The sequence below is a fragment of the Salinicola halophyticus genome, from assembly GCF_003206695.1.
Taxonomy (GTDB): Bacteria; Pseudomonadota; Gammaproteobacteria; order Pseudomonadales; family Halomonadaceae; genus Salinicola; species Salinicola halophyticus.
This window is the reverse complement of the sequence record NZ_PZJN01000007.1, coordinates 1-57,671: the sequence shown is the minus strand read 5'-3', so window position 1 is coordinate 57,671 and position 57,671 is coordinate 1. Positions and strand designations below refer to the sequence as shown.

The 57,671-nt window shown below is 62.2% G+C and carries 47 protein-coding genes and 1 tRNA gene (1 of these 48 running past the window's edge); 34 read left to right on the top strand and 14 right to left on the bottom strand.

Annotation, left to right across the window (positions count from 1 at the left end; translation table 11 throughout):
* Both DOM58_RS11550 and DOM58_RS11545 read right to left on the bottom strand, forming a co-directional pair.
* On the bottom strand, positions 1 to 193 hold the 5' portion of the coding sequence (locus tag DOM58_RS11550; RefSeq protein WP_110692983.1) for a phosphoglycerate kinase. 986 nt of this gene lie to the left of the window's left edge; only the first 193 of its 1,179 coding nucleotides appear in the window; its start codon is at positions 191 to 193; its stop codon lies beyond the left edge, outside the window.
* Complete coding sequence (locus tag DOM58_RS11545) at positions 190 to 1,254, bottom strand: type I glyceraldehyde-3-phosphate dehydrogenase (protein WP_110692982.1); 1,065 nt, start codon at positions 1,252 to 1,254, stop codon at positions 190 to 192. Before DOM58_RS11545 ends, DOM58_RS11550 begins: the two co-directional genes overlap by 4 nt.
* A 274-nt stretch (positions 1,255 to 1,528) precedes the next feature.
* On the opposite strand from DOM58_RS11545, the gene DOM58_RS11540 reads away from it, so the two are divergent.
* A complete protein-coding gene (locus DOM58_RS11540; RefSeq protein WP_110692981.1) occupies positions 1,529 to 2,497 on the top strand; it encodes an aconitase X in 969 nt (322 codons plus the stop codon).
* A 20-nt stretch (positions 2,498 to 2,517) separates the two neighbouring features.
* Here DOM58_RS11540 and DOM58_RS11535 read toward each other — a convergent pair whose 3' ends face one another.
* From DOM58_RS11535 to DOM58_RS11525, 3 genes are all read right to left on the bottom strand, one after another.
* Positions 2,518 to 3,276 carry an alpha/beta fold hydrolase gene (locus DOM58_RS11535; protein ID WP_110692980.1) on the bottom strand — a complete coding sequence of 253 codons (759 nt, stop codon included), beginning with the start codon at positions 3,274 to 3,276 and terminating at the stop codon, positions 2,518 to 2,520.
* Between the two features lie 122 nt (positions 3,277 to 3,398).
* Entirely contained in the window at positions 3,399 to 4,127 is a 729-nt protein-coding gene (locus DOM58_RS11530) for an LrgB family protein (RefSeq protein WP_110692979.1), read from the bottom strand.
* Positions 4,120 to 4,500 carry a CidA/LrgA family protein gene (locus DOM58_RS11525; protein WP_110693176.1) on the bottom strand — a complete coding sequence of 127 codons (381 nt, stop codon included), beginning with the start codon at positions 4,498 to 4,500 and terminating at the stop codon, positions 4,120 to 4,122. Before DOM58_RS11525 ends, DOM58_RS11530 begins: the two co-directional genes overlap by 8 nt.
* A gap of 579 nt (positions 4,501 to 5,079) precedes the next feature.
* On the opposite strand from DOM58_RS11525, the gene DOM58_RS11520 reads away from it, so the two are divergent.
* The 4 genes from DOM58_RS11520 to DOM58_RS11505 all read left to right on the top strand — a co-directional run bounded on the left by DOM58_RS11520 (position 5,080) and on the right by DOM58_RS11505 (position 9,589).
* Entirely contained in the window at positions 5,080 to 6,132 is a 1,053-nt protein-coding gene (locus tag DOM58_RS11520) for a class I fructose-bisphosphate aldolase (protein WP_075560700.1), read from the top strand.
* Positions 6,133 to 6,460: 328 nt separating this feature from the next.
* Positions 6,461 to 7,513 carry a type 2 periplasmic-binding domain-containing protein gene (locus DOM58_RS11515; RefSeq protein ID WP_110692978.1) on the top strand — a complete coding sequence of 351 codons (1,053 nt, stop codon included), beginning with the start codon at positions 6,461 to 6,463 and terminating at the stop codon, positions 7,511 to 7,513.
* Positions 7,514 to 7,610: 97 nt separating this feature from the next.
* Positions 7,611 to 8,054, top strand: a complete 444-nt coding sequence (locus DOM58_RS11510) for a tripartite tricarboxylate transporter TctB family protein (protein ID WP_075560702.1) — start codon at positions 7,611 to 7,613, stop codon at positions 8,052 to 8,054.
* 32 nt (positions 8,055 to 8,086) lie between these two features.
* A complete protein-coding gene (locus tag DOM58_RS11505; RefSeq protein WP_075560703.1) occupies positions 8,087 to 9,589 on the top strand; it encodes a tripartite tricarboxylate transporter permease in 1,503 nt (500 codons plus the stop codon).
* Between the two features lie 71 nt (positions 9,590 to 9,660).
* Here DOM58_RS11505 and DOM58_RS11500 read toward each other — a convergent pair whose 3' ends face one another.
* Positions 9,661 to 10,158 (bottom strand): 6,7-dimethyl-8-ribityllumazine synthase, encoded by a 498-nt coding sequence (locus DOM58_RS11500; RefSeq protein WP_110692977.1) that lies wholly within the window; start codon positions 10,156 to 10,158, stop codon positions 9,661 to 9,663.
* A 616-nt stretch (positions 10,159 to 10,774) separates the two neighbouring features.
* On the opposite strand from DOM58_RS11500, the gene DOM58_RS11495 reads away from it, so the two are divergent.
* Entirely contained in the window at positions 10,775 to 11,761 is a 987-nt protein-coding gene (locus DOM58_RS11495) for a sugar-binding transcriptional regulator (protein WP_075560755.1), read from the top strand.
* Positions 11,762 to 11,849: 88 nt separating this feature from the next.
* Here the strand turns inward: DOM58_RS11495 and tkt are convergent, their stop codons facing one another.
* The 3 genes from tkt to DOM58_RS11480 form a co-directional block, all read right to left on the bottom strand.
* Positions 11,850 to 13,844 (bottom strand): transketolase, encoded by a 1,995-nt coding sequence (gene tkt / locus DOM58_RS11490; RefSeq protein WP_110692976.1) that lies wholly within the window; start codon positions 13,842 to 13,844, stop codon positions 11,850 to 11,852.
* Positions 13,845 to 14,092: 248 nt separating this feature from the next.
* Entirely contained in the window at positions 14,093 to 14,860 is a 768-nt protein-coding gene (locus DOM58_RS11485; protein ID WP_110692975.1) for a triose-phosphate isomerase family protein, read from the bottom strand.
* 152 nt (positions 14,861 to 15,012) lie between these two features.
* The gene (locus DOM58_RS11480) at positions 15,013 to 16,737 is read right to left on the bottom strand and encodes a dihydroxyacetone kinase family protein (RefSeq protein ID WP_110692974.1); all 1,725 of its coding nucleotides are present in this window, start codon (positions 16,735 to 16,737) and stop codon (positions 15,013 to 15,015) included.
* A 362-nt stretch (positions 16,738 to 17,099) separates the two neighbouring features.
* Here DOM58_RS11480 and rpiB point away from each other — a divergent pair, with 362 nt between their 5' ends.
* The 6 genes from rpiB (at position 17,100) to DOM58_RS11450 (ending at position 23,501) form a co-directional block, all read left to right on the top strand.
* The gene (gene rpiB / locus DOM58_RS11475; protein ID WP_075560708.1) at positions 17,100 to 17,561 is read left to right on the top strand and encodes a ribose 5-phosphate isomerase B; all 462 of its coding nucleotides are present in this window, start codon (positions 17,100 to 17,102) and stop codon (positions 17,559 to 17,561) included.
* Positions 17,562 to 17,854: 293 nt separating this feature from the next.
* Positions 17,855 to 18,967 carry an MDR/zinc-dependent alcohol dehydrogenase-like family protein gene (locus tag DOM58_RS11470; RefSeq protein WP_110692973.1) on the top strand — a complete coding sequence of 371 codons (1,113 nt, stop codon included), beginning with the start codon at positions 17,855 to 17,857 and terminating at the stop codon, positions 18,965 to 18,967.
* Between the two features lie 31 nt (positions 18,968 to 18,998).
* The gene (locus DOM58_RS11465) at positions 18,999 to 19,649 is read left to right on the top strand and encodes a DUF2291 family protein (RefSeq protein ID WP_110692972.1); all 651 of its coding nucleotides are present in this window, start codon (positions 18,999 to 19,001) and stop codon (positions 19,647 to 19,649) included.
* The gene (locus DOM58_RS11460) at positions 19,649 to 21,205 is read left to right on the top strand and encodes a sugar ABC transporter ATP-binding protein (protein ID WP_075560756.1); all 1,557 of its coding nucleotides are present in this window, start codon (positions 19,649 to 19,651) and stop codon (positions 21,203 to 21,205) included. Before DOM58_RS11465 ends, DOM58_RS11460 begins: the two co-directional genes overlap by 1 nt.
* Positions 21,206 to 21,297: 92 nt before the next feature.
* Positions 21,298 to 22,467: an ABC transporter permease gene (locus tag DOM58_RS11455; protein ID WP_075560711.1), complete on the top strand. Its 1,170-nt coding sequence runs from the start codon at positions 21,298 to 21,300 to the stop codon at positions 22,465 to 22,467.
* A 77-nt stretch (positions 22,468 to 22,544) separates the two neighbouring features.
* Complete coding sequence (locus tag DOM58_RS11450; protein WP_075560712.1) at positions 22,545 to 23,501, top strand: D-ribose ABC transporter substrate-binding protein; 957 nt, start codon at positions 22,545 to 22,547, stop codon at positions 23,499 to 23,501.
* Positions 23,502 to 23,583: 82 nt separating this feature from the next.
* Here the strand turns inward: DOM58_RS11450 and DOM58_RS11445 are convergent, their stop codons facing one another.
* Positions 23,584 to 24,390 carry a DeoR/GlpR family DNA-binding transcription regulator gene (locus DOM58_RS11445; RefSeq protein WP_110692971.1) on the bottom strand — a complete coding sequence of 269 codons (807 nt, stop codon included), beginning with the start codon at positions 24,388 to 24,390 and terminating at the stop codon, positions 23,584 to 23,586.
* Positions 24,387 to 25,493, bottom strand: coding sequence for an alcohol dehydrogenase catalytic domain-containing protein (locus DOM58_RS11440; protein WP_110692970.1), 1,107 nt, complete (start codon positions 25,491 to 25,493; stop codon positions 24,387 to 24,389). Before DOM58_RS11440 ends, DOM58_RS11445 begins: the two co-directional genes overlap by 4 nt.
* Positions 25,494 to 25,758: 265 nt before the next feature.
* Here DOM58_RS11440 and DOM58_RS11435 point away from each other — a divergent pair, with 265 nt between their 5' ends.
* The 15 genes from DOM58_RS11435 (at position 25,759) to DOM58_RS17480 (ending at position 46,795) form a co-directional block, all read left to right on the top strand.
* Positions 25,759 to 27,321 carry an FGGY-family carbohydrate kinase gene (locus DOM58_RS11435; protein ID WP_110692969.1) on the top strand — a complete coding sequence of 521 codons (1,563 nt, stop codon included), beginning with the start codon at positions 25,759 to 25,761 and terminating at the stop codon, positions 27,319 to 27,321.
* Complete coding sequence (locus DOM58_RS11430; RefSeq protein WP_110692968.1) at positions 27,318 to 29,075, top strand: glycerol-3-phosphate dehydrogenase/oxidase; 1,758 nt, start codon at positions 27,318 to 27,320, stop codon at positions 29,073 to 29,075. Before DOM58_RS11435 ends, DOM58_RS11430 begins: the two co-directional genes overlap by 4 nt.
* Positions 29,072 to 29,875, top strand: a complete 804-nt coding sequence (locus DOM58_RS11425) for a class I fructose-bisphosphate aldolase (protein WP_110692967.1) — start codon at positions 29,072 to 29,074, stop codon at positions 29,873 to 29,875. The genes DOM58_RS11430 and DOM58_RS11425 overlap by 4 nt, the downstream gene beginning before the upstream one ends.
* Before the next feature lie 207 nt (positions 29,876 to 30,082).
* Entirely contained in the window at positions 30,083 to 31,303 is a 1,221-nt protein-coding gene (gene metK, locus DOM58_RS11420; RefSeq protein WP_075560718.1) for a methionine adenosyltransferase, read from the top strand.
* Between the two features lie 327 nt (positions 31,304 to 31,630).
* On the top strand, positions 31,631 to 32,878 hold the full coding sequence (locus DOM58_RS11415) for a cation:proton antiporter (protein WP_075560719.1): 1,248 nt from the start codon (positions 31,631 to 31,633) through the stop codon (positions 32,876 to 32,878).
* Positions 32,879 to 33,003: 125 nt separating this feature from the next.
* The gene (locus DOM58_RS11410) at positions 33,004 to 34,362 is read left to right on the top strand and encodes a TAXI family TRAP transporter solute-binding subunit (RefSeq protein WP_110692966.1); all 1,359 of its coding nucleotides are present in this window, start codon (positions 33,004 to 33,006) and stop codon (positions 34,360 to 34,362) included.
* Positions 34,363 to 34,425: 63 nt separating this feature from the next.
* Entirely contained in the window at positions 34,426 to 34,923 is a 498-nt protein-coding gene (locus DOM58_RS11405; RefSeq protein ID WP_075560720.1) for a DUF1850 domain-containing protein, read from the top strand.
* 24 nt (positions 34,924 to 34,947) lie between these two features.
* The gene (locus tag DOM58_RS11400) at positions 34,948 to 37,137 is read left to right on the top strand and encodes a TRAP transporter permease (protein ID WP_110692965.1); all 2,190 of its coding nucleotides are present in this window, start codon (positions 34,948 to 34,950) and stop codon (positions 37,135 to 37,137) included.
* Positions 37,138 to 37,371: 234 nt separating this feature from the next.
* Positions 37,372 to 40,446 (top strand): formate dehydrogenase-N subunit alpha, encoded by a 3,075-nt coding sequence (gene fdnG / locus DOM58_RS11390; RefSeq protein ID WP_280951135.1) that lies wholly within the window; start codon positions 37,372 to 37,374, stop codon positions 40,444 to 40,446.
* A 10-nt stretch (positions 40,447 to 40,456) separates the two neighbouring features.
* Positions 40,457 to 41,437, top strand: a complete 981-nt coding sequence (fdxH, locus tag DOM58_RS11385; RefSeq protein WP_110692964.1) for a formate dehydrogenase subunit beta — start codon at positions 40,457 to 40,459, stop codon at positions 41,435 to 41,437.
* Complete coding sequence (locus tag DOM58_RS11380; RefSeq protein ID WP_075560723.1) at positions 41,434 to 42,081, top strand: formate dehydrogenase subunit gamma; 648 nt, start codon at positions 41,434 to 41,436, stop codon at positions 42,079 to 42,081. Before fdxH ends, DOM58_RS11380 begins: the two co-directional genes overlap by 4 nt.
* Positions 42,065 to 43,072: a formate dehydrogenase accessory protein FdhE gene (gene fdhE, locus DOM58_RS11375; protein WP_110692963.1), complete on the top strand. Its 1,008-nt coding sequence runs from the start codon at positions 42,065 to 42,067 to the stop codon at positions 43,070 to 43,072. The genes DOM58_RS11380 and fdhE overlap by 17 nt, the downstream gene beginning before the upstream one ends.
* A 163-nt stretch (positions 43,073 to 43,235) precedes the next feature.
* Positions 43,236 to 44,702 carry an L-seryl-tRNA(Sec) selenium transferase gene (selA, locus tag DOM58_RS11365; protein WP_245392249.1) on the top strand — a complete coding sequence of 489 codons (1,467 nt, stop codon included), beginning with the start codon at positions 43,236 to 43,238 and terminating at the stop codon, positions 44,700 to 44,702.
* The gene (gene selB / locus DOM58_RS11360) at positions 44,699 to 46,669 is read left to right on the top strand and encodes a selenocysteine-specific translation elongation factor (protein WP_110692962.1); all 1,971 of its coding nucleotides are present in this window, start codon (positions 44,699 to 44,701) and stop codon (positions 46,667 to 46,669) included. Before selA ends, selB begins: the two co-directional genes overlap by 4 nt.
* Before the next feature lie 30 nt (positions 46,670 to 46,699).
* Positions 46,700 to 46,795, top strand: a tRNA-Sec gene (locus DOM58_RS17480).
* An 839-nt stretch (positions 46,796 to 47,634) separates the two neighbouring features.
* Here the strand turns inward: DOM58_RS17480 and DOM58_RS11355 are convergent.
* Positions 47,635 to 48,180 (bottom strand): ferritin-like domain-containing protein, encoded by a 546-nt coding sequence (locus tag DOM58_RS11355; RefSeq protein ID WP_075560725.1) that lies wholly within the window; start codon positions 48,178 to 48,180, stop codon positions 47,635 to 47,637.
* A gap of 220 nt (positions 48,181 to 48,400) precedes the next feature.
* Here DOM58_RS11355 and DOM58_RS11350 point away from each other — a divergent pair, with 220 nt between their 5' ends.
* The 5 genes from DOM58_RS11350 (at position 48,401) to DOM58_RS11330 (ending at position 52,850) form a co-directional block, all read left to right on the top strand.
* A complete protein-coding gene (locus DOM58_RS11350) occupies positions 48,401 to 49,384 on the top strand; it encodes a cation diffusion facilitator family transporter (protein ID WP_110692961.1) in 984 nt (327 codons plus the stop codon).
* A gap of 324 nt (positions 49,385 to 49,708) precedes the next feature.
* Positions 49,709 to 50,545, top strand: a complete 837-nt coding sequence (metF, locus tag DOM58_RS11345) for a methylenetetrahydrofolate reductase [NAD(P)H] (RefSeq protein WP_110692960.1) — start codon at positions 49,709 to 49,711, stop codon at positions 50,543 to 50,545.
* Between the two features lie 183 nt (positions 50,546 to 50,728).
* On the top strand, positions 50,729 to 51,262 hold the full coding sequence (gene sodC / locus DOM58_RS11340) for a superoxide dismutase family protein (RefSeq protein ID WP_110692959.1): 534 nt from the start codon (positions 50,729 to 50,731) through the stop codon (positions 51,260 to 51,262).
* A gap of 169 nt (positions 51,263 to 51,431) precedes the next feature.
* Positions 51,432 to 52,103, top strand: a complete 672-nt coding sequence (locus tag DOM58_RS11335; RefSeq protein WP_110692958.1) for a metal-dependent hydrolase — start codon at positions 51,432 to 51,434, stop codon at positions 52,101 to 52,103.
* Positions 52,104 to 52,187: 84 nt separating this feature from the next.
* Entirely contained in the window at positions 52,188 to 52,850 is a 663-nt protein-coding gene (locus DOM58_RS11330; protein WP_110692957.1) for a haloacid dehalogenase type II, read from the top strand.
* A gap of 31 nt (positions 52,851 to 52,881) precedes the next feature.
* Here DOM58_RS11330 and DOM58_RS11325 read toward each other — a convergent pair whose 3' ends face one another.
* A complete protein-coding gene (locus tag DOM58_RS11325; RefSeq protein WP_075560731.1) occupies positions 52,882 to 53,139 on the bottom strand; it encodes a YheV family putative zinc ribbon protein in 258 nt (85 codons plus the stop codon).
* 59 nt (positions 53,140 to 53,198) lie between these two features.
* A complete protein-coding gene (prlC, locus tag DOM58_RS11320; protein ID WP_110692956.1) occupies positions 53,199 to 55,250 on the bottom strand; it encodes an oligopeptidase A in 2,052 nt (683 codons plus the stop codon).
* 223 nt (positions 55,251 to 55,473) lie between these two features.
* Here prlC and DOM58_RS11310 point away from each other — a divergent pair, with 223 nt between their 5' ends.
* Together DOM58_RS11310 and DOM58_RS11305 are read left to right on the top strand one after the other, a co-directional pair.
* Positions 55,474 to 56,814: a sodium-dependent transporter gene (locus DOM58_RS11310; RefSeq protein ID WP_110692954.1), complete on the top strand. Its 1,341-nt coding sequence runs from the start codon at positions 55,474 to 55,476 to the stop codon at positions 56,812 to 56,814.
* A gap of 79 nt (positions 56,815 to 56,893) precedes the next feature.
* On the top strand, positions 56,894 to 57,427 hold the full coding sequence (locus DOM58_RS11305; RefSeq protein WP_075560760.1) for a gamma carbonic anhydrase family protein: 534 nt from the start codon (positions 56,894 to 56,896) through the stop codon (positions 57,425 to 57,427).
* The last annotated feature ends 244 nt before the right edge of the window (positions 57,428 to 57,671 follow it).

Genomic DNA, 57,671 nt, shown 5'->3' with positions numbered 1-57,671 from the left:
CGGTCGGCCGCCCCAGGTGGCTCATCAGCATGACGCTGGCGCCGGCATCGAGCGCGGCCTGGATGGTCGGCAGGCAGGCGCGGATACGGGCGTCGCTGGTGACCTTGCCGCCCTTGACGGGCACGTTGAGGTCCTCACGGATCAGGACGCGTTTTCCGGAGAGATCCAGTTCAGACATCTTGAGTACGGTCATGAAATCCTTTCCTTACGCTGAAGAGAAGTGACGGGTTCGGAGACGGAAGATGACAGTCCGAGCCAGTGGTGAGCGACGTCGAGCATCCGGTTGGCGAAGCCCCATTCGTTGTCGAACCAGCAAAGCAGCTTGAGCAGGCGGCCACCGGCCACGCGTGTCTGAGTGGCATCCACGATACCCGAGCGCGGATCGTGGTTGAAGTCGACCGAGGCCATCGGCTCGTAGGTTACGCCGAGCAGGCCCAGATAGCGTTCGCGGCTGGCGGCGGCCAGGCAGGCGTTGACCGCGGCGGCATCGGTTTCGCGCTCCAGCGAGATCGACAGATCCATGGCCGAGACGTTGATGGTCGGCACGCGGACGTGGAGACATTCGAAACGCCCGGCCAGATGCGGCATCAGCCGGCCGATACCGCGGGCCAGGCCGGAATCCACCGGAATGATCGAGTGCATGGCCGAACGGGTCAGGCGCAGGTCGCTATTGTGGTAGGCGTCGATCACCGGCTGATCGTTCATGGCCGAGTGGATGGTCGTGGTGACGCCATGGGAGACGCCGAAACTGGCTTCCAGCACGTTGAGAATCGGCACCAGACAGTTGGTGGTGCACGACGCCGCCGAGACAATGCGCATGTCGCTGGCGATCTCATCCTGATTGACGCCATAGACGATCGTGGCATCGACGTCGGCTTCCGCCGGCTGGGAAAACAGTAGCCGTGGCGCGCCGGCCTGAAGGTGGCGCTCGGCGCTGGCGCGATCCTTGAAACTGCCGGAACACTCCAGCAGCAGATCGATGCCGAGCTCGTCCCACGGTAGCGCTTCCGGTTCGGCAGCGCTGAGCACGCGGATGGCGCGGCCATTGACGATCAGGCAGCCATCTCGCGCTTCGACACGGCCGGGGAAGCGTCCGTGAGTCGTGTCGTAGCGAGTCAGATAGGCGATCGTCTCGAGATCGGAGAGTTCGTTGATGGCAACGATCTCCAGCGGCAGATCGGGGCGTTCGATCAGCGCACGCAGCACGCTCTGGCCGATGCGGCCGTAGCCGTTGATGGCGACGCGATAGGTCATGGGCGATCGGGTAACCCAACGTTGAGGACGGTGTCGAGGTCGACCATCTTAGCGCATCCGTTCCCGATGAGCCGAGGATGAGGCGGATGTCAGCCTAAAGCACTGGACGAAACGGGGGCTGCCTCGTAGCTTGAAACGATCTCTCTCATGCCAGAGGCTCTTCCGCGATGGCTGATGCCAATGCCTTTTCTGTTTCACTTTCTGTTCTTTCTGTACCTTCTGTTCGTTCTGTTTCACCCGCGGTCTCGTCGATAAACGTTCGGACGACATCGCCATGATGCGCCGTCTCGAGTCTCTGGCATTCCATCTCTCCGCCACCGAATGTCCGGTCGAAGGCGAGGGCAGCGGCGTCGTCATGGCGAGTGCGGAGCCGCTGAGTCTATGCGGCGGGGTGGAGCCGCGGCAGGGCGCGGTGATCGATCGCCAGCACCCGCTGTCTGGCGAATGTGTCGCCGGGCGGGCGCTGGTCATCCCCCATGGAGGCGGGACTGCCGGCAGCGTGATGCTGTTGGAGGCAATTCATGCCGGACAGGCGCCGGCGTTGATCGTGCTCGATCGGATCGATGAGGTCAGCGTTCTGGCGGCCATCGTCGCCGAAGAGGCACTGTCACTGACGGTACCGGTCATCGTGCTGGACCCCGCGCGCTTTGCCCTGGCGCAGTCGGCGCATCTCATCACCCTCCATCGTGGCCGGCAACTGGTGGTCAGCGGCCCGCGTCTGGCGGGCCTGGCCAGCGTGACGGCCGGTGGGGCGCTCGGGCATGAGCCAGCGCCAACGACGGCGGCGAATGACGGCTTTGCCCTGTCGCCGGCGGATCGGCGCTGTCTTGCCGGTGAGGCAGGCCCGGCAGCCCAGGTCGCCATGCGCATCGTGGTGCGACTGGCGCGACTGCAGGGCGCAGTCGAACTGCTCGATGTGACTCGCGTACACATCGATGGCTGCCTCTACACGGGGCCGGCTGGGCTGGTCTTTGCTGAGCGTCTGGTCGAGTGGGGCGGGCATGTCTGCGTGCCGACGGCTGTCGAGACGCGCCTCGACAAGACCGTTTCGACAGTGGAAACGACCGGCGACTCACTGGCTGCGTCGACGGAGGCGACGGAACGACTCATCGAGCTTTGCCGGAAGCTCGGTGCATCGCCCGTTGCCAGCGCAGAGACTGCGCTGGAGCGCACGCCATTGCCATGGCCGCTCGCACTATGTGTCGCGTTGACTGGGCGGGCGCCGGCACTATTCGTCCACTGATCCCGCCACGTTCTCGTCGCTCAGCGGCTGGCGCTCCATTGGGCGGCTATCGCGTTGAGCTGTTCCGCCAGCGTTTCCGGCATCTCCATCGGCAGCAGATGGCCGTAGCCGGGGAATACCTCGAGCTTGCCCTGGGGCAGGTGCGGCATCACCTCCTTGCGCTGCGTATCCGGCGGTAGCGATGGATCCTTGTCGCCGACCAGCACCCAGGCCGGGTAGGGGAGTTTGCCGACGGCCTCGCGCCAATCTTCGGCGTAGGTCGTCGTCGGCCAGGCGCGCCACGCCGCCGGGTTGGCGTTGATCGCGTCCTCCACCGCCTGCTGGTAAAGCGTGGGAGCGAGCGAGACTTCGCTGGCGCCGTCGATGAACTGACGAGCCTGGGCTTCGCTGAAATCGAAGTCGAGCTGGAATCGATGCTCCTCGTCGCCGATCGACTGCGGCCCCGGCGGCGAGGGCGCGATCAGGACCAGCGCGCGCAGCCACGCCGGCCGATCGGCGGCGACGGTCATGGCGATGCGACCGGAAAACGAGTGCCCGACCAGGATGACGTTGTCGAGTCCGGCGGCTTCGATGCACTGCTCGACATGCCGGGTCATCGAGGCGACGTCGAATCCCGCCACCTCGCTGGCGCGGCCGAATCCCGGCATGTCCAGCGTGACGACCCGGCATCGCTCGTCGAGAAGCGGCAGGACCGCTTCCCACTCATGATGGGAACTGCCGAAAAAGTGCATCAGCACCAGCGTCGGGTCTCCCTGACCGCTATCACTGGCTATCGTCATCGAGGCTCTCCTTGAGGATCTGACTGAGACGTCGAAACATTCGACGAACTGCTCACAGCGTAGCGGGATCTGGACTGCTGTCAGGCTTTGGCGCCATTCGAAACGACGACCGGTCGCGACGTTCAGTAGAAGAGATGCCAGACGAGGGGCAGCACGACGGCGGTGAAGGCGCCGGTCAGGCTCATGCCCAGGGAGGCGAAAGCGCCGGCGACGCTATTGATCTCGAAGGCGCGGACCGTGCCCAGGGCATGACCGTTAATGCCCAGCGCCAGGCCGATCAGTCTCGGATCGCGAATCTGCAGAATCCGGCTCAACCACTCCACGCCAAAAATGGCCGTCACGCCCGTGGTTAGTAAGGCGCCCATCAGCAGTGCTCTGGAGCCGCCGAGCTCTTCGGCCAGGCTCAACGCGATGGGAGACGTTACCGATTTCGGCGCCAGCGAGGCGAGCACGTTCTCCGGCGCTCCCATGACGGCGGCGATGATCACCGCGTAGCAGGCGGCCAGCGTCGCCGACAGCGGCAGCGTCATCAGGATCGGCTTCCACAGGGCGCGAATCTGCGGCAACTGCTGATAGAGCGGCACGGCCAGCGCGACGGTGGCAGGCCCCAGCAGCAGCATCAGCCAGCTAGCCCCCCGGTTGTAGTCGTCCACGCCGATCGGCAACAGGGCGATGATCACGGCAATCATGATCGCCGCGATCAGCATCGGCGGGCACCAGCTGGGCCTGCGCATCAGCTTGAACAGGCGAATGCCGATGAAATAGGCGCCAAGGGTGAGCGTGATGGCGGCGATGGGCGACTCGAACCACTGCTGCGGTAGCTGGGCAAGTCGCCCGAGCCAGTCACTCATGGTCGGCGCTCCTCAAGTCGCTCTCGGCGGTACTCTGGGGCAGGTAGCGACGCATCAGCAGTAGACTCGACAACACGCTGAGCAGCGTGCCGACGATCAACGCGGTGAGAATTGCGGTCCATTGATCGGCAAATTGATCGGCGACAAAGAATATCTCGACGACACCGGGCATGATCAGTAGCGCCAGCATGGCGATCAGCGGCTGACTGATTCGAACGACGTCCGCATTCATCCCGCCGCGGTAGCCGAACCATAGCGTCAGCAGCAGCATGCCGATCACGCCGCTGGGCATGGGAATATGAAACAGTCGCACGAGGGCCTGGCCCAGCATCAGAAAGACGAGCAGCCACAGGAAACCGCGCAGAACGGACATCGCAGAAATCTCGGATCGCTGAAAGACGAGCATCATACCAAATGCGTCGTGCGGTTCCGGACGACATCTGCCCATGACGGGCGCTCAACACTTTCCCATGACGATTTTCAGCCGATGCCCGGATACGAAACGTGACAATCTAGCAAAGCCCCGCCAGGGCGTCCGGCGACGGGAACAGGCAGTGCAGAAATGGTGCATGGGCGTGAACTGCGACGCATTGTCGCTTATTCTTGGCGCAGATATGGCCACTGATCGAGGATTGCTGCGAGAGCGGAGGCCTGAAGCCGAGCGACGCGGCATGAAACGGCAGCGGATTTTGTTCGATAAATTTGTGCGATGAATTTGTTCAATGGATTTGTTCGATGGATTTGTGCAACGGACAAGCGCGTGGTCGGATCGGGTGGGCTGGTGATGCCTGAGGCTGATGCCAGCCTCTCGTGACGATACGCGGTAAAGCGACGCCAGGGCAGCCATTACCGGTTTGCCCTCTTTGGTAGAACGGGTAACCATCGCTGGTGGGCGGGAAGCGGTCGAGGTCGAGCCCCGCATGCCCCATCTTGAGTACAGAGGAAAAGCAACATGACCGATATCGCCAAGCTGCTGGGCAAGGAAGCGGATAGCCTTCTCGGCTATACCTGCACGGGTTTCAAGAAAGAGGACCTGTACCTGCCGGGACCCGACTTCGTCGATCGTGTGTTCTCCGACAACGATCGCAGCCCGCACGTGATGCGTAACCTGCAGACCCTGTTCAATACCGGTCGTCTCGGTGGCACCGGCTATCTCAGCATTCTGCCGGTCGATCAGGGGATCGAACACTCGGCCGGGGCCTCGTTTGCGCCCAATCCGATGTATTTCGATCCCAAGAACATCGTCGAACTGGCGCTGCAGGGCGGTTGCAACTGCGTCTGTTCGACCCTGGGCGTGCTGTCGTCCGTGGCGCGGCGCTATGCCCACAAGATCCCGATGATGCTCAAGCTCAATCACAACGAGAGCCTGACGTTGCCGGCGATGTACGAACAGACGATGTTCGCGCAGATCGAGCAGGCCCATAACATGGGCTGCATCGCGGTCGGTGCCACCATCTATTTCGGCTCCGAAGATAGCCGCCGGCAGATCCAGGAAGTCAGCGAAGCCTTCGAGCGCGCGCACGAGCTGGGCATGGTCACCGTGCTGTGGTCGTATCTGCGCAATCCGGAGTTCAAGAAGGACGGCACCGACTATCACGTCTCCTCCGACCTCACCAGCCAGGCGGTGCACCTGGCGGCGACCATCAAGGCGGATATCGTCAAGCAGAAGCTGCCGGAGAACAACGGCGGCTACAAGGCGATCGGTTTCGGCCATACCCACGATAAGGTCTACAGCGAACTGACCAGCGATCATCCGATCGATCTGGCCCGCTATCAGGTGGCCAACTCGTTCATGGGGCGCGCCGGGCTGATCAACTCCGGTGGCGGCGCCAAGGGCCATTCCGATCTGGGCGAGGCGGTGCGTACCGCGGTCATCAACAAGCGCGCTGGCGGCATGGGGCTGATTTCGGGGCGCAAGGCGTTCCAGAAGCCGCTGAAGGAAGGTATCGAACTGCTCAACGCGGTTCAGGACGTCTATCTCTCCAAGGACGTGACGATCGCTTGATCGTGACCGTCCGACGTTAGACGTTGGTTGTCAGCGGTAAAAGCCCGGCCTAGTGCCGGGCTTTTTTTCGCCTCGATATCAGGTAGTTGCTAAAGCTCGCTGGGTGCGACTTTGGTCGGGCGACTTAAGTTGAATTGTCTGACAAAGTCGCTTTCTCTACCTTGCAAGACGTGTTCGATGATAACGCTATCATCTAGATCTTACGGACTGTCATTGAGATCTTGCGAACGGTCATTTGGATCTTGCGGACTGTCATTTAAATCTTGCGGAAGAGCGGAGCAGTGGTTCGTGCTCCGGCCGTGAGACAACGGTATGAGGGAGACGCATCATGAAAGCGATTCTGAGCAAGACCTGCCTGGCCGTGCTGGCTACCGCCGCCATCGGCGTATCGGCCTCCGCCCAGGCCGCCGACGACTGCCCGATTCCGGGCAACCTGCGGGTGGTGATCGGTTCGACGTCGACCGGCGGGGATACCTATCAGGCCTCCAGCATGGTGGTCGACAAGCTGGCCGACCAGCTCGATATCAACGCCAAGGTCGACGCCGTCGGCGTCATGCCCGGCTTCCAGGCGTTGGAGCGTAGTCGCCACGGCAACACGATCATGATCTTTCACGATGGCGCCTACCTGGGCAACCTCTACGGCGTGAACGGCTATCCGAACATCTTCGACAAGTTCGTCGTGGGGCCGACGGTGGCGATCAATCCGGGTAATGCCTACCTGGTACCCAAGAATTCACCCTATCAGTCGATGAGCGACATCATCGAAGCGGCGGGTGAGGGCAAGAAAGTGAAGGTCGCCATCCAGCCGGGCGGCGTTTCCGAGATCGGCCTGACGGCAATGAAGAACGCTGTGCGTGCGAAGTATCCGGGCAAGGAGAGCAACCTCGTTGCGGTCAACACCGGCTCTCAGGCCGACAAGAACCAGCTTCTGTTCGACGGTGCGGTGGATGTGATCAACGGCTCGGTCCAGGCCAACGAGCAGTACACCCAGCTGCCCGAGGACGACCAGAAGGCCATGCGCTTCGTCTGGATCACGGCGCGGGAAAAGACCATCGCCGAGACCAACGAAGAAGGCATGGGTGACACCACGCGGGAGCAGTTGCTGCAGTACGTGACGCCGAAGTCCAGCGTGCCGATGAGTGAAGACGAGGACTTCACCTTCGATAAGGAATTCTTCCTTCTCTACAACAAGGATATGGATCCCGCTGCCATCAAGTGCATCGATAATGCGCTCGCTGAGGTCTATAAGGACGACGAGTTCAAGGACCAGCTGAAGCGTTCGTTCTTCGTGCCTGATTACAAGCCTTCCGAAGAAGCCGCCGGCTACCTGAAAGAGAAGAACGACGAGTACAAGACCATCATCAGCAATCTGAAAGGCTGATCCTGCCGCGTGCCGGTCGACCAGGGTCGTCGACCGGCACGACTTCGTTTCCACCACTGAGACTGCCGGCGACGATCCGGCGCAGGAGCCGCTTTCCATGGAAAGCCAATGGCTGTCGATGCTCGATGTGACTATCGACTTCGACCAATCGCATCTCTTTTTCCCCCGTATCATCACCTGGATCCTGGTCATCCTGCTGGCGATGATCGTGGTCACCCGCTACCGCTTGCTGGTACCGGGGCTCAAACGCGCAGGCCGCGTACTGGTCGGGCGCGAGGGCGAGTTCGATCACAAGCGTTTCTTCGGCACGCTGGCCCTGACGACGGCCTACTTCTATCTGATGAGCGTGCTGAGCGACGTGTTTCCCAACACCGGCTACAGCTTTCTGATCATGTCGGTGGCGTTCGTGTTTCTGTTGTCGCTGCTGTATGTCGATCATCTGACGCGGCGCCTGTTCGTCATTCTCGTGCTGAACGCGCTGATTGCGCCGACGCTGGCGTGGTACGTGCTGGCGCAGCTGTTCCGCATCACCTTGCCCTGATTTCTTAGCCCTGTCCGTCGGAGACTCGTCTCATGGATATCCTGTCTCATCTCACGCCGATGTTCTTCGGGCTGATCGCCGCGGGAACGTTGATCGGCATCATTTTCGGCGCGATCCCCGGCATGACCGCCACCATGGCGGTGGCCGTGTGTCTGCCACTGACCTACGCCTTCGGGCTCCAGAACGGCATCGCGCTGCTGCTGGGGCTCTACGTCGGCGGTATCTCGGGCGGCATGGTGCCTGCGGTATTGATCAACATCCCCGGTACGCCATCGTCGATCACCACCACGTTCGACGGCTACCCGATGGCCAGGCGCGGCGAAGGCGAGCGCGCGCTCAAGATCGGTATCGTCGCCTCGGTCTTCGGCGGGCTGTTCAGCGCCGCGGTACTGTTCTTCTTCGCCCCGGTGCTGGCGGACTTCGCGATCAAGTTCTCCTATGTCGAGAAGTTCCTGATCATCCTGCTGGCGTTGACGGTCATTGCTTCACTCTGCTCCAACATGCTGATGGGGATCTTCAGCGGCGTGCTGGGCGTCTGGTTGAGCCTGATCGGCACCTACTCGATCACCGAGGGCGGCAATGGCGAGCCGCGGTTGATGTTCGATTTCATGCAGTACTACCTGATCGATGGGTTCTCGCTGCTGCCGGTACTGATCGGCATCTTCGGTCTGACCACCGTACTGCTGGATGCCGAGAAAGGGTTCAAGGACGAGACCGGTCAGGGGCCGATATCGCTCAAGGGCGGCGCCAAGTTCAAGTTCAGCGTGTTCAAGGGCCAACTGACCAATCTGGTGCGCTCCTCGAGCATCGGTACCTTCATCGGAATCCTGCCGGGGGTCGGCGGTAGCGCCGCTTCGGTGCTGGCCTACAGCCAGGAGAAGAACTTCTCGCGGGACTCTTCCCAGATGGGCAAGGGCGCGCCGCAGGGGATCGTCTCTTCGGAATCGTCCAACAACGCGTTGACCGGTGGCGCACTGGTGCCATTGCTCTCGCTGGGCATTCCGGGGGATTCCACGACCGCGATCCTGATCGGTGCCTTCACGCTGCAGGGTATTCAGGTCGGGCCGCTGTTCATCGGCAACAACATCGATACCTGGTATCTGATGATCATCGCGCTGCTGGCGGCCAACGTGATGATGTTCGGGATCATGTACTTCGCGATCCGCCATATCGCCAAGGTGATCGAGGTACCCAAGTACATTCTCTATCCGCTGATCATCATGATGTGTGTGGTGGGCGCTTACGCCATCAACTACGGGATCATGTTCGATGTCTGGACACTGCTGCTGTTCGGTATTTTCGGCTGGGTCGCTCACAAGATCGGGCTGGAGACGGTACCGCTGATCATCGGCTTCATTCTGGGCAAGTCGGCGGAGGTCTACTTCGTCAAGAGCATCGAATCCTACGGCAATCTCTCGATCTTCTTCACCAAGAGTCCGATCGCGATGTTCCTGTGGGTGTTGATCGCGGTCTCCGTGGCATTCGCGATCTATCTGCGGGTGCGCAATCGCCGGCAGCCGACCGTCGAAAGCTGACGCTCCTGTCACGAAAAAGCGCCCATGTCATCGAGGATGGCATGGGCGCTTTGCGTCGGGACGATAGAGACTCAATCGGCGCTCAGTTTGCGCACTTGGTTGAGATTTTCCATCGTCGTTAGGCACGCCTCGGCGGCTTCGCGACCCTTGGTCAGGAAGTGCTCGCGGAAGAAGGTCGTGTGCGCTTCGTGCTCGTGGAAGTGATGCGGCGTCAGCACCGCGGAGAGCACCGGCACTTCCTGCTCGACCTGCAGCGCCATCAGCGCATCGATCACGGCGGTGGAGACGAAATCGTGGCGGTAGATGCCGCCGTCGACGACGAATCCGGAGGCGACGATCGCGGCGTAACGACCGCTCTTGGCCAGCAGCTTGGCCTGCAGCGGAATCTCGAACACGCCGGGCACGGTGAAGGTATCGACCTGATCGACGGCAAAGCCGCGTTCGGCGACGGTTTCCAGAAAGGCAGTGTGGCAGTTACCGACGATATCTCCGTGCCAGTCGGCGCGGATGAAGGCGATGCGTTGCGACAGCGTCTGGGGAGAGAGCTGCGGCGGATAGGACTGATTCATGGTCGTTTCCTGAACGTTGGTTAACCAGAATCAGGGCTGCGGATCCGCTTGGGGTCGGAGCTGGCGGGTAACAGCGTCGATCAATGGTAAAACATCGATAGCGACGGATGAACCGGCCGGATCGTCATTAGGTTTTCAAATCCTAGCAAGGGGAACCGTTCTCTTTCATCCGGACTATCACCGTCGGCTTCGGAATCTCACCGAATCTGCTGACCTCGTCGCGGTGACGCTGGTAAGACGACTGCGCCTGCGAATCGCTGCGTTGCGCGGTGCTCGAGAATTCGGCTAACAACCCGTTATGCCTCGTCCTCTGCGCGCCGTGCGCCTTGCGCTTCAACGGCTCGTCTGTCTTTCCAACGCCTCCGATAATCGGCGAGCGCTCGCGGGCTTAGGCGCGGGAGAGAGTCTCTCCCTTGACACCATCACCGCCGGTGGGGACTTTCACCCCGCCCTGAGAACCGACTGCGGCGAACCGCAATCCGCCGATAGTCTACGCCGTTCCTGGCTCCTGAGAAAGCCGGAGTCGGTGGTGCCTGTGGTATCGTTGGGCAGCCAAGCCGAGCCGAATTCGACCTTTTCAAACCGACTCGATCTTTTTCAAATCATGGAAGCGTGCATGAACGAGCGCAACGAGAACGCCGATATTGCCCTGATGACGGAAATTGCCACTCTCTATTACACCGAGGGGGAAACGCAGGAGGTCATCGCCAATCGGCTGGGGATCTCTCGGGTCAAGGCGGGGCGATTGCTCAAGCGCGCCCAGGCGGAGGGGATCGTCGATGTCAGGGTACGTCAGCATCCCGCCGTCAGTGCGGAAATCGAGCAGGCGCTCAAGCGGCGTTTCGGGATCAAGCGCGCCTTGATCGCGCTCGATCACGCCGAGTCCGATGGCCAGCGCGCCAACGTGGCGAGCCTGGTGGCCGATCATCTTTCCCGCCAGCTGAGCGAGGGGGCGATCGTCGCCGTCGGCATGGGCCGCAACGTGGGTGCGGTGGCGGACAACGTGTTCGAACAGGGTCAGCGCCAGTGTTCGTTCGTCTGCGCCATCGGCGGCTCGGTGCGGGCGGGGGAGTACATGAACCCCGACCACATCTGTCGCCGGCTGGCGATCAAGTTCGGCGGCGACAGCGAGACGCTCTACGCGCCGGCGCTGGTGCAGAATCTCGAGCTGCGCGACGCGATGTACGAAAACCCGACCATCCGCCAGACGCTGGACCGTGCCCGGCGCGCCGATCTCGCCCTGATCGGCATCGGCGATCTCAGCGAAAACAGCAACATGGTGCGGATGGGCTGGTTCACGCCCCAGGAGACGGCCGAGGCACGCCTCTCCGGCACGGTCGGCGACATGATGGGCTACGACTTCATCGACATCTACGGCCGCCCGTCGATGACGCCGATGCAGGGCCGCGTCATCGGCCTGACGATCACCGACCTGGCGCGGATTCCCGACGTCATCGCCATCGCCGCCGAGAATACCAAGGCGGCCGGCATTCTCGGTGCGCTGCGCACGGGTGTCATCGATACGCTGGCGACCAGCGTCACCAACGCTCACACCATTCTGCGTCTGGACGAAGCGACACGAATCGACGACAAGCCCGATTGAACGTTTTATGACCCCCGCAACGAAAAACGCCCGGCCATTCGATTCGAACAGGCCGGGCGCTTCGTTTCGAGCTTTCAGACGCTGAAAATTAACCCAGCAGCTTCTCGGCACGCGTGACGACGTTGTCGACGGTGAAGCCGAAGTGCTTGAACAGGTCGCCGGCCTTGCCGGATTCGCCGTAGGTCGTCATGCCGATGACATCGCCGTCGAGACCGACGTACTTGTACCAGGTCGACGGAATGGCCGCTTCCACCGCCAGACGCGAGCGGACCGCTTTGGGCAGCACGGACTCGCGATAGCTATCATCCTGCTCGTCGAAAGCGCTGGTGCACGGCATGGAAACCACGCGAACCTTCTTGCCCTTGCCTTCGAGTTCCTTGGCGGCGTCCATTGCCAGGCCCACTTCGGAACCGGTGGCGATCAGGATGAGTTCCGGCTTGCCGCCTTCGGCATCCTTCAACACGTAGCCACCGCGACGGATGTTCTTCAACTGAGCCTCGTCACGCGACTGTGCCGGCAGATCCTGACGCGAGAAGATCAGCGCGGTCGGACCTTTTTCACGCTTCAGACCCTCGACCCAGGCTGCCGTGGTTTCGGTGGCATCGCAGGGGCGCCAGGTGGCCAGGCCCGGCAGATTGCGCAGGTCGGCCAGCTGTTCGATCGGCTGGTGCGTGGGACCGTCTTCGCCCAGGCCGATGGAGTCGTGAGTGAAGACGTGGAGGATCCGGGTGTGCGACAGCGACGACATGCGCACGGCGTTGTGCATGTACTCCATGAACACCAGGAAGGTGGCGTCATAGGGAATGAAGCCGCCATGGGTGGCGATACCGTTGGCGATCGCGCCCATGCCGAATTCGCGCACGCCATAGTGCAGATAGCCGCCGTTGAAGTCGTCCTTGGTGATCGCCTTGGCGCCTTTCCACAGCGTCAGGTTGGACGGCGCCAGGTCGGCACTGCCGCCGAACAGTTCGGGCAGATCCGGCCCCAGTTCGTTGAGCACGCCCAGCGACGCCTTGCGGGAAGCGGTGGTCTCGGACTTTTCCTGCGCTGCCTTGATCAGGGCATCGCCGTCGAAGCTGGCCGGCAGCTCGCCGTTGTAGCGGCGCTTGAGCTCCTTGGCGAGTTCCGGATGGGCCTTCTCGTAGGCGGCCAGTTTCTCGTCGTACTCGGCTTCGCGCTTCTTGCCCTCGTCGCGCGCGTCCCACGCCTGGTAGTACTCGTCCGGGATCTCGAACGCCGGATATTCCCAGCCAAGCTGTTTGCGCGCGGCGGCGACTTCGTCTTCACCCAGCGCGGCACCGTGGCTCTCTTCCTTGCCGGCCTTGTTGGGCGAGCCGAAGCCGATCACGGTCTTGCAGATGATCAGCGAGGGCTTGTCGGTAACGCTCTTGGCTTCTTCGATGGCGGCACTGATCTGCTCGGCATCGTGGCCGTCGACATCGCGGATCACGTGCCAGTGGTAGGCCTCGAAGCGCTTGCCGGTATCGTCGGTGAACCAGCCTTCGACTTCCCCGTCGATCGAGATGCCGTTGTCGTCGTAGAACACGACCAGGTTGCCGAGGCCGAGCGTACCGGCCAGCGAGCAGGCTTCGTGGCTGATGCCTTCCATCAGGCAGCCGTCGCCGGCGAATACCCAGACGCGGTGGTCGACGATCTCGTGACCGTCACGGTTGAACTGCGCGGCCAGCGTGCGCTCGGCGATGGCCATGCCGACACCGTTGGCGAGGCCCTGACCCAGCGGACCGGTGGTGGTCTCGATGCCGGGTGTGTAGCCGTGTTCCGGGTGACCGGGGGTCTTCGAACCCAGCTGACGGAAGTTCTCGAGCTCTTTCATCGGCAGGTCGTAACCGGTCAGATGGAGCAGCGAGTAGTGCAGCATCGAGCCGTGACCGTTGGAGAGAATGAAGCGGTCGCGATCTTCCCAGTCCGGATTGGCCGGGTTGTGCTTGAGATGATCGTTCCACAGCACTTCAGCGATATCCGCCATGCCCATCGGCATACCGGGATGGCCGGAGTTGGCCTTCTGTACGGCGTCCATGGAAAGCGCACGGATGGCGTTGGCTAGCTGGCGACGAGATGGCATTGGCTTTCGAATCCCCTAGATCTTGGATAAATAATGGCGCGAGACGCGATCTGGCTCTCAGTTTGACACGACTAGACTCTCAGTTTGACACGACTACCTAGTGTAGCGCGGCTGGTCGGCCTCATACCGCTGACCTGTTTTGCACGTCTGACCTGTTTTGCACGTCTGACCTGTTTTGCACGTCTAACAAGTGCCGCGCAGCTGAATGAATCAGTGCCGCGCAGCTGATTCAAGTGTAGCGCGACTGACTAGTTTGATGTGAGCAGCGCGGCTTCGTTCACGATGGTCTCGAAGGCCGCCGGATCGTGGGCAAATCGACCCAGAAACAAACCGTCGACCTGTCCTGCCAACCGGGTCAATAGACCGGGGCCCGCGCTGCCGCCATAGATCACCGTAGCAGATGAATGCCGGGACAGGTGTTCGCGCAAGCCCTGACAAACCGCTGCAATGTGGGCAAGTGATGCCGGCTGTGCCGCGCCGATCGCCCAGTGCGGTTCGTAGGCAATCACCAGTTGCTGCGAGCGTTGTGCCGGCGTCGCCAAGGACAGCGCCGAATCGATCTGTTCGCGACAGTCGGCAATGGCCTCGAACGGATCGCCATGATCGGCCTCGCCGATACACAGCACCGGAACCAAACCGTGTTCCAGTGCCACCTGGGTCTTGGCGGCGACGACGTGGGCATCTTCTCCGAACAGACGCCGCCGTTCGGCGTGGCCGATCTCGACATATCGACAGCCCATTTCGGCCAGCATGGCACCACTCACCTCTCCAGTATAAGCACCGTGCGGCGACTGATACAGGTTTTGGCCGCCGACGCCGATGGGCGTATCGGCAAAACACTCGAGCACCGGTGGCAGGGCAGGGAAGCTGGGCAGCACGAAAAGCGACACCCGGCCATCCTGGATGGCCGGGTGAGGGGCAACCTTGTCAGCGATCTGGCGACACCAACTGACTGTCTGGGCGTAGCCGAAATACATCTTGAAACTGATACCCAAGGTGATCGGGAGTTTGGCCATGACGTTCTCGGGATACTCGCTCTTGATTGACCACGAACCGGTGGTGACATCGCCCGGTTCGTGGCTATCCGGTTCGTGGCTATCCGGTTCGTGGCTATCCAGTTCGTGGCTGGACAGTTCGCGGTCAGACGGCTAGCGCCTGGCCGGTACGTTCAGCGCTGATCGATGACGGTCTGAACGGCGGCGACGATCAGCGAGAGCGATACCGCACCGGGATCCGAGGTACCCAGACTCTTTTCCGCCAGGGGTCGAGCTCGTCCCAGCTTGGGCTTCAGATCGGCCGTGGCCTTGGCGGCATTGTCAGCCGCCTCGACGGCCTTGGCCCAGGCGGCCGAAAGTGTTTCTCCCTCGGCAACGGCGCGTTCGAGCGTTTCACTGAACGGTGCCAGCGCATCGACCAGCGTCTTGTCGCCCAGTTTGGCCTTGCCGAACGCCATGACGTCGTCCTTGGCCTTGGTGATGCCCTGCGCATAAAGCGCCGGTGTCGGCTCGTCGTCATCGCCGAGCGTCACGCTCAGCGCGTTGAGCATGACGCCCCAGATGGCGCCGGACGTGCCGCCCGCGCGATCCGACCACGCCTCTGCCGCCAAGCGTAGCAGCGTGCCGGCGCCCGCGTTGCGACTGACGGCGTCCTCGGCTGCCAGTTCGGCCGCCACCACGCCGCGCTGCATGCCGATGCCGTGGTCGCCGTCGCCGGCGATGGCGTCCAGACGGCCGAGCTCTTCCACGTTCTGATCGATGATCTTGCGCGTCGCGCTCAAGGCGCTATACAGGCAGCGGGCCGCGGCGATCGATGACTCGCTCGCCGGAGGAATGGCGTCGGCGTCGGGAATATCGAGCTGGGATGCGTCGATCGGCGGCGCCGCTTCGAGACTGCCCTTGCGATAGGCCGGGGCGTCCGCGGGGGCTTTCCACAGTCGCTCCAGTTCGTCGTCGAGCCAGAACAGCGTCAACGATGCGCCTGCCATGTCGAGACTGGTCACCAGCTCGCCGACCTCCGGCTCGACAATTTCGAGCCCCGCATCGCCAAGGAGTTGGTGAACCCGGCGATAGACCACGAACAGCTCTTCGTACTTGATCGAACCCAGACCGTTGAGCAGCACCGACACTCTGGCGCCCTTGGCACTGTCGATCCCCTCGGGGATCTCGTCGAGGAGATGCGAGACGAGCAGTTCCGCCAGGGCGTCGGCGGTGGGTACGTCCTGCTCGCTGATGCCCGGCTCGCCGTGAATACCGAGGCCGACCGCCATCTTGCCCGGCGGCACATGAAACAGGGCATCCTTCGCCCCCGGCAAGGTACAGCCATCGAACGCCACGCCCATCGAGCGCGTGCGGAAATTGGCGGCGCGCGAGATGCGCACGACCTCTTCGAGCGAATAACCCGCCTCCGCGGCCGCCGCCGCGATCTTGAACACGGTCAAGTCGCCGGCGATGCCGCGCCGCTTGTGAATTTCATCCTGACTGGCGCTGGAAACGTCGTCGATGACGGCGACGATCTCGCAGGGAATACCCTCGCGAATCAGGCGTTCCCGCGCCTGACCGAAATGCAGCACGTCACCGGCGTAATTGCCGAAGCTGAGCAGCACGCCGGCACCGTTATTGGCGGCCTTGCAGACGTTGTAGACCTGCTGCGCCGAGGGTGAGGCGAACAGGTTGCCCATGACCGCGCCGTGAGCCAGGCCCTGGCCGACCAGACCGGCGAAGGCGGGGTAGTGCCCGGAACCGCCGCCGATGACGACGGCAACGGTTCCCGGTTCGCTGCGAGTGCTGCGGATGACGCCCCCGGGGATCTGACAGACGCGCTGCGCATGCGCGGCGACGAATCCTTCGGTGGCTTCATCGACGAAATTCACAGGGTCGTTGTAAAGACGTGTCATGGCCGACGCTCCCGGCAACTGGGTGAATGCCAGGCTGAGCGGCTCAGGATCGTCCTGGCGCCACCGCCTGATGAAAATATGATCTTGTTGTGCGCATTTGGTTTTGCGCGGCGATAGCGATCATCATAGCGACGGCAATCCCACGCGATATGCGACTTTGGTGGACAAGTGAACGGTGGGTTAGAGCGAGTTCATTCACGGCGTCGGCCTGAATAGTGCCGTTCGGCGCTTTCCAAGAGCACGATTTTCTCTTTTGGAGTACTACTATTTGCTCATATGGATGCGTGTTGTTCATATGATCGGCGTGCCGCTATGATGTCCCATCGGCAATCGACGCCGTTGACGGCATGGGAGGGTGAGTGATGGCACAGAAATGGCGAGTGGCGCTGGGATGTGATGAAGCGGCCTATGAAATGAAGCAGGCAATGATCGAGCACGTCAGATCCCTGGGGCACGAGGTCGAGGACTTTGGAACTCATGACGCGAAGCCGGTGCTCTATCCGGATATCGCGATCGCTGTCGCGGAAGCGATTGGTGAGGGGCGCTACGATCGCGGCATTCTGATGTGCGGCACGGGTATCGGTGTGGCGATATCGGCCAACAAGGTGCCGGGGATCCGCGCTGCACAGGCCCACGATACCTACTCGGCGGAGCGCGCGCGCAAGAGTAACGATGCCCAGATTGTCACCATGGGCGCTCGCGTCATCGGTATCGAGCTGGCCAAGACGATCGCCGAATCGTTTCTCAGCAACGAGTTCGATCCGGGCGGGAGATCACAACCCAAAGTGGATCGGATCGAGGCCTACGAACGGGATCATCGCTGAGGAGTATTTTCGCAGTTAGGGCGCCCGATGAGGCGCCTTTTTCTTGAAATTGTTCATATGATCGATATCGGTTCTTTTTTGTACCGATTTGAATTCCTTTTTATTTTGCCTAGATCAAATTTTGACCAATGACTTTAGTCTCATGTCTTTTGAGAATATAGAATAAATTACTGTTTTATATGCTTAAAAAATAAGTTTGGCTAAAGTCTTAGAGCGCGAGCTATTGATGTCATGGTCAAGATAAGGCTAAAAACATATGACCGAAGTTTGATCATGTGTTTTCCGGAGGCCCCATGAGCGAATCTACCGTTACATCCACGCAGCCGACTCCCGCTGGCGATATCCCCAGGACGATGAAGGCGGTGGTCGCCTATGCGCCCAACGATTATCGCTATGAGGAAGTGCCGGTTCCCGAGATCGATGACAAGGAAATTCTGATCAAGGTCGAGGGATGTGGCATCTGCGCCGGTGACATCAAGTCCTACGATGGCGCGCCTAGCTTCTGGGGTGACGAGACCCAGCCGGCCTATATCAAGGCGCCGATGATCCCGGGGCACGAGTTCATCGGGCGGGTGGTTAAGATCGGCGCCCAGGTTGAAGGCTATGCAGTTGGCGATCGCGTGATCTCCGAACAGATCGTGCCGTGCTGGAACTGTCGCTTCTGCGGTCGGGGTCAGTACTGGATGTGCGAAAAGCACGACCTGTACGGCTTCCAGAACAACGTCAACGGCGGTATGGCCGAGTACATGAAGTTCACGAAGGAGGCGATCAACTATCACGTCCCCGAGGAACTGCCGCTGGAGAAGGCGATCCTGATCGAGCCCTACGCCTGCTCGCTGCATGCGGTGCAGCGCGCCAGAATCGAGCTGGGCGATGTGGTGGTGCTTTCCGGCGCCGGTACGCTGGGGCTGGGCATGGTCGGTGCGGCCAAGAAATCGGGTGCCGAGAAATTGATCGTGCTGGACCTGTTCGACGATCGCCTGGAGTTGGCCAAGAAGTTCGGCGCCGATCTGACCCTCAACCCCAAGCGCGACGACGTGGTCTCGATCATCAAGGAGATGACCGAAGGTTATGGCTGCGACGTCTATATCGAGGCGACCGGGCATCCCAAGTCGGTGGAGCAGGGCCTGTCGATGATCCGCAAGCTGGGGCGCTTCGTCGAGTTCAGCGTGTTCAAGGATCCGGTCAGCGTCGACTGGAGCATCATCTCCGACCGCAAGGAACTCGACGTGCTCGGGTCGCACCTAGGTCCGTACTGCTACCCGTTGGTGATCGAGGGGATTCGCAACGGCGACTATCCCACCGACGGCGTGGTGACCCACAAGCTGCCGCTGGAGAAGTACGAGGAAGGTTTCGAGCTGATGAAGAGCGGTTCGAAGTCCTTGAAGATCGTGCTGATCCCTTGAGCCGACAGGTTTGCAAAAGAGGACGCTTTTCATGAGTGCAGCAGTTGCCAGTCGGCCAGCGGCGCCGAACAAGCTGAAGGGACGTCTGATCATCGGTGCCTGCGTGGTCGTAGTGCTGGCCGTAATGGCCTGGGATACCAAGGTGGTCGAGATCGGCTCGGAAGCGGCGCTCGAGGGTGGCTTCTCGGCGGACACCTACGGTGGCGAGCATTTCCCCGACATCCAGGCCAGCGTCGAGGAGCGTGCGGTCGAGGCCAGTGAGCTGGCGTCGGCTGTTCTCGATGACTCCACCGCGGCGGGGCAGAAATATGGTGTTGGCGAAGGTTTCGGGCCGGTGGTGCCGGTCACGTTCACCGGCACTTTCGGCGAAGCTCGTTCCGGCATCTATCCGGTCAGCGTGGACGGCGTGTCCGACGACATCACCATTCGCGTGCAGACCGGCCCGGCGATCAACGGCACCGACCTGCGCGATGCTACCGGCGAGATATCGTTCGGCGAGTTCACCAACCAGATCGAGTATCAGAATGCGGGCGCGTCGATCAACGATGCGATGAAGAAAGCGGTATTGGCGGATGTGGACACGCCCAACCTCGACGGCAAGAGCGTCAGCGTGACCGGGGTGTTCAAGCTGATCAATCCCAAGAACTGGCTGGTGACTCCCGTCAGTCTGGAGGTGGAATGATGCCTTCATCTCCCATCCAGCCCGCGCCTGTAAGCGAACCCGCCGACGACATCGTGCTGTCGGCGCGGGATGTCGCCAAGTCGTTCGGCAGCGTGCAGGCGCTCAAGACGGTCAACTTCGACGTCTACCGGGGTCAGGTGACCACGCTGTTCGGCGAAAACGGCGCCGGCAAGTCGACGTTGATGAAAATCCTCTCCGGCGTGATGCAGCCGACCTCCGGCGAGATTCTGCTGGAGGGCGAGCCGGTGCGCTTTTCCTCGACGACCGATGCGCAGCGCCTGGGAATCTCGATCATCCATCAGGAGCTGAGCCTGGCGCCCAATCTCAGCGTCCGTGACAACATCTTCATGGGGCGCGAGATCAAGGGGGCAATGGGCATCGACTATGCCGAGGAAGCCCGTCAGACCCGCGCCTTGATGGAAGAACTCGACGAGCCGATCGATCCGCTGACGCCGGTGGAGGATCTGCGCCTGGGCCAGCAGCAGATCGTCGAAATTGCCCGCGCGCTATCGGTGAATTCCCGCATCCTGATCATGGACGAGCCGACCTCGGCGCTGTCGGCGACCGAGGTAGAGGTCCTGTTTCGGGTGATTCGCGACCTCAAGAGCCGTGGGGTATCGATCGTCTATATCTCCCACCACCTGGAAGAGGCGCTGCTCATCACCGAGCACGCGGTGGTGCTGCGTGACGGCGTGATGACCGCCTATGCCAGACGGGCGGACATCGATCTGGAGTGGATCGTGCGCAACATGGTTGGCGAGAACTTCGATCTCGGCTCGCCGCCGACCGGTCATGCCCTGGGCGAGATAGCGCTGTCGCTCGACGACGTCAGCATCGCCGACACCGCCGTGCCGGATCGCTCGGTCGTCGATCATCTGTCGCTGGACGTCCGTGCCGGCGAGATCGTCTGCATTTACGGGTTGATGGGCGCCGGGCGAACCGAGCTGCTCGAGTGCGTCGCCGGTCGCGTGCCGCTGAGCGGCGGGCGAGTGGTGCTGGAAGGCGAGGACGTCTCGCACCTGAGCATCGCCGAGCGCATCGCCAAGGGGCTGGTGCTGGTGCCGGAAGATCGCCAGCGCGATGGCCTGGTGCAGACCATGTCGGTGGGCGAGAACCTGTCGCTGGCCAGCATCAAGGCGTTCACTCGCTGGCTGCTGACGTCGGGAAACCGCGAGCGCGGTGTGGTCGACGAGTCGATCGCCAACGTCCATATCAAGACCGACGGCCCCAGTGCCGAGATCGGCTCGCTCTCCGGCGGCAACCAGCAAAAGGTGGTCATCGGCAAGATGCTGGCGACGCATCCGCGCGTGGTGGTGCTCGATGAACCGAGTCGCGGCATCGACATCGGTGCCAAGGCCGAGGTGTTCAAGCTGCTGGCAGAAGGTGCGGCCAAAAAGGGGCTTGCGGTGGTCTTCTCTACTTCCGAAGTCGGCGAATGTCTGAGCATTGCCCACCGGATCGTGGTGATGAGTCGTGGGCGTATCGCCGCCGAATTCGGCGCCGACGCTTCCAAGGAACAGATCATGGCGGCCTCCGGCGAAGCGGTGGTCGCCTGACAAGAGGCGAGGCGGTGGTCGCCTGAACAGAGGCGAAGCGGTGGTCGCCTGACAAGAACACGTTAGCGCCTTTTCTCGAACGGAGTTTTGATATGTCCAAACACAGCCAAGCGGCAGAGCGCCAACGGGGTGGCTTCGATCTGGGGCGCCTGCTGCTCGAAGGGCGAGCCTTTTTCGCCCTGATCGCGATCATCATCATTTTCTCGTCACTGTCGCCGGTCTATTTCTCGACCAGCAACTTCCTGACCATGTCCTCCCACGTGGCGATCTTCGGGCTGCTGTCGATCGGCATGCTGCTGGTCATTCTCACCGGCGGTATCGATCTGTCGGTGGGCTCGACGCTGGGACTGTGCGGGGTGGTCGCGGGCTTTCTGATGCAAGGCGTGAGCTTCGACATGTTCGGCGTCACGCTCTATCCGCCGGTGTGGGTGGTGGTCATCCTGACCTGCGCGGTCGGCGCGTTCATCGGCGCCATCAACGGCGTGCTGATCGCCTACTTCAAGGTGCCGGCCTTCGTCGCGACGCTGGGGCTGCTTTATGTCGCTCGCGGTGTGGCGCTGCTGATGACCGACGGTTTGACCTACAACAACCTCGGCGGCAGCGCGGAGCTCGGCAATACCGGTTTCGACTGGCTGGGTTTCAATCGCCTGTTCGGCGTGCCGGTGGGGGTATTGATCCTGGCGGTAGTGGCAATCGTTGCGCTGCTGGCGCTATCCCGTACGCCTTTCGGGCGTTGGGTCTACTCCACCGGGGGTAACGCACGGGCGGCCGAACTCTCCGGTGTGCCGGTCAAGCGAGTACAGGTCTCGGTCTACGTGCTCTCCGGCATCTGCGCGGCCATCGCCGGCCTGGTGCTGTCGTCCCAGCTGACCTCCGCCGGTCCGACCGCCGGCACCACCTATGAACTGACGGCCATTGCCGGCGTGGTCATCGGCGGCGCGGCGCTGACCGGCGGCCGCGGCAACGTGCGCGGCACGCTGCTCGGCGCTTTCGTGATCGGTTTTCTCTCCGACGGTCTCGTCATCATCGGCGTCTCTTCCTACTGGCAGACCGTGTTCACCGGTGCGGTGATCGTGCTGGCGGTTCTGCTCAACAGCATTCAGTACAGCGGGCGCAAGAAGCGCGTCGACAAGGTTTCCGAGCCGGGATCGCCGAATCCCGGGGCGCCCGCCAATCCTTCTTCTCCGTCCTCGAACGCCGACGCCGCACGCGTGACGAGCGAGGCGGAAAGTACCGCCGGCAAGCCGGCAACACAGCATTGATCGATGCGATTCCAATCAATGTGAGCCAGAGCAACACCAGCTATACAAACACAACCGCAACAGAAGGGTGATTCATCATGTTCAAGACAGGAAAACGCCTGCTGATCGCCGCCCTCGCCGTGAGTGCGCCACTACTCGCCGGCACTGCCATGGCGCAGGACAAGGGGCTGATCTCGATCATCGTCAACGACACCTCCAACCCTTACTGGTTCACGGAGGGCAAGATCGCCCGTGAAACCGCGGAAGAGTTGGGTTACGAGGCCAATGTCAGCGCCCATAAAGGGGACACCAATACCGAAAGCCGCCAGATCGATACCGCGATCACCAATCAGGCCAAGGCGATCATTCTTGATCCGGCCAACGCCGATGGATCCGTCGGGGCGGTGCGCAAGGCCGTCAACGCCGGCATTCCGGTGTTCCTGGTCAATGCCGAAATCAACGAACAGGGGCTGGCCAAGGCGCAGCTGGTTTCCAACAATGCCCAGGGCGCGGCAATGGGCGCGCAGCAGTGGGTCCAGACGGTCGGCGATTCGGCCAACTACGTCGAGCTGAAAGGTGCACCGTCGGACAACAACGCCGCGACGCGTTCCAACGGCTATGAAACCGTATTGAGCCAGTATCCGGATCTCAAGAAGGTCGGTGAGGATGTCGCCAACTGGGATCGGACTCAGGGCAACAACAAGATGCAGAGTCTGCTGCAGGCGCACCCGGATATCCAGGGCGTGATGAGCGGCAACGACGAGATGGCACTGGGCGCGATCTCTGCCCTCAAGGAAGCCGGCAAGCTGGATGGTATCGTCGTCGGCGGCTTCGACGGCTCGCCCGATGCGGTCGATGCGATCAAGGCCGGCGAACTGGCATATACCGTGCTGCAGCCGGTGGCGATCTTCTCCGAAGACGCCGTGCGCATGGCTGACAAGTTCATCAACACCGGCGAAACCGGGATCGACGGCGAGAAGAAACTCTATGATTGCCTGCTGATCACGCCGGACAATGTCGACAAGTACACGTCGCCGTTCGTGCTGGAGCAGTGATGCTCTGCTGAACAGGTCAGGCTCTGTTGAGATGACATCGCCGCGGGCCTCTGGCTCGCGGCGATTCCGTTCGTGGGCTTCGCTACAAAATTCTGATCAAGCGGTAGCGGATGCCGGCGTCGTCCAGCTCGCGGCGATGCTCGGCGGCCAGGCCTTCATCGATCAACACCAGGTCGAATTCCGCAACATCGGCCAGTCGGTGCAGCGCGCTGCGGCCGAACTTGGCGCTATGCACCAGCAGGATTCGGCGTTCGGCGGCCGCCATCTGGGCGTGCTTGATCTGGGTCACGGCAGGATCCTGCACGTAGGCGGTGGTACCCAGGATCGCCGAGGCAGACAGGATCGCGACATTGGCGCGCAGGTTGGCGAGGGTCTGCTCGCAGAGCAGGCCGAAGGTCGCGTTGAAGCGCGGTTGATAGTCGCCGCCTAGCGTTATCAGCTTGATGCCGCTGGAGTATTTGAGCCGATCGATGCTTTCCAGCCCATTGGCAATCACGGTGAGCGGCTCGAGCACCGGCAGCAGCGAGGCCAGCTCGCTGGCGGTAGTGGAGTCGTCGAGCATCACCGCTTCGCCCGGCGCGATCTCCTCCAGCGCCGCGCGCGCCAGCGCCTGCTTTTCTCGAGTGGCGATGTGTGAGCGCAACGCGAAATTGCTCTCGAATACGCTGGAAGAGCGAGTGGTGACGCCGCCGTGCTGTTTGTTGACCATGCCCTGTTCGGAAAGCGCATCGAGGTCTCGGTGCACCGTCATGCGGCTGACGGCGAAGCGCGCGGCCAGCTCGTCGACCTGGGCCGAGCCGGCCTGAATGATGTAGTCCAGCATCGCCTGGCGACGTGCTGTTGCGCCCCTCGTCGTGGGTCGAGGCGGCACGGTTTCGAGCGAGGTCATGACGCTCCCGTCGTCAGCACGACCTTGATCGAATCACGCTGGGCGGCGATCTCGAAGCCGCGTTCGAAATCGGCCAGGGGCACGTGATGGGTGACGAGGCCGCGGGTCGTCACCAAGCCGCGGGCCAGCAGGTCGATCGCCACCGGGTAGGTGTGAGGCGACAGGTGGGAGCCACGGATATCCAGTTCCTTGCGATCACCGATCGTCGACCAGTCGACACTGGTGGGCTCCTTGAATACGCTGAATTCGACGAAACGGCCCAGCTTGCGCAGCGATTCCAGACCCTGGATCACCCCGCTCGACGAGCCGGTAGCATCGATATAGACCTCGCAGCCGTAGCCGCCGGTCAAGGCGCGTACCTCCTTGGCGATATCGTCGCGATGGGGGTTGAAGCCGTGATCGGCACCATAGTCGCGAGCCAGTGCCAGACGCTCGTCATGGGTGTCGACCAGGATCAGCTGTCTGGGGGTCTTGAGTCTGGCGAGCTGCACCATCGCCAGGCCGATCGGTCCGCCGCCGGCGATCACCACGATGTCGTCGAACTGGATGTCGGCGCGATTGATGGCATGAATGCCGCAGGCCAGCGGCTCGAGGAAGGCGGCGTCCTCGAGGCTTAGGCGCGGGTCCACCCGATGCAGCACCGCGTTGGCCGGCACGCGCAGGTATTCCGCCATGCCGCCGTCGGCGACGCCGCCCTGAAAGCCGAAGATGTTGTGCACCTCGCACATCCAGTAGTGGCCGCGCTGGCAATAAAAGCACTGTCGACAGGGAAGAATCTGTTCCGGCACCACGCGCATGCCCAACTCGACGTTAAAGTGTTCAGCGGCGCCTTCGCCAAGGGCGACTACCTCACCGGCGAACTCATGGCCGACGATCATCGGCGGCTTGACGAAGGGCGCGAAGCGATCGCCGTCACCCCAGTACATCGCGGCGCCGTCGCGACATTTGAGATCGCTCGAGCAGATGCCGCAGGCCTGAATCCTGAGCACCAGCTCGTTGGGGCCGGGCCGAGGCGTCGGCACGCGCTCGAGACGATAGTCACCGGGGCCACGGCAGACCACGGCCTGCATCTCCTTGGGTAGAGCGGATCGAGAAGCGGACATCGGACACTCCAGTCATGTTCGGAAGCACTGAGATTATCCATGCAGACATAACATCAAAAAGTGACGATTCGCCGTATGACTTTGGTCGCGGCAGGTATCTGCTTTTAGTGATGCGTTTTTAATTCATTGAAAGTGAAAGAATAGGTTGGTACTTGCGCGATCTTTAACACCAACGTCTAACGTCGTTTTATCTCAATAAAGTGTTAGAAATGATCGTACAAGGTGCTGGTCGCGTCAGGGGCAGCGCCGTCAACAGGAGACAGTCATGTCGCGCGGTTATCTGCTGGGGCTCGATGGCGGTTCCAGCTCCACCAAGGCGGTGATATTCGATCTCCAGGGCACCGTCGTGGGGATCGGACGGGAGGATTCTCGACTCGAACACCCAAAGGCGCACTGGGTCGAGCGCGACATGACGGCGGTCTGGTCCAGCGCCGTCCAGGCGATACGCGCCGCGCTGACGAACGCCGAGCTGCATGGCGGCGATATTGTGGCAGTAGGTGTCACCGGCCATGGCGACGGGCTCTATCCGCTCGATCGAGAAGGCCAGCCGCTGGGTCATGCCATGACTTCTCTGGATAGTCGCGCGGCCGGTATCGTCGAGCGCTGGTGCCGCGAGGGCGTGCGCGACGAGGCGCTGGCCCGTATCGGCCAGGTCCCTTTCGCCTTCTCGCCGGTGACGCTGCTGGCGTGGATGCAGCAATATCAGCCCGAACGGTTTGCGGCGCTCGGGCACGTGCTGACCTGCAAGGACTGGTTGCGATTCAAGCTGACCGGTGAGCTGGCCACCGACTTTACCGAAGCCAGCACCGGCTACACCGACGTCAACACTCAACGCTATAGCCGTGAAGCGCTGTCGATGCTGGGCATCGGCAGCGCCTTCGAGACGCTGCCGAACGTGCGCATGTCCGACGAGATTGCCGGGCACGTCTGCGAGGCGGCCGCCCGTGCTACCGGGCTGACGGCAGGCACGCCGGTGGCGACGGGGCTCCACGATGTCACCGCCAGCGCGGTGGGGCTGGGCAACATCGAGTCGGATACGCTGACCATCGCGGCCGGCACCTTCAGCATCAACGAGGTCTTCTCCGACGCGCCCAAGCCCGATCGGCGCTGGGCGACGCGCAACGGTCTGCGTGCGGGTCAGTGGCTCAACATGGCGATCTCGCCGGCCTCGTCGAGCAATCTCGAATGGTTCCATCGCCAATGGGGCCGGCCCGGCGATGGTGGTACCGGCGCCTTTCTCGCTGACATGGAGGCGGCGCTCGACGCCGCGTTCCAGAGTTCTTCGCGCCTGGTCTATCACCCGTTCCTTTACGGCTCGCCCTACGACGAACCCGCCAGCGCCGGGCTGTTCGGCCTCCAGGGCTGGCACGATCGGGGCCACGTGCTGCGCGCCATTCTGGAAGGCGTGGTATTCAACCACCGCGTTCATGTCGATGCGCTGGCGTCGACGTTCAATATCGACCGCGTGCGTATCACCGGTGGCGGTAGTCACTCGCCGCGGCTGGCCCAGCTGTTCGCCGATTCGCTGGGGCGGCCGCTGGAGACGTCGCGGATTCACGAGGCTGCCGCCTGGGGCGCCGCGATCTGCGCGGGCGTGGCCGCCGGAGTCTTTCCCTCGATCGAGTCAGCGACTCGGCTCTGCGAGGTCGACCATCGTTACCTGCCGGATCAAGAGCGCCAGGCCGAATGTCAGCAGGGCTTCGAGCGCTATCAGCGGCTGGTCGAGGGGATGCGGTCGCTGTGGACGATGCTCGACGCCGAGGCCACGTCTTCGAATTCGTCCGCTACCTCGAGCGAATCCATGCCGCAACCGGGAGCCACCCGATGACGCAACCCTTGAATCCACCACCGTTGGGTCGTCGGCAGACGCTGGAACGTCTGCGTGCCGATCCCTCGGTGTCGGTACTGATCATCGGTGCCGGCATCAACGGTGCCGGCCTGTTTCGCGATCTGGCGCTGCAGGGGGTCGATGTCCTGATCGTCGACAAGCAGGACTTCTGTGCCGGCGCCAGCGCCGCGCCGTCGCGGCTGATCCACGGTGGACTCAAGTATCTGGAGACCGGCGAGTTCCGGCTGGTGGCGCAGTCGACCCGCGAGCGTAATCTGCTGCTGCGCAATGCGCCCCACGTGGTGCGTCCGCTGCGCACCGCGATGCCGACGCACAGCTGGTTCGGCGGGATCTGGCCGTCGATTCAGCGTTTCTTTCGTCGTCCGGCGAAGATCGATGACCGTGGCATTGTGATCAGTGAGCTGGGGCTGACGCTTTATGACTTCTTCGGGCGTCATTTTCGCAGCATGCCGCGTCACTCGCTGACGCTGGGCCGCAGGGTGCATCAGTCGCTGCCGGATATCCGTCGCGACGTTCGCGCGCTGCACACCTATTACGACGCGGCGATCAGTCAGGCCGAGCGCCTCGGGTTCGAGCTGATCGACGACGGCTGCCGAACCCATCGCGGGGCGATGGCACTCAACCACGTCGATCTAATCGGCGCCGACAGGGGAACGGTAAATTTCGAGGATGAAGAGGGCAACGCTTTCACGGTGCGACCGCAGATCATCGTTAATGCCGGCGGCGCCTGGATCGACGAGATCAACCGTCAGTTGGGGCGCAGAACGCAGCATATCGGCGGCACCAAGGGCGGGCATCTGATCGTCGACGTGCCGCAGGTTCGCGATCAACTCGACGGCCGTATGATCTATTTCGGCACCCCGGATGGGCGCATCTGCCTGATCTATCCGTTCATGAATCACGTGCTGGTCGGCGCCACCGACATTCGCTGTACCGATCCCGATCAGGCCATCTGCGACGACGACGAGCGCGACTACATGCTCGAGGCGGTGCGCTATCTGTTCCCCGACGTGCCGATCGGCCCCGAACAGGTCCGCTATCGCTATAGCGGGGTGCGTCCGCTGCCACGTAGCGACGCCGCCGATCCGGGGCAGATCAGCCGCGATCACGCCATCGTCGAGGACCGCATCCACGACTGGCCGGTGCTGTCGCTGGTCGGCGGCAAATGGACCACCTTTCGAGGGTTCGCCGAGGAGGTCGCCGACGACGTGCTCGCCAGACTGGGCCGGCGTCGCGAGCTCGATACCCGCCAACTGGCGATCGGCGGGGGGAAGGATTACCCCCGGGATGCCGCGGCACGCGAGATGTGGCTGGCCCGCGTCACCGAACTCTGTGATGGAGATCGTGGCCGCGCGATCGTACTGCTGGCGCGCTACGGAACACGTGGCGACGCGGTGGCACGTCACTGTGAACGGATCGACGTCGATGGCCTCTCTCGTCAGCGCCCGCTGGATTCGCTGGTCGACTATCGTGAAGGAGAGATCGATTTCGTCTGCCGCTTCGAGCGCGTCGAACATCTGGCCGATGTGCTGTTTCGGCGCTTGCCGATCGCGCTCTCTGGCCAGCTGGACGGCGCAGTGATCGACGAGGTGGCTACGCTCTGCGGTGTCGCGCTGGGATGGTCGGACGCGCGCCGAGGCAGCGAAATCGAACGGGCTAGAGACGTCGCCATGCACGCACACGGCGTCTCGCTGACACCGGTAGAGTCGTCTTTTCAGGAGAGCGCGCCATGACGACCGTCTTTTCTTCCAGTGGGTTGCGAACCGGGCGGTTGTTCCGCCGCGACACGCAGTTGAGCTGCATGGTGGCGTTCGATCGGACGCTGCTGGCGGGGCCGGTCGCGCACGCGATCGATGCGCGGCTTACCTGCGAAGCCATCGTCGCGGCAAGGCCAGAGGCGGTACTGCTGTCGCCGGGCGTGCTCAAGTCCTGCGGGGATCTATTCGCCGACAGTCGGGCGCCCAGGGTGGTGCTGCGAATCGACTACCCCATGGTGGGCGACTTCATGCTCGCCGGGGAGGAGTATCACCGTATGATCGCAACGCCAGCCCAGGCCCAGGCGATGGGCGCGGACGCGGTGGTGATGTGCCTGATATCCGGCTACGACGATCCCAGGCGGGAGGCCGACAACCTCGAGGCGGTGGCGGAAGCCGCGCGTCAGTGTGAAGCGATCGGGTTGCCGCTGATCGTCGAAGCGGTGGTGTGGGGGAGTCGCGAGGAGGGTCGTCTCGACGCCGAACGGATCGCGCGAGTCGCGAGAATCGCCGCCGAGCTGGGCGCCGATCTGATCAAGGCGCAATATACCGATGATCCCGAGGACATGCGGACCCTGGTGCAGAGTTGTCCGGTTCCCGTGCTGGTGCTGGGCGGGGCGGCGATGAACGACGACGAGACGTTGGCGCGTTTTACCCGCGATGCCCTGGACAACGGTGCGCGCGGGGTGATCTTCGGGCGTAACGCCTGGCAGCGCGAGAACGCGACGGCGGGTATCGAGCGACTGATCGATACTGTGCACGGTATGACCCGTGTCTGATAGTGCTGGTCAATCGGGGGCTTAGGTGGCAAAGAATAGGCAGCTAGCGATTCTGTGTGTAGACTTTCGTACCCTGTCCCGGCGCGTTCGGAACAGCGATGTCGTGCGTCGTTTCAACCGTCCTTCCGACCGGCGGCGCTGTGTTTTTTTGTTTCGCGGGTCGCATTGGCGGGCCGCAACCAGTGAACGAAGGGATCTCCGTACGCCATGAGCGAATACTCTCTGTTTACCTCCGAATCCGTGTCCGAAGGTCATCCGGACAAGATTGCCGACCAGATCTCCGATGCTGTCCTCGACGCCATCATCGCGCGCGACAAGCAGGCTCGCGTGGCCTGCGAAACGCTGGTCAAGACCGGCGTCGCCATCGTCGCCGGTGAAATTTCCACCACCGCCTGGGTCGATCTGGAAGACCTGGTGCGCAAGGTGATCATGGATATCGGCTACACCTCTTCGGAAGTCGGTTTCGACGGTGAAACCTGCGGCGTGATCAACTTGATCGGCAAGCAGAGCGTCGATATCGCCCAGGGCGTCGATCGCAGCAAGCCCGAAGATCAGGGCGCCGGCGATCAGGGCCTGATGTTCGGCTACGCCACCAACGAGACCGACTCTTTGATGCCGGCGCCGATTCACTACTCGCATCGGCTGGTCGAACGTCAGGCCGAGCTGCGCAAGAACGGCACGCTCTCGTGGCTGCGCCCGGACGCCAAGAGCCAGATCACCTTCAGCTATGACGACGACGGCAAGCCCAACGGCGTCGACGCCGTGGTGCTGTCGACCCAGCACGATCCGGACATCTCCCAGGAAGATCTGCGCAAGGCGGTGGAGGATCTGATCATCCGTGATGTCCTCCCGGCGGAGTGGATTCACGACAAGACGCGTTTTCACATCAACCCCACCGGCAAGTTCGTGATCGGTGGCCCGGTGGGTGATTGCGGCCTGACCGGACGCAAGATCATCGTCGACACCTACGGTGGCATGGCACGCCACGGCGGCGGGGCGTTCTCGGGCAAGGACCCCTCCAAGGTCGATCGCAGCGCCGCCTATGCCGGACGCTACGTGGCCAAGAACATCGTCGCCGCCGGGCTCGCCGACAAGTGCGAGATTCAGGTCTCCTACGCCATCGGCGTCGCCGAGCCGACCTCGGTCTCAATCAACACCTTCGGCACCGCCAGGATCAGCGAAGCCAAGATCATCGAGCTGGTGCGCGATCACTTCGATCTGCGCCCTCATGCGATCACGCGGATGCTCGACCTGCTCCACCCGATGTATCAGCTGACCGCCGCCTACGGTCACTTCGGCCGCGAGCCGTTCGAATCGAGCTACACCTGGACCGACGTCAACGGCGAAACCCAGACCGAGACCTTCACCGCGTTCCCGTGGGAAAAGACGGACAGGGCGGAAGACTTGAAGGCTGCTGCCGGTCTGTAAAAGCCGCAGTGGCTGATACGCCCGGCCGGTTTGGAACCGGGCGTTGAAGTCCGACCTGTAGAGACGCAATAGCGGACCCGACCCGGGTCCGCTTTTTTTCGAGCTTGTCTTACCAGGGCTACCGTTTTCCGAATCTGCTGGCGACCGGGTAGATCACCGATCGTGGTGATCGACGGCCCGAGCCACTATCGTTAATGGCGTAGCAGCCGTTTATGACGTAGCAGCCGTTTATGACGTAGCAGCCGTTTATGACGTAGCAGCCGTTGATGGCGACGCCGCGAGTGCATCGACCATCCGCCAGGGCTGGCAACGACGGGAAAGGATTCCATGCTGGAAATCGCAGCAGTCTTCATCACGATCACCGCGCTGTTCGCGTGGTTCAACTATCGATTCATCAAGCTGCCGGCGACGATCGGCGTGATGTTCATCTCGCTGGTGGCGTCGGTGCTGTTGATCGTCCTGAGTCATGTCGGGTTCGATGCCATTACCGACTGGGCCGAAACCTGGCTGGGGCAGATAAACTTCAACGCCTTGCTGATGGACGGCATGCTGTCGTTTCTGCTGTTCGCCGGTGCCTTGCACGTCGATTTCCACAAGCTCAAGCGCTATCGCTACTCGATCGGTTTTCTCGCCACCATCGGTGTGGTGATCTCGACGCTGGCGGTCGGCAGCGCCGCCTGGTGGCTCTTTCGAACCTTTCATATCGATGTCCCCTATCTCTATTGCCTGGTCTTCGGTGCGCTGATTGCGCCGACCGATCCCATCGCGGTGCTCGGCATCATGCGCAGTGCGGGTGCGCCCGATGACATGGAGATCAAGATCGTCGGCGAGTCGCTGTTCAACGACGGTGTAGCCGTGGTGGTGTTCACCATGCTGCTGGGCGCGGCGACCGCCACCGAAGCGCTGACGGTCATGCACTCCGCGACGCTGTTCCTGGAAGAGGCGGGTGGCGGCATCCTGCTGGGGCTGGTGATGGGATATGTCGCCTACTGGATGATGAAGAGCATCGATCAGTATCAGATCGAAGTGCTGGTCAGTCTGGCGCTGGTCCTGGGCGGTTACACGCTGGCAACGCATCTTCACGTCTCGGGGCCGATCTCGATGGTCATCGCCGGGCTGTTCATCGGCAACCGCGGCCGCGAGCATGCCATGTCGGATACCACCCGTCGCTACGTCGACGGCTTCTGGGAGCTCATCGACGAGATTCTCAACGCCGTGCTGTTCGTACTGATCGGCCTCGAATTGCTGCTGATCCCGTTCGAATGGTCGTACTTGATCGTCGCGGGGCCGGTGATCGTCGTCATTCTGGTGACGCGCCTGCTCACCATCGGTCTGCCCATCGCCGTATTGAACCGGTGGGTACACTTTCGTCCCGGCACCACGCGTGTGCTGACCTGGGGCGGGCTACGGGGCGGCATCTCGGTGGCATTGGCGCTGGGCCTGCCCGAGAGCGATTATCGAAATACCATCGTGATGGTGACCTACATCATCGTGTTGTTCTCGATCCTGGTTCAGGGGCTGACCATCGGCGGCGTGGTTCGGCACGTGTTATCCCAGGATGCCAAAAATTCTTAGACTTTAGTGGTATGCGGCGGCTCAGGCATGGTATCGCCGCCGGGCGTTCCTTACTCTTGAGCCACTGTACGGTTTCTTTTTCGTCGATCAGCTGGGTCGATGACGTTTCAATGACGGGGTGAACCATGATGTTACGCACAGGAATGCTGGTCGCGGCGCTGGGCCTTTCCGGGGCACTGCTGGCGGGTTGCGGTGACGACGGCGACGATCAGGCGAAGAGCGAGACTCAGGAGCAGTCATCGTCTCAGCAGGAGTCCCAATCCTCCAGCGGCAGCTCCGATTCACAGCAGACCGCGTCTTCCGGGGCTGCCGACAGCCAGAGTAGTGACGAGAGCGCCAGTCAAGGTAATGGTGAAGGCGGCGGTGATCCGGTCAACCTGATCTTCGGTACCGGCGGCACCGGCGGCAGTTACTACCCGATCGGCGGGGCGCTGAAGAGCGTGTTCGAGAAGAGCGATCTGGTCGACGGCGTGCAGGTCGTTTCCACCGGCGCCTCGGTGCAGAACATCAACAATATCAACGATGGCTTGAATCAGGTGGCTATCGTGATGAGCGACGTCGCCTATGACGCCGTCAAGGGCCAGAACCAGTTCGATGGCCAGCCGGCCGATATCGAAGCCATCGCCGGCATGTACCCCAACGTGGTGCAGGTCGTCGCCACGGGCGATAGCGACATCCACAGCATTGCCGATCTGAAAGGCAAGCGCGTCGGCGTTGGCAAGGTGGGTTCCGGGGTCGAGCAGAGCGCCGCCAAGGTGCTGGAATCTGCCGGTCTGAGCTACGACGATCTCGCCCAGGTCAGCCACACCGGCTACGCCGACAGCGTGACCGAGATGAGCAATGGCAATCTCGACGCCGCGTTCTTCACCTCCGGCGTGCCCAACTCCAGCATTACCGGACTGATGCAGAGCACCGACGTGACCTTCGTGCCGGTCGAGGGCGACGTTGCCTCCAAACTGCTGGAAAAGTATCCGTATTACGAAAATTACGAAATCCCGGCCGGTGCTCCCGAGCGCTATGACCTGGGGGACGCGGTGGATACGGTGGCGATCCGCAACATCATGATCGTGCCGTCGTCCATGCGTGACGATGTGGCCGAGGATCTGGCCAAGCGGTTCCACGACTATCTGGAGTCCGGCAACGTCTCCGTCGGCGCGCTCAAGCAGTTCGATCCCGCCACCCTGGACAAGGACCTGGTCGTGCCGGTGCATCCGGGCGCCGAAGCGTATTATGAGACGCTTTCTTCATCCGAGGGCGCCGCAACCGGTGGCGATGTTGCCAATCCCGGTGATGACAGCGATCTGTCGGAAGACACCGCTTCGATGCCGGCCAACGAGAAGGCGGCGACGACCGACGCCGATGGCGCAGAGGCTGAGCCAGCCAAGCAGACCAGCGCCGAGACGCCGGAAGACAATGCCCAGCCCACCGAAAACAGCGAGACCAGTGGCGGTGATAACGCTCAGGACAAGGATCCGCAGTCCTGAGTGGGAGGGTCTTGGCTGGCCAATCGGAATCACGGCCTCGATGAATGGTCATGACTCCCGGCCATGACACGTAGAATCTGGCTAAGTGCCGTAGCGGTGGTGATCCTAGTGGTCGCCACCGCTGCGGTTCCGCTCCCCTGGTTGGTCATTCGTGACGGGCCACAGTGGCGATTCGCCTTCCCGGGGTGGCAGGGAACGACCTTCACGCTGCGCTGGATGCATTCGGTCGAGAAAGAAGATTGGGAAGAGTGGTTTGCGGTGACCGGAGATGATGCCATCGAGATCACCGGAACGCGCTTCAAGACGTTCGGAGCCGGCGTCCCCTCGCACGCGGGCACCGAAACCCATCTCGAGAATGGCTGGGTGGTGATGACCGGCATCGATCGGGTGGTCGATCCGTTGGCGGTGCAGGCGGCGGTAGAAGAACACTACCGCTTGATCTATGCGGGCCACACCGTCCCCCTGGCGCGTGGGGATCCTCCCAGAATACTGACCTTTTCCATCCTCAGGGTGCCGCTGTGGCAAGTCTTGCCGGCACTGGTGCGACCCTGGTTGTCATAGATCCCCGCTTGGCGAGGAAGACATATGCCCGAACAGAAGAACACGATCTCCGCCGACGGCTCAGAAGATCCGGCGGTCAAGGAGGCGCTGGAGAAATTCGATCGCGAAAGCCTGGTAAGAGACAGGTTGCCGCGTTCGGTAATCCAGTTCGTTACCGCGGTGTCGGTACTGCTGGCGCTGTTCCATCTCTACACCTCGTTTTCGGGGCCGCTGGTGGACGTTGCTCAACGCAGCATCCACCTCTATACCCTGCTGGGCCTGGCGTTCATTCTCTATCCGTTGACTCGCAAGGGAGCCAGGGATCGCGTGCCATGGGGCGACGCACTGATCGCCCTGATCGCGTTCGGTATCGGCGTCTACATGCTGGTGGTGTCGGATCGGGTCATTGCCTCGGCAGGGCGTATCAACAACGTCGACATGGTGGTCGGCTTCACCGCCATTCTGCTGGTGCTGGATGCCACTCGGCGCGTCACCGGCTGGGGGCTGACGATCCTCGCGTCGCTGTTTCTGATCTACGGCTTCTACGCCAAACTCTCGTTCTATCCGCAGGTCAACGAGGCGATTCTGCTGGCCACCTGCAAGCAGATCGTCTCGCACCTAGTGTTCATTACCGAAGGGCTGCTGGGCACGGCGATCGGGGTCTCGGCGAGCTATATCGTTCTGTTCATCCTGTTCGGTGCCTTCCTCGGCAAGTCCGGGCTGGGACAGCTGTTCAACGATCTGGCGCTGGCGATCGCCGGTCACACGCGTGGCGGTCCAGCCAAGGTGGCGGTGATCGCCAGCGGGTTTCTGGGATCGATCAACGGTTCGGCGATCGCCAATGTGGTGACCACCGGCGCCTTCACCATCCCCTTGATGAAGCGGACCGGCTACAAGGCGAACTTCGCCGGGGCGGTGGAAGCTGCGGCCAGCGTCGGCGGCCAGATTCTGCCGCCGATCATGGGCGCTGCCGCGTTCATCATGGCCGAGGTGCTGGCAGTTCCCTACACCCAGGTGATTCTGGCGGGGATCATTCCGGCACTGCTCTACTATCTCGGCGTGCTGTTCCAGGTACATCTGCGCGCCATGCGCAACGGCCTCGAAGGCATTCCCCGTTCGCAGCTGACGCCCCTCAAGGAGGTCATGCTCAAGCGTGGCCACTTGCTGATTCCGATGGCCGTGTTGCTGTGGCTATTGTTCGAAGGGCGGGCGCCGTTCTTTGCCGCATTCTGGTCGATCGCCGCGACCGTGCTGATCTGCGGTACACGCCGTGTCGCGATCGGACTCAGCGTGATTCTGGCACTGTTGATCTTCGAACCGCTGCTGCGGGCGCTGATCGGCGGCCACGCGCTGCCCAACTTCCCGGCCAGTCGCTGGATGCTGTTCGTGATCATCGCGATTCCGGTGGCGATCAACGCGCTGCGTGCGAGGCTCGGCATGGTCGCTGAGAAGATGGATATCGGCGATTGCCGCGATGCGATGCACGACGGGATACGCAATGCGATTCCGGTAGCCGTCGCCTGTGGCGCGGTGGGAATCATCGTCGGGATCGCCACGCTGACCGGGGTGGCGCTGGAGGCTGCCGATGCGGTGGTGACGCTGGGTCAGCAGATTCCGATTCCGATGATTCAGCTGCTGGTCACCCTGTTCCTGACCATGATCGCGTCGATCGTGCTGGGTATGGGGCTGCCGAGTATTCCGACCTACATCATCACCAGCACCATGGCCGCGCCGATTCTGCTGAATCTGCCGATGTTCCGTGAACTGGCTGGCAGCAACGAGACCGCGATCTTCGTGGCGCACATGTTCGTGTTCTACTTCGGGCTGTTCGCCAACCTGACGCCGCCGGTGGCGCTGGCGGCATACGCCGGTGCCGGGATCAGTGGCGGCTCGCCCAACGCCACCGGTTTCCAGGCGATGAAGCTGGCGATCGCCGGCTTCGTGGTGCCCTACATGTTCGTGTTCGCGCACAGCATGCTGATGATCGACGCGACGCTGTGGAACACCCTGTGGGTGATCGTTACCGGCGTGGTCGGCGTGTTGCTGCTGGCGGTGGCGGTCGAGGGCTATCTGCGACGTCCGCTCAATGTCTTCTGGCGCATTCTGGCGGCGGTCGGTGCCCTGGCGCTGATCTTCCCGGGTCTTGCCAGTGACGTTATCGGCGCGGTGATTACCGTGGTGCTGTTCCTGTTGGCCAAGGCGAAGCCGGAAATAAAATCCGCTCAGGCGACCTAGACCCGCGCCGCCGGGCGTCGTCACGACGCCCGTTGTGTTGATCCGCCATGACGCCCGCTTTCCGAACAGGAGAGCGGGCGTTTCTGTTGGTATTTCGCGATCGGAGCTCCCCCACGGATGGGAGACGATTGGCTAAGCGTGGGTACGAGCATCCGCGGGCAAGATTTGCTATAAGCAATGTCATGCACCCGTTCATTAATAGAGGTGCTGGTCACAGACCGATGAGGAAGGCATATGTCGATCAACGTCACTCGGCGCCAGTTTTTCAAACTGGGCGGGGCGGGGTTGGCGAGTTCGAGTCTGGCGATGATGGGCTTCGCGCCCGAACCCGCCGAGGCCTCGATTCGCCAGTTCAAGCTGACCCACGCCAAAGAGACTCGTAACACCTGCACCTACTGCTCCGTGGGGTGCGGGATCCTGATTTACAGCAAAGGCGATGGGTCCAAGAACGTCGAACAGAACGTCTTCCATATCGAGGGCGATCCGGATCATCCGGTGTCTCGAGGCTCGCTGTGTCCGAAAGGTGCCGGCCTGCTCGATTTCGTCCACAGCAAGGGCCGTCTCGAGTATCCGCAGGTTCGTGAAGCGGGTTCCAGCGAGTGGACGCGTATCACCTGGGACGACGCGCTGAACCGTATCGCTCGCCATATGAAGGACGATCGGGACGCCAATTTCGTCCAGCGCACCGCGCAGGGCGAGACGGTCAACCACTGGACGACGACCGGCTTCCTGGCGGCGTCGGGTTCTTCCAACGAATCCGGCTATATCACCCACAAGGTGGTGCGCAATCTCGGCATGGTGGCGTTCGACAACCAGGCACGCGTCTGACACGGACCGACGGTGGCAGGTCTTGCCCCTTCATTCGGTCGCGGTGCCATGACCAATCACTGGGTCGACATCCGCAATGCCAATCTGATTCTGTCGATGGGCGGCAACTCCGCCGAAGCGCACCCCGTGGGCTTCCGCTGGGTGACAGAGGCCATCGAACACAATAAAGCCGAGTTGATCACGATCGACCCGCGCTTCACCCGTACCGGTGCCGTGGCGCAGGACAAGGCGTTCATCCGCACGGGGACCGATATCGCCTTCTTGGGCGGTTTGATCAGCTATCTGATCGAGACCGATCAGATCCAGCGCGAGTACGTGCTGAACTACACCGATGCGGCGCTGATCGTGCGCGAGGACTACGGCTTCGAGGATGGCCTGTTCTCGGGTTACGACGAGCAGACCCGTAGCTATGAGAAAGAGTCGTGGATGTACGAGATGGGCGAGGATGGCTTCGTTCGCCGCGACGAGTCGCTGCAGGATCCGCGCTGCGTCTATCAGCTGCTGCGCGAGCACTTCGCGCGATATACCCCTGACATGGTCTCAAGCATCACCGGTATTCCACTGGATGCCATCCAGCGCATCTGGAAGAAGATCGCGGCGATGGCGGTGCCCGACAAGACCATGACCATTCTCTATGCGCTGGGCTGGACGCAGCACTCCATCGGCTCGCAGATCATTCGTACGGCGGCAATGGTTCAGCTGCTGCTGGGCAATATGGGCATGCCGGGCGGTGGCGTGAACGCGTTGCGAGGGCATTCCAATATCCAGGGGCTGACCGATCTGGGTCTGCTGTCGCAGCTGCTGCCGGGCTACATGACCTTGGCCAATGCCAAGGAGCAGGATTACGACGCCTATATCGACAAGCGCACCAAGCAGCCGACCGTGGAAGGCCAGGTCTCCTATTGGAAGAACTACGAGAAATTCCACGTCAGCCTGATGAAGTCCTGGTACGGCGACGCCGCCAATGAAGGCAACAACTGGTGTTTCGACTGGCTGCCCAAGCTCGAAAGGCCGCTCTACGACATCCTCGATACGTTCGAACGCATGTCCAAGGGCGAGCTCAATGGCTACTTCTGTCAGGGCTTCAACCCGCTGGCCTCGTTCCCCAATCGGTCCAAGGTCACCAAGGCGCTCTCGTCGCTGAAGTATCTGGTGGTGATGGACCCGCTCAACACCGAGACCAGCGAATTCTGGAAAAACTACGGCGAGTACAACGATGTCGACTCCAGCCAGATCGACACCGAAGTCTTCCGGCTGCCGACCTGCTGCTTCGCCGAGGACGAGGGCTCGATCGTCAACAGCGCCCGCTGGCTGCAGTGGCACTGGGCCGCGGCACCGCCGCCGGGGGATTCGCGTCCGGATACCCGGATCATGGGCGAGCTGTTCCTCAAGCTGAAGCAGCTCTATCAGGACGAGGGCGGCGTTTTTGCCGATCCAATTCTCAACCTGACCTGGGATTACCGGATTCCGGCCGATCCCAAGGCGGACGAGCTGGCACGCGAATTCAACGGGCGTGCGCTCGAGGATCTCACCGACGAGCAGGGTAACGTGACGCGTCGCGCCGGCGAGCAGCTGGCCGGCTTTGCCGAGCTGACCAGCGACGGCAAGACGGCGTCGGGCTGCTGGATATTTTCCGGCTGCTGGACCGAAGCCGGCAACCAGATGGCGAACCGCGACAACTCCGATCCCTACGGCACCGGCAACACGCTGGGCTGGGCCTGGGCCTGGCCGATGAACCGGCGGATTCTTTACAACCGCGCCAGCGCGGACGTGGAAGGCCGGCCCTGGGGGCCCGACAAGGCGTTCGTCTGGTGGGATAGCGAGCAGGGCGCCTGGGTCGGCGCCGACGTGCCCGACTTCCCGACCAACTCGGCCCCTTCGCAGGGACAGATGCCGTTCATCATGCAGCCGGAAGGCGTCGGTCACCTGTTTGCCGGTCAGAGCATGGTCGACGGCCCGTTCCCCGAGCACTACGAGCCGTTCGAGTCTCCGGTGCCCCAGAATCTATTGCACCCCGGCAAGAAAAAGGCGCGCAACAACCCGGCGGCACGCATCTTCGACGCGGATCGCGAGGACCTGGGCACGCCGGAGGAGTTCCCGCATGCGGCGACGACCTATCGCCTCACCGAGCACTTCCACTTCTGGACCAAGCATGCCGAGCTCAACGCCATCGTGCAGCCGCAACAGTTCGTCGAGATCGGCGAAGCGCTGGCCAACGAGATCGGCATCGCCGCCGGCGACTGGGTGAAGGTGTCGTCCAAGCGCGGCTTCATCAAGGCCGTGGCGGTAGTGACCAAGCGCCTGCGACCGATGATGATCGGCGACCAGCAGGTTCATCACGTGGGGATTCCGCTGCACTGGGGATTCACTGGGGTGGCCAAGAAGGGCTACCTGGTCAATGCGTTGACGCCGTTCGTCGGCGATGCCAACACCCAGACGCCGGAATACAAGTCGTTCACCGTCCGCGTCGAGAAGGCTTGAGGAGCGAAAAATGGATAATTCTCAGAACATCATCGCCCGCTCCGCCACGACCACGGCGCCCCCCCAGGTCCGGGGTCACGTCGAGGAAGTGGCCAAGCTGATCGATGTCTCCAAGTGCATCGGCTGCAAGGCATGTCAGGTGGCGTGCATGGAGTGGAACGATCTGCGCGACGACGTCGGCGAGTGCCACGGTACCTACGACAACCCCACCGATCTGACCGCCAATTCGTGGACGGTCATGCGTTTCAGTGAGTACGAATCGCAGGAGGGCAACCTCGAGTGGCTGATCCGCAAGGATGGCTGCATGCACTGCGCCGAGCCGGGTTGTCTGACGGCCTGCCCGGCGCCCGGCGCGATCGTGCAGTACGCCAACGGCATCGTCGATTTCGACTCCAACCACTGCATCGGCTGTGGCTACTGCATTACCGGGTGCCCGTTCGATATTCCGCGAATCTCGCCGAAGGATCAGAAGTCCTACAAGTGCACGCTGTGTTCCGATCGGGTCAATGCCGGTATGGAGCCGGCCTGCGTCAAGACTTGCCCGACCAACTGCATCGAGTTCGGCACCAAGACGGACATGCTGGCTCGGGCGGAAAAGCGGGTAGGCGATCTCAAGGAACTCGGCTTCCGGGACGCGGGGGTCTACGATCCGGCCGGGGTCGGCGGCACGCACGTCATGTATGTGCTGCACCACGCCAACGATCCCAATCGTTACGCCGGTCTGCCCAAGGACCCGCGGATCTCGCCGTTGGTCGGGGCATGGAAGGGCGCGACCAAGCCCTTCATGTCGGCGATCATCGGTATCACCGCATTCGCCGGGGTCATCCACTACATGACCAAGGGGCCCAAGGAGGAGCCCGAAGAGGATCCGAGGGGGTACGACGATACGCCGCCGGAATCGCTCGGTTACGATGCGACTTGGCAGCCGCCCCGGCACGCCCCTGATGGAGACAACAGCGCGGGCGGTCGTCCGCCGGGAGAGAATCGATGAAGATGCCACGCGATCGTCTGATTCGTTATTCGCCGCTGGATCGCGCCAATCACTGGACCATGGCCATGGTCTTCGTGCTGTTGGCGCTTTCCGGGCTGGCATTCTTCCATCCCGCCTTCTTCTTCCTCAGTCATACGCTGGGCGGGCCGGTCTGGGCGCGGATCCTGCATCCGTTTCTCGGGGTGGCGTTGGTGCTGCTTTTCTACGCCATGGCGGTGCGCCACGTGCGGCGCAACCTGCTTGGCGAGAACGACGTCCAGTGGATGCGCCAGATCGATGACGTTCTCGACAACCGCGATGAGAAGTTGCCGCCCATCGGCAAGTACAACCCGGGCCAGAAGCTGGTCTATTGGGCGCTGGTGGTATCGATCGCGCTGCTGCTGATCAGCGGCGTGATCATGTGGCGGCCGTGGTTTGCCGGCTTCTTCCCGATCCCCTTGATCCGCTTCGCCAGTCTGCTCCATGCCGTGTCGGCGTTCGTGGCCATCGTCACCATCGTGGTTCACGTCTACGCCGCCATTTGGGTCAAGGGCTCTATCCGTGCGATGACACGGGGCTGGGTAACCCGCGCCTGGGCGCGTCATCATCACGGCCTGTGGGCCCGCGAACAAGAGGAGGCGCAGCGCCGTGAGCGACAGCCCTGATAACGACGGTCCTGATGACCACAGCCCGGAGAGCGAGAGCTCTGATCATCACAGCCAGGCGCGTGCGACGGGTCAACACGCCTTCGGTCAGACACCGCCTTCGCCGGGTGCGCCGCCGGTGGTTGGACTGCCGCCACGCAAGCTGTTTGCCGAGCGCGCCCAGCGCCTGAACAAGCTGGGCGAGCGCGTGCCGGCGATGGCGGCTTATCTGCAGTTCATGGCGATGATCGTCGAAGCCCAGCATCGTGTCCTGCAACAGCCGCGGCCCTCCTTGATCGGCGGGGCGGAACTGGCGATGACCCATGGCATTCCGCCGCTGTCGGTCGACGGTTTGTGGCGGGACATGTCTTGGCCGGCCGATCTCGAGGCGCTGCTGGACGCGCTCGATACACGTGTCGAAGCCCCTCAGCGCGTCTGGTTCGACGCCCTGCGCGAGCTGCCGGACGCGGATCGTGCGGGCTTGGCTCGCGCCGTGCTCGAAGGCCAGCCGTTGGCGCTCGAGCAGCGCGCGATGGCACCGCTGATGGGCGCGGCGCTGCAGGTGGCGTGGACGCGTCAGGCGCGGCTGCTGCCCGCCACGCCGCCCAGACCGGCGGGTCTGGGGGATAATCTTTGTCCGTGTTGTGGCGCTCCCGCCGTTGGCAGTCTGATCCAGATCGGCATGGCGCGTTCCCGGGTGCGCTACCTGCAGTGCGGCCTGTGCGCCAGCGAGTGGTACGCCGAACGGGCCAAGTGCGTTCAGTGCGGCGATAGCCGAACGCTCGACTATGTCAGCCTCGAGGACGAGCAGGGCGAGCGGGTGCTGCCGGTCCAGGCGGAAACCTGTGATCACTGTCACAGCTATCTGAAACGGGTCAACCGCGAGTGGGAGGCGGATGCCGATCCGCTGGCCGACGATCTTGCCAGCCTGACGCTGGACATGATGATCGCCGATCGTGATCTGGCGCGGCGGGCTTTCAATCCGCTGCTGGTGCTGGGCGAGCCGGCCTGAGCTTCGAGCTTCGAGCTTCGAGCTTCGAGCTTCGAGCTTCGAGCTTCGAGAAAGGGATTGCGAACTTCGCGAGTCGACGGGGATTGTCTTCGCGGCTCGCGGCTTGTATTGGCGCCAGCTCGACGATTAAATCGAGGTCACAGTCAGCGACCTCGAGCCCGTCATGCCCGACACGATCGACTCATCGATGGATCTTCGCCGCCAGTTGCCGGGGGTGACGATACTGCTCGAGCATGCTGAACTGCGGCCATGGCGGCAGCAACATGGCGACCGGCTGCTGATACGTGCCATTCGCGACACGCTCGCGCAATATCGCCAGCGCTTGAGCGCGGGCTCGGCCACTGGAGACAGTGTTTCAGACGCTGTCGATGGTGCCAAACGGCCAGAGGAGAGCGGCCTGGTCGCAGCGATCATCGTTCGACTCGAGCTTTTGGCCCGGCCCAATACCCGCCCGGTCTTCAATCTCACCGGCACGGTTATACACACCAACCTGGGGCGTTCGCCGCTTTCCGAGTCAGCCATCGAGGCGGTGGTCCAGGCCGCGCGCCATCCCATCGCGCTGGAATACGATCTGGAAAAGGGCCGACGCGGCGATCGCGACCGCCTGGTGGAAGATCTGCTGATCGAACTGACCGGGGCCGAAGCGGCCACGGTGGTCAATAACAACGCCGCCGCGGTGCTGTTGGCACTCACCGCGCTCGCCGCCGGGCGCGAGGCGGTGATCTCTCGCGGGGAAATGATCGAAATCGGCGGTGCTTTTCGGATCCCCGACGTCATGTCCGCCGCCGGTTGCCGGCTGGTGGAGGTCGGCGCCACCAATCGCACCCATGCTCGGGATTTTCGCCAGGCGCTCGGTGACGACAGCGGGCTGATCGTTAAGGCGCACACCTCGAACTACGTGATTACCGGTTTTACCCGCAGCGTGCCTGAGCACGAACTCGCCACGATCGCCCACGACCACGGCATCCCGTTCATGATCGATCTGGGTAGCGGCGCGCTGACCGACTTTCGCGCGCTGGGCCTGCCGCACGAGTCACAGCCGGCGGAGGCGATCGCGGCCGGTGCCGATCTGGTCACGTTCAGCGGCGACAAGCTGCTCGGCGGGCCGCAGGCGGGCATCGTGGTCGGCAAGCGCGAACTGATCGATCGCTTGAAGACGCATCCGCTCAAGCGAGCCTTGCGCTGCGACAAGCTGACGCTGGCGGCACTGGAAGCGACGCTCCGATGCTATCGAGACAGTGACGCGCCGTCACGATCCCTCCCCACCCTGCTTATGCTGTCCCGCGGTATCGACGCGATTGCCGAGCAGGCGGAGCGCCTGCTGCCGGCGATGCAGGCGGCGTTCGACGGCATCGCCGACGTCGCCTGCCGGGATTGTCGTAGCCAACTGGGCAGTGGCTCGCTGCCGGTGGATCGGCTCGATAGCCGCGCCTTGGTGCTGCGAGGTCGAGGGAGTCGTGAGCTGTCCCGCCTCGAGCGTGTACTTCGTGCGCTGCCGCGCCCGGTGATCGGGCGGGTGCACGACGGGGCAGTGTGGCTGGATCTGCGCTGTCTGCATGATGAAGCGGACGAGCGTCGATTCGTGGCACAGCTCGACGATATCCCGGCCCTGTGGGATGGCATGCCATGATCGTCGGCACCGCGGGTCACGTCGATCATGGCAAGACGGCGTTGATGCAGGGCCTGACCGGGATCGCCACCGACCGCTTGAAGGAAGAGCAGGCACGCGGACTGACCATCGAAGCGGGCTACGCCTATCCCGACCCGCCACCGCAATACGGTGACGTGACGCTGGGGTTCATCGATGTGCCCGGCCACGAACGCTTCATCGCCAATATGCTGTCCGGCGCTGCCGGCATCCAAGCCATGCTGCTGGTGGTCGCTGCCGATGACGGCATCATGCCGCAGACCGTCGAGCATGCGCGGATTCTGGAGCTGCTGGGGGTGACACGGGCGTGGGTAGCGCTGACCAAGATCGATCGCGTCGAGCCTGCACGCGTGGCACAGATAACGCAGGAACTGCGGGCGTGGTTGGCCGCAACGCCTTTTTCCGGGGCACCGATCTTTCCGCTCTCCAACACGACGGGAGAGGGGATAGACGCCCTCCGGCATGTGCTGTGGACGACAGCGAGCGACCTTTCCCAGGGCGGCGCTTCTTCATCCGCTGCGATGGCGTCTGCCGGTTCGGGCCGTTTCCGGCTGGCTGTCGACCGGGTCTTCGTCAAGCAAGGAGCCGGCGTGGTGGTGACGGGGACGGTACGTAGTGGCCAGCTTTCGAGCGGCGACAGGGTGAAATTGCTACCGGCCGGTCTGACGGCTCGTGTGCGTGGCCTGCGCTGTCAGAATCGCGACGTGGAAACCGCAAAGCGTGGCGATCGCTGTGCCATCAATCTCAGCGGGGCCGATATCGAACGTGGTCGGCTGGAGCGTGGTGACTGGGTCGTCGCCGAGCGCTCCCGGGTGGAGGATCGCGTCCGCCTGGACGTCACGCTTAAGGCGTTGCCCGAGACTCCAGAACTCACCCACTGGATGCCGGTTCATCTGCATCATGTCAGCGCGCATGTCACCGGGCGGCTGTCGCTGCTGGAGGGCGAGGTGTTGGCTGCGAATGGCACGATGCTGGCGCAACTGGTGCTGGATTCGCCGCTTCAGACGGTCCATGGCGATATTGTGGTCGTTCGAGATCAGGGCGCTCGCCACACACTGGCCGGCGCCCGGGTACTGGATGTCGCGCCGCCGCGTCGAGGCGCCCGCAAGGCTGCGCGTCTTCGCTGGCTGAGTGCGCTGCGATCGATCCTGCCCGGCGCCTCGGAAGTGCCGTCGATCGACGAGCTGTGGGCGAATATCGACGATGGCGAGGGTATCGATCTCGATGCGCTGGCGGCCAACCTCGATCTGCCTACGGAGACACTGCAGGCCTCCGCGCAGCGTAGCGGATGGCAGGTGATCGCGAATCGCGCCACTCGCTTCGCTTTCCCGGCGTCGGCATTGATGTCCCTTTACGACCAGGTCCTGAACTGCCTGACGGCCGTCCACGATCAGGAGCCCGCCATGCGAGGGGCGGAGATCGACCGGCTGCGTCGAATGAGTGCGCCGCGCCTGCCGCCCGATCTATTTCGACCGTTGCTGGAACGATGGGTCGCCCAGGGAACGATCGTGCAACACGGCCCGTTCGTGGCGCTGACGACGCACCGCGCCACGATGGCGGAAGCGGATCTGGCGCGGTGGGAGCTCGTGCGCCCCCAGCTGGCGGCCTCCCCGTTCGAGCCGCCGCGGGTGCGCGATATTGCGCAACGGCTCGCGTGGGATGAGCGCGAAACGCGAAGGCTGCTGCATAACGCGGCGTTGCTGGGGGAGGTCTATCAGTTGCGCCAGGATCATTTCTTTCTGGCATGTCACGTGGCCGAACTGGCCGACCGGGTCCGCGAGCTCGATGCCTGTTCGCCGGTCGGTGCCACTGCCTCGGATTTCCGTGATGGTATCGGCTGTGGGCGGAAATTGGCCGTCGCGATACTCGAGTTTTTCGATCGTGTGGGCTTCACTCGGCGAATCGGAGATGGTCACAAGGTGATCCGAGGCGATATGCTATTCGACTGATGAAGTTCGACTTTCACGAATCGAAGCCCTGGAAGAGAATCGTTCCCCGGTGGGGCGACAGGACTTCAACTCCTGGAGGGGCTGCCAGCGGTCCCTGGTGGGTTCGACTCCCACTCTCTTCCGCCATATCCGGGCAGAAGTTGGCGCTGAGTGGCGTTAACCGCGTATCAGATTTGCCAGTAATCGAGGCGCTTGGGTAAGCATGACGTCGGGCAACCGGCGGGATCCGAACGCATTGCAAAAGTTTACATCTTTTATTGAATCGTCAGTCATTTATAAGCTTATGATTAAGAACACTTAAGTTTTGCGATTAGCAAAATCGATCGGGGAAGTACGAAAACTATCTTGGATGGCAACTGTTTACAGTCCATTCTTGAATTGCCCACTTAGCCAAGTGGCTCTTATCGCAAAGGAATGCGGGAGTGGGCGTCCATCACTGTACGCACTTCCTTACGCCTTCTCCCCTGTCTTTGCCAGCTCGCCCTTCGAGTCGTCTTGGTCGAATCCTGTCGTTTACTCGTTGTTAACGTAGTTAACGTTGGTGACGAGCGTCGTTCGTATTCTCTCCGCGCATTCTCTCCGCCCATCTTGATCGGGTGTACCCTCGCCGTGACCATCCTCGTGAGCACTTAGTTGGTCGTCGCGACTGTCTGGCGAGGCCATGCGGGCGTGATAACTGGTAGCATCAATGACGCTTAGTGCTGACACCGTCACAGGACATCCATCGAGTGGGGCTGACATGCAAGGGTCGTTGATAGGGATTGTGGTCGGTGTCGCCGTATGGGCGGCAACGGCCGAATGGGGCTGGGGAATCGGCATCGGGATTGCATCCGGTATCGCCTGGGACCTCTGGCGCCAGCGCCCGGGCCGCGGAGACTGATCGTTGCGCTTCGACGAAAGCCGACGACACACCCCGCGGCTACGGGGTGTGAGTTGCCTGCTCGAGGGCCGAAGTGACATCGACGCTAGGTCTTGGTTCTGACGCCTTCAAGCAGTGACGCCATATCGTCGGCATGCTCTTCTTCCTGGGCGAGAATATCTTCCATCACCCGACGCGATGTCGGGTCCTTGTCGCCCAGGTAGTTGATGATCTCGCGATAACTGTCGATGGCGATGCGCTCGGCGATCAGATCTTCCTTGATCATCTCCTCCAGCGTTTCTCCTTCAGCGTACTCGGAGTGCGAGCGGCTCAGCAGCCCCTCGGGCGAGAAGTTGGGAGCACCGCCCAGCTGGGTAATCCGCTCGGCCAGTTGGTCGGCGTGCTGCTGCTCTTCCTGGGCATGCTCCAGGAACTCGTCCTTGGCGATGCTCGAACTGAGCCCGTCTGCCATGTAGTAGTGACGCTTGTAGCGCAGCACGCAGACGATTTCGGTGGCCAGGGCTTCGTTGAGGATCTTGATGACCGTTTCGCGATCGGCGGTATAACCTTCGGTGACCGCGCCATTCTCGATGTGCTGACGCGCACGTTCGCGGATTGTCTGAATATCGGTCAAGAATGTCTGTTCGCTCATGCTTCTCCTCCGTGATGACAATAAGTACAGCGATGACAATAAGTGCGGCGCCAAGATGACCGCGCAACATCGACATGATGTCGCGGCGCTTCACTGTCGTGATCTCAACGTAGTCGATAGCCGCGAGTTGGCCCAGAGATATCGATGGCGGGGCCGTGTAATACAATAGCGTCGGGGTCTTGGGCTAAGATTCGAGCACATTCCAGGCAGGACAGGTCTCATGACCGACCACGATCATTCTCGACATCATGATCACTCGCATGAACACGATCACTCTCACCATGACCACGGTCACTCGCACGACTATGCGCCTACCGTGACCGCGGACAGTGCCAAACGCGTCAAGCTGGCGATGATCCTGACCGCGGGCTTCATGCTGGCCGAGGTGATCGGCGGCTGGATCTCCGGCTCCCTGGCGCTGCTGGCCGACGCCGGGCACATGTTCAGCGACAGCTTCTCGCTGGGTCTGGCGCTGTTCGCTTTCTATATCGGCGACAGGGCGCCCGACAAGTTGCGTACCTTCGGCTATCAGCGCTTCCAGGTGCTCGCGGCTTTCGTCAACGGTCTGACGCTGGTGGCGATTTCGGTATGGATCCTGATTGCGGCGATCGAGCGCTTCACGCAACCGACGGAGGTATTGGCCGGGCCGATGCTGATCATCGCCGTGCTCGGCCTGCTCATCAATCTCGTGGTCTTCAAGATTCTGCACGGCGGCGATCAGGAAAATCTCAACCTGCGCGGTGCCGTCCTTCATGTCATCGGCGACCTGCTGGGTTCCGTGGCGGCGATCGTCGCCTCCGTCGTGATCATGCTCACCGGCTGGATGCCGATCGATCCGCTGCTGTCGATGCTCGCGGCGGCGCTGATTCTGCGCGCGGCGTGGAAGATCCTGCGGCGCTCGTCTCATACGCTGCTGGAGGGCACGCCGGAGGGGGTCGATATTGCGCAGATCCGTGACGCTCTGCTCGGTGTCGAAGGCGTCAAAGGCCTGCATGACATTCACGTCTGGGGGCTGACCCCGCAGGATCCCCTGCTCAGCGCCCATCTGGTCATCGAGGCACCGGAACTGCACGATAGCGTGATCGAACGCGCCTACGACGTGCTGCAGACGCGATTCGGCATTCAGCATGCGACACTGCAAGTCGAAACGCGGGACTGCCTGACCGGCGGGGAGTGCAATCACGCCATGGTCGTGCATCCCTGAATTGGCCGTGTACCTGTGAATGATCGTGCACCCGTGAGTGGCCATATATCTGTGAATGGCCATATACCTGTGAATGGCCACACACCCGTAAATGAGCGATCGCGAGAGGGCGCCCGCGGCCCCAGGATGACCGGGACTCATGATCGACCGGGAAAGTTTCATTGGCTGTCGCCGGCCGGTGCAGGCAAAATCGACGTTATTCAGTCTTCAATTCACCACTGGTGGTCGTTGCCGGCAGGGTCCGATCGGGGACGGCGCACTCGGCCGGCGTAGCGCCACGCCGGCTAGTATCGAAACCGGCTAGTATCGAAAAGAGTATCGCTCATGAGCACGCAGCCATCGCTGGGCATCAGCTTCGAATTCTTCCCTCCCAACACCGATGTGGGGCGAGAGAAACTCGGTGGCGTGCGTGACGCGCTGGCCGCACGCAGCCCGCGCTTTTTTTCCGTCACCTACGGCGCTGGGGGTTCCACCCAGGCGCGCACTTTCGACACCGTCAATAAGGTTCGGCGCAGCGGCGTGAACACGGCACCGCATCTCTCCTGTATCGGCAGCGAGAAGAGTGCGCTGCGAGAGCTGCTGCAGACCTACCGTGAAGAGGGGATCGATAGCCTGGTAGCGCTGCGCGGTGATCTGCCGTCGGGTATGGGCGGTGCCGGCGAGCTGCGCTACGCCAACGAGCTCGTTGAGTTCATCCGAGCCGAAACCGGCGACCATTTCGAGATCGCCGTGGCAGCCTACCCGGAAGCCCACCCTCAGGCGCCGAGTTTCGAGCGGGATCTGGAAAACTTCGCCCGCAAGGCGAGGGCGGGGGCCGACCTGGCGATCACGCAGTACTTCTTTACCGCCGACGCCTACTTTCATTTCGTGGATCGTGTGCGCGGGATGGGGATCGAGACGCCGATCGTGCCGGGCATCATGCCGATCACCAATTACACTAAGCTGGCCCGGTTTTCCGATGCTTGCGGCGCCGATATTCCGCGCTGGATTCGCAAACAGCTCGAGGCCTACGGCGACGATAGCGAGAGCATCCAGGATTTCGGCACCGAGGTGGTCTCTAATCTCTGCCAGCGGCTGCTGGATGGCGGCGCGCCGGGGCTGCATTTCTACACGCTCAATCAGTCGGCTCCTACCCTCAGGGTGCTGGACAATCTGTCCTGACCCGGTCCCCGCTCGCGGGGCTCGACAGGCAAGGAAAACGGGTCAGCGCTCCAGGCGCTGGCCCGTTCGCGTTCATGGCGGCTATTGGCTAGGTTGAAAGGAGTCAGCGCCGGAATCGGCGTTGAGTAGGATCTTGCCGACAGTCTATTTTGCAGCGAGATTCACCACGGACAGGAGAACGAGATGCGACACAAGACACTATTGGCGCTCGGCGCCAGTCTGGCAATGAGCATGAGCGCTGCAACCCAGGCGCAGACCCGCGTGGAGATGCATTCGGTTTCCAAGGACGGTGTCGGTGATAGCGTTGGCACCGTAATGGCCGAAGATACCGATCACGGCTTGTTGCTGACCCCGGATCTCTCCGATCTGAACGCCGGAATTCACGGATTCCACCTTCATCAGAACGCCAGCTGCGAGACGAGCAAGAGTGACGGTGAGGTGACGCCGGCCGGCGCGGCTGGAGGCCATTTCGATCCAGAAGAAACCGACACTCACCAAGGGCCTTACAGTGATGAAGGCCACCTCGGCGATCTTCCCGCGCTGATGGTCGACGAGGACGGCAATGCCACCACGCCAGTATTGGCTCCCCGGCTGAAGGAGTCTGACTTGAGCGGTCATGCCTTCATGATCCATGAAGGGGGCGATAACTACTCCGACCAGCCCAAGCTTGGCGGCGGCGGCAGCCGCGTAGCCTGTGGGGTTATCGAAGGCAGCTGATACGTTTACCCGCAAGATTCGAGTGTTCCAGGACGGCTCTGTCATCGGCAGGGCCGTTTTTAGCTCGAGCCAAGCCGGCACTCGGATTCATTATTCGTAAGCTATTGTTTTAAGAACGGCTATCGCGCCATAATCTGTTTATTTATCCAGTTATGGGGCGCTCGGGCCGATGGCCAATTTTCGAACTCACTTCGGCGTGGCGAGCGTCGGGGGAGCAGCGGTTGCCCAGGCCGGTTGGCAGGCAGGGCAGTGGAACGGTTGGCAAGCGTTGGCGGTGGCCCTACTCGTGGCATTCGGCGGGATTCTGCCGGACATCGATGCGGACCAGTCCCAGGCCATTCGCCTGATCTTCAATATTCTGGCGGTCGTCGCCGTCATCGTGGCGGTGCTGATTCTCCAGCATCGAGTAACCCCGGCCTATCTTTTCGCCGCCTGCGGGGGCGCCTACTTCGGCATGCGCTATCTGGCCGGCGCCTTGTTTTCTCGCTTTACCGTCCATCGCGGGCTCTGGCACTCGTTGCTGGCGGCGATCGTCAGCGGTCTCTCGACGGCGGCGATCAGCTTTTCTGTCCTGGGGCAGTCGGAGCGGTTGGCCTGGATCCACGGGCTGGCGTTGACGCTGGGATTCGTCATCCATCTGACGCTGGACGAATGCTACAGCGTCGATCTCACCGGGGCGCGGTTCAAACGCTCTTTCGGCACGGCGCTCAAGCTCTTCAGCTGGCGAGCGCCGGGCAGCGCGTTGATGCTGGCGCTGGTGTCGGCGCACCTGCTCAGTTGGTTGCCCTCGTTTACGGCACTGCGTCAGGTGGTCGCTCAGGGCCTGGCGCTCTGGCACTGAGTGGCGGGCGCGATCCGTAACGGGACTCTACACTAAAGCACTTTCCGCCTTTGAAACGTTCTCTCCAGTGACCCGGAGGTCTTGATGCATCTGGTATTCGACGTCAATGAAACGCTGCTCGACACGAGTTCACTCGATCCCCTGTTCCGCCGCTGGTTCGGTCAGGACGGGCATCGCCCGGAGTGGTTTCTGACGCTCCAGGAGGCGTGGATGACGACCAACCTGATCGGTCGTTTCGAGCCCTTCGCCGAGCTGGCAAAGAGCGCCTTGCGCCAGCTCGGGGCCAAACATGACGTCTCGATCTCGACCGCCGACGAGCAGGCGTTGATCGAGGGTATTCTCACGATGCCCGCCCACGGCGATGCCGCGACGGCGCTGGCGACACTACGTGATCAGGGGCACACGCTGACCGCTCTGACCAACAGCGCGCTGAAGGCCGCCCACCAGCAGCTGGCGCATGCCGGATTGGCCGACTACTTCGATGCCATTCTCAGCGTGGAGAGCGTCGAACGATACAAACCGTCGCCGGAGCCCTATCAGCACGCGGCAGCCCACTGGGCGGTGGATTCCCGCGAGATGGTGATGATTGCCGCCCACAGCTGGGATCTCGTCGGTGCCCATGCCGCCGGCCTGCGCACCGGTTTCATCGCGCGGCCAGGCAAGGCGATGGACCCGAAGATCGAGGGCGTGCCGGATTGGCAGGACGACCATCTTGTTCAACTGGTCGAGCGAGTCGTCTCTGCCTGACGCGGGCTGAATGCCACGATGAATACCACGATCAGTGCGGCTTCTTGGGATCGAGAATGCGTACCGGCGTGATCTCCTCGCTGGCCGGTCGTTGGCGTTCCCGAGGCTGATTGACCCGGGTGGGCACTTCGGGAATCGTATCGTCCTCGATCGGCAGCTGTTCGAAGAAGTCGCAGCTCACGCAATCGCGATAGCGGATGCCGTTCTGTTCCCACGAGCGGATGCGGTCCATGGCGGAACAGCGCGGGCAGATCGCGCCGGCGATGAAACGCTTGGGTGTCTGGGGCATGAGTTACCTCGAAATTGATGAGCGGATGCCGGTGGGCATCCGCTCGAGGCATCGGGTGTCTAAGCGACGCGGCGCGGTTCGATGCCGGAATGGCGCAACAAGGGGTCGATGCTCGGCTCGCGGCCGCGGAAGGCCTGGAACAGCTCTGCCGCTTCCTGCGATCCGCCCTGTTCGAGAACCGTCTCGCGGAAACGACGACCCGTCTCGGCATCGAAAATCCCGGCTTCCTCGAAGGCGCTGTAGGCATCCGCGGAGAGCACTTCGGCCCATTTGTAGCTGTAGTAGCCGGCGGCATAGCCCCCGGCGAAGATGTGGGCAAATCCGTTCTGGAAACGATTGAAATCGACCGTGGGAACGACCGAGGCCTTGGCGCGAACGTCGTCGAGCAGCGCCTGTATATCGGCGGAACTGGGCTCGCGATATTCGTGATGCAGCCGGAAATCGAACAGCGAGAACTCCAGCTGTCGCATCATCTGCATCGCCGACTGGAAATTTCGCGCGGCCTGCAGTTTGTCCAGTAGTTCGTCGGGCAGCTTCTCGCCCGTGTCGACATGGCCGGCGATCAGGTCGAGACCCTCGCGTTCCCAGCAGAAATTTTCCATGAACTGACTCGGCAATTCGACGGCGTCCCAAGCGACGCCGCTGATACCGGAGACGTCCGCGACCGTCTGTTGGGTCAGCATGTGGTGCAGACCGTGGCCGAATTCGTGGAACAGTGTCAGCACTTCATCGTGAGTCAGCAGGGCCGGTTTGCCGGCGACCGGTGGGGTGAAGTTGCACGTCAGATAGGCGACGGGCAGTTGCAGTTCGCCGTCTTCGCGCTGGAGACGCGTTCGGCAGACATCCATCCAGGCCCCGCCTCGCTTGCCCTCCCGGGCGTACAGATCGAGGTAGAAGCCGGCAATCGGGCGGTCGCCGTCGAGCACGTCGAAGTAGCGGACATCGGGGTGGTAGCTTGGCGCTTCCGGGTTTTCCGCCATGCGGATCCCGTAAAGCTTGGCCGTGACGCTGAACAGTCCTTCGACGGCTCGCGGCGCCGGAAAATAGGGGCGCAGCTGTTCCTGTGAAATATCGTAGCGTGCCTGACGCAGCTTCTCGCTGGCAAAGGCGGTGTCCCATGGCTTCAGGGCGTCGAGACCGAGCGTCTCCTTGGCATAGGCTTCGAGTTCGTTGAACTCCTGCTGCGCCTGAGGATGGGCGCGTTCGGCGAGATCGTCGAGGAAGCCCAGCACTTGCTCGGGGCTTTCGGCCATCTTGGTGTCCAGCGAATAGTCGGCGTAGGTATCGAAGCCGAGCAGCTTCGCCAGCTCCTGGCGCAGTGCCAGCGTCTCCTCGATCACGGGTGCGTTGTCGTTTTCGCCTGCTTTGGGGCCCTGATCGGAGGCGCGCGTCACGTAGGCGGTGTAGACCTCGCGACGCAGCTCGCGATCCTCGGCAAAAGTCATGACCGGCAGAAAGCTGGGAACGTCCAGAGTGATGCGATAGCCGGAAACACCCTTGGCTTCGGCGTTGGCCTTCAGCATCTCCAGCGCGCTTTCCGGCAGGCCGGTCAGGCGTTCGGCATCATCGAAGTCGCGGTGCCAGGACTGCGTGGCATCGAGTAGCTGATTGGAGAAGGTGTTGCCCAGTTCCGACAGACGCGCCTGGATCTGCCCATAACGTTTCTTTTCGGCGGCCGGCAGATCGACGCCCGCCAGACGGAAGTTGCGTAGGGTATTATCGATGGCCTTGCGCTGCGCGGCATCGAGTGCGCTGAATTCGTCGCTCTCGTGGAGTCGCTCGAAAGCCTGGAATAGCGCAGTGTTCTGACCGACCCAGGTGCTGTACTCGGAGAGCATGGCGAGACAATGCTGATAGGCGTCGCGCAGCGCATCGCTGTTCATCGTCGAATTGAGGTGGGAGACCGGCGACCAGGCTTGGGAAAGGCGGTCGTCGAGTGCTTCCAGCGGCGCGGCCAGCGACTGCCAGCTCACATCCTGCTGCTGGGCAAGCGTCTCGATGGCCTGCCGGTTGTCGCCAATGATTTTTTCGATGGCCGGAACGACGTGTTCGGCACGAATCGCTTCGAATGGCGGCAGGGTATGATGCTCGAGCAGCGGATTATTCGACATGGTCACCTCGGACGAAGAAATCGGTGTCTTGCTATATGGGGGGAGCCGAAGCCGGTTTCAATCCGGATCGCCATCCCGGTTTCAACGATTCAGCGGGGGAGGCTTCGCTCGATTGGCCCCTCGCCGGCGGCCTGATAGGCTCTCCGCGCTTTCGCGCCAGCCGCGCACCTGGCAACTCGCTTGTCGCCGGCGGCCGCAACCCGTTCGATAAAGGTCCTCACTAATGAGTGAAACTCTGGAGCGCTGGCAGTCCCGCCGAGCTTTTATTCTGGCGGTTACCGGTGCAGCCGTCGGTCTGGGCAATATCTGGCGTTTTCCGTACATGACCGGCGAGAACGGCGGGTCGGCGTTTCTGCTTCTCTATATCGTGTTCGTGCTGCTGCTGGGGCTGCCGATGATGATGGCGGAGATCATGATCGGGCGCGCCGGCCGCCGCAGCCCGATGCAGGCGCTGGCGTTCCTGGCGGAAGAAGCCGATGTCAGCCGCCACTGGAAATGGCTGGGGCTCTTCGGGGCGATCACCGTGTTCTTCATCCTGTCGTTCTATTCGGTCGTCTCCGGCTGGTCGATCGAGTATCTGGTGAGTGCGGTTAACGGCAGCTTCGTGGGTCGCTCGCCGCAGGAGATCGGCGCGAGTTTCGATGCTTTCCTGGCCGACCCGCTGCGTATGACCTTCAATCACACCCTGTTCATGCTGTTGACGATGTCGGTGGTGGCAGCCGGTGTCGCCAACGGCATCGAGAAGCTCAACAACGTGATGATGCCGCTGTTGTACGGCGTCCTGATCGTTCTCGGCGGTTACGCCATCACGACGCCCGGTTTCGGCCCGGCCTTGCACTGGCTGTTCACCCCCAACGTTGCCGCGATCACCTGGAGCGTGGTGCTCAATGCCATGGGGCATGCCTTCTTCACATTGGCGGTGGGTGCCTGTGCGCTGATGGCTTACGGTGCCTATATGCCCGACGAGCAGAGCCTGCCGAAGGCGGTATTCGCCGTGGCGCTGCTCGATATCGCCGTGGCGCTGTTGTCCGGTATCGCCATCTTTTCGGTCGTGTTCACTCATGGTCTCGATCCCAGCGAGGGGCCGGGGCTGATGTTTGTCACCTTGCCGATCGCCTTCAGCGAACTGCCGGGCGGCCAGATATGGCTGGGGGCATTCTTCCTGCTGCTGCTCGTCGCGACATGGACCTCGTCGATCAACCTGGCCGAGCCGATGGTGTCGATGCTGGTGGGGGCCGGGTGGCGACGGAGCCGGGCTGCTATTCTGATTGGATCACTGGTATGGCTGGTAGGGTTGCTGTCGGTATTGTCGTTCTCGACGCTGTCGGAGGTGCATTGGGTCGGGGAGATGAACTTCTTCACGCTGGTGTCGACCATTCCGCCGGACATCTTTCTGCCGATCGGAGGCTTGCTGATCGCCATCTTCGCGGCGTGGCGGATGTCCCGGGAAGCTGCTGTGGCGGCCATGGGTATCAGCCCCGGCGGATTTCGTCTCTGGCGGGGGCTGGTGCGTTACGTCTCGATTCCGCTGACCGTGGTCGTGTTGATAACGAGCCTGATGTAGGCAACGCGCTTTGGGGCAGCTTCCAGAATCCTGGAGAGCTCCCGGCACACTGAATAACCCGGCGACAGGAGTAGCCATGATGGCCGTTCGAACTTTTCAGGGCGTCACGCCCAGTCTCGGTGAGCGGGTGTTCATCGATGACACCAGTGTGGTGCTGGGAGACGTTGCGCTTGGCGATGATTGCTCGGTATGGCCGATGGCGGTCATTCGCGGCGATGTTCATCGTATTCGTATCGGCGCGCGGACCAGCGTGCAGGATGGCTGTGTGCTGCACTGCACTCACGCCAGCGACTTTAACCCCGGCGGCCATCCGCTGGTGATCGGGGACGAAGTCACGATTGGCCATCAGGCCACGCTGCATGGCTGCAGGATCGGCAACCGAGTGCTGATCGGAATGGGCGCCGTGGTGCTGGACGGTGTCGTAGTCGAGGAAGAAGTGATCATTGCCGCTGGCGCCATGGTACCGCCGGGCAAGGTGCTGGAAAGCGGTTATGTCTATGCGGGTAATCCCGCCAAGCCGCTGCGTGAACTCAAGGCCGCCGAGCGCGAATTCTTCAGCTATACCGCGGGTAACTACGTCAAGCTGAAGGATCAACACCTGTCCGGCGAGTGATGGGGATGTATCGTGACAGGCTCCTCCCATCGATTTCACTTTTTTCGACTCAGGGGCTTGCCAACTCGGCGGCGGGTCCGTAAAGTACGCATCCGCTGCCGCCGAGAGAGGTTTTCGGAGACAGCGAGAAGAATTCCAAGCGTTTGATTTGATTGAAGAAATCGGTTGACGCAAGGCGGTGAGGTAGGCAGAATTGCTTCCCAGTTCTTCAAGGATCGGCACCGACAAGCAGCAACGGCGCCAG

Excerpts from the sequence above, each read along its gene's own strand:
- DOM58_RS11545 (WP_110692982.1), bottom strand. The coding sequence starts at position 1,254 with ATGACCTATCGCGTCGCCATCAACGGCTACGGCCGCATCGGCCAGAGC.
- DOM58_RS11540 (WP_110692981.1), top strand. The coding sequence starts at position 1,529 with ATGATGCGCCGTCTCGAGTCTCTGGCATTCCATCTCTCCGCCACCGAA.
- DOM58_RS11535 (WP_110692980.1), bottom strand. The coding sequence starts at position 3,276 with ATGACGATAGCCAGTGATAGCGGTCAGGGAGACCCGACGCTGGTGCTG.
- DOM58_RS11530 (WP_110692979.1), bottom strand. The coding sequence starts at position 4,127 with ATGAGTGACTGGCTCGGGCGACTTGCCCAGCTACCGCAGCAGTGGTTC.
- DOM58_RS11525 (WP_110693176.1), bottom strand. The coding sequence starts at position 4,500 with ATGTCCGTTCTGCGCGGTTTCCTGTGGCTGCTCGTCTTTCTGATGCTG.
- DOM58_RS11520 (WP_075560700.1), top strand. The coding sequence starts at position 5,080 with ATGACCGATATCGCCAAGCTGCTGGGCAAGGAAGCGGATAGCCTTCTC.
- DOM58_RS11515 (WP_110692978.1), top strand. The coding sequence starts at position 6,461 with ATGAAAGCGATTCTGAGCAAGACCTGCCTGGCCGTGCTGGCTACCGCC.
- DOM58_RS11510 (WP_075560702.1), top strand. The coding sequence starts at position 7,611 with ATGGAAAGCCAATGGCTGTCGATGCTCGATGTGACTATCGACTTCGAC.
- DOM58_RS11505 (WP_075560703.1), top strand. The coding sequence starts at position 8,087 with ATGGATATCCTGTCTCATCTCACGCCGATGTTCTTCGGGCTGATCGCC.
- DOM58_RS11500 (WP_110692977.1), bottom strand. The coding sequence starts at position 10,158 with ATGAATCAGTCCTATCCGCCGCAGCTCTCTCCCCAGACGCTGTCGCAA.
- DOM58_RS11495 (WP_075560755.1), top strand. The coding sequence starts at position 10,775 with ATGAACGAGCGCAACGAGAACGCCGATATTGCCCTGATGACGGAAATT.
- tkt (WP_110692976.1), bottom strand. The coding sequence starts at position 13,844 with ATGCCATCTCGTCGCCAGCTAGCCAACGCCATCCGTGCGCTTTCCATG.
- DOM58_RS11485 (WP_110692975.1), bottom strand. The coding sequence starts at position 14,860 with ATGGCCAAACTCCCGATCACCTTGGGTATCAGTTTCAAGATGTATTTC.
- DOM58_RS11480 (WP_110692974.1), bottom strand. The coding sequence starts at position 16,737 with ATGACACGTCTTTACAACGACCCTGTGAATTTCGTCGATGAAGCCACC.
- rpiB (WP_075560708.1), top strand. The coding sequence starts at position 17,100 with ATGGCACAGAAATGGCGAGTGGCGCTGGGATGTGATGAAGCGGCCTAT.
- DOM58_RS11470 (WP_110692973.1), top strand. The coding sequence starts at position 17,855 with ATGAGCGAATCTACCGTTACATCCACGCAGCCGACTCCCGCTGGCGAT.
- DOM58_RS11465 (WP_110692972.1), top strand. The coding sequence starts at position 18,999 with ATGAGTGCAGCAGTTGCCAGTCGGCCAGCGGCGCCGAACAAGCTGAAG.
- DOM58_RS11460 (WP_075560756.1), top strand. The coding sequence starts at position 19,649 with ATGCCTTCATCTCCCATCCAGCCCGCGCCTGTAAGCGAACCCGCCGAC.
- DOM58_RS11455 (WP_075560711.1), top strand. The coding sequence starts at position 21,298 with ATGTCCAAACACAGCCAAGCGGCAGAGCGCCAACGGGGTGGCTTCGAT.
- DOM58_RS11450 (WP_075560712.1), top strand. The coding sequence starts at position 22,545 with ATGTTCAAGACAGGAAAACGCCTGCTGATCGCCGCCCTCGCCGTGAGT.
- DOM58_RS11445 (WP_110692971.1), bottom strand. The coding sequence starts at position 24,390 with ATGACCTCGCTCGAAACCGTGCCGCCTCGACCCACGACGAGGGGCGCA.
- DOM58_RS11440 (WP_110692970.1), bottom strand. The coding sequence starts at position 25,493 with ATGTCCGCTTCTCGATCCGCTCTACCCAAGGAGATGCAGGCCGTGGTC.
- DOM58_RS11435 (WP_110692969.1), top strand. The coding sequence starts at position 25,759 with ATGTCGCGCGGTTATCTGCTGGGGCTCGATGGCGGTTCCAGCTCCACC.
- DOM58_RS11430 (WP_110692968.1), top strand. The coding sequence starts at position 27,318 with ATGACGCAACCCTTGAATCCACCACCGTTGGGTCGTCGGCAGACGCTG.
- DOM58_RS11425 (WP_110692967.1), top strand. The coding sequence starts at position 29,072 with ATGACGACCGTCTTTTCTTCCAGTGGGTTGCGAACCGGGCGGTTGTTC.
- metK (WP_075560718.1), top strand. The coding sequence starts at position 30,083 with ATGAGCGAATACTCTCTGTTTACCTCCGAATCCGTGTCCGAAGGTCAT.
- DOM58_RS11415 (WP_075560719.1), top strand. The coding sequence starts at position 31,631 with ATGCTGGAAATCGCAGCAGTCTTCATCACGATCACCGCGCTGTTCGCG.
- DOM58_RS11410 (WP_110692966.1), top strand. The coding sequence starts at position 33,004 with ATGATGTTACGCACAGGAATGCTGGTCGCGGCGCTGGGCCTTTCCGGG.
- DOM58_RS11405 (WP_075560720.1), top strand. The coding sequence starts at position 34,426 with ATGACACGTAGAATCTGGCTAAGTGCCGTAGCGGTGGTGATCCTAGTG.
- DOM58_RS11400 (WP_110692965.1), top strand. The coding sequence starts at position 34,948 with ATGCCCGAACAGAAGAACACGATCTCCGCCGACGGCTCAGAAGATCCG.
- fdxH (WP_110692964.1), top strand. The coding sequence starts at position 40,457 with ATGGATAATTCTCAGAACATCATCGCCCGCTCCGCCACGACCACGGCG.
- DOM58_RS11380 (WP_075560723.1), top strand. The coding sequence starts at position 41,434 with ATGAAGATGCCACGCGATCGTCTGATTCGTTATTCGCCGCTGGATCGC.
- selA (WP_245392249.1), top strand. The coding sequence starts at position 43,236 with ATGCCCGACACGATCGACTCATCGATGGATCTTCGCCGCCAGTTGCCG.
- selB (WP_110692962.1), top strand. The coding sequence starts at position 44,699 with ATGATCGTCGGCACCGCGGGTCACGTCGATCATGGCAAGACGGCGTTG.
- DOM58_RS11355 (WP_075560725.1), bottom strand. The coding sequence starts at position 48,180 with ATGAGCGAACAGACATTCTTGACCGATATTCAGACAATCCGCGAACGT.
- DOM58_RS11350 (WP_110692961.1), top strand. The coding sequence starts at position 48,401 with ATGACCGACCACGATCATTCTCGACATCATGATCACTCGCATGAACAC.
- metF (WP_110692960.1), top strand. The coding sequence starts at position 49,709 with ATGAGCACGCAGCCATCGCTGGGCATCAGCTTCGAATTCTTCCCTCCC.
- sodC (WP_110692959.1), top strand. The coding sequence starts at position 50,729 with ATGCGACACAAGACACTATTGGCGCTCGGCGCCAGTCTGGCAATGAGC.
- DOM58_RS11335 (WP_110692958.1), top strand. The coding sequence starts at position 51,432 with ATGGCCAATTTTCGAACTCACTTCGGCGTGGCGAGCGTCGGGGGAGCA.
- DOM58_RS11330 (WP_110692957.1), top strand. The coding sequence starts at position 52,188 with ATGCATCTGGTATTCGACGTCAATGAAACGCTGCTCGACACGAGTTCA.
- DOM58_RS11325 (WP_075560731.1), bottom strand. The coding sequence starts at position 53,139 with ATGCCCCAGACACCCAAGCGTTTCATCGCCGGCGCGATCTGCCCGCGC.
- prlC (WP_110692956.1), bottom strand. The coding sequence starts at position 55,250 with ATGTCGAATAATCCGCTGCTCGAGCATCATACCCTGCCGCCATTCGAA.
- DOM58_RS11310 (WP_110692954.1), top strand. The coding sequence starts at position 55,474 with ATGAGTGAAACTCTGGAGCGCTGGCAGTCCCGCCGAGCTTTTATTCTG.
- DOM58_RS11305 (WP_075560760.1), top strand. The coding sequence starts at position 56,894 with ATGGCCGTTCGAACTTTTCAGGGCGTCACGCCCAGTCTCGGTGAGCGG.